This window comes from Cupriavidus sp. MPR-AND1C, from assembly GCF_058809705.1.
This window is the reverse complement of sequence record NZ_JBXASU010000030.1, coordinates 1-55741: the sequence shown is the minus strand read 5'-3', so window position 1 is coordinate 55741 and position 55741 is coordinate 1. Positions and strand designations below refer to the sequence as shown.

Annotated in this window: 53 protein-coding genes (1 of these 53 cut by a window edge); 26 read left to right on the top strand and 27 right to left on the bottom strand. The window is 66.3% G+C overall.

Annotation, left to right across the window (positions count from 1 at the left end):
• Positions 1 to 419 carry the 3' portion of a hypothetical protein gene (locus AC1RWI_RS17810; RefSeq protein WP_043351476.1) on the top strand. It extends 706 nt beyond the left edge of the window, so only the last 419 of its 1125 coding nucleotides appear in the window; its start codon lies beyond the left edge, outside the window; it ends in the stop codon at positions 417 to 419.
• A 27-nt stretch (positions 420 to 446) separates the two neighbouring features.
• Positions 447 to 2144: a single-stranded-DNA-specific exonuclease RecJ gene (gene recJ / locus AC1RWI_RS17805; RefSeq protein WP_043344905.1), complete on the top strand. Its 1698-nt coding sequence runs from the start codon at positions 447 to 449 to the stop codon at positions 2142 to 2144.
• A 21-nt stretch (positions 2145 to 2165) separates the two neighbouring features.
• Here recJ and AC1RWI_RS17800 read toward each other — a convergent pair whose 3' ends face one another.
• Complete coding sequence (locus AC1RWI_RS17800; protein ID WP_174422832.1) at positions 2166 to 2888, bottom strand: peptidoglycan DD-metalloendopeptidase family protein; 723 nt, start codon at positions 2886 to 2888, stop codon at positions 2166 to 2168.
• Between the two features lie 211 nt (positions 2889 to 3099).
• On the opposite strand from AC1RWI_RS17800, the gene prfB reads away from it, so the two are divergent.
• The 4 genes from prfB (at position 3100) to AC1RWI_RS17780 (ending at position 7713) form a co-directional block, all read left to right on the top strand.
• Positions 3100 to 4204, top strand: a protein-coding gene (gene prfB, locus AC1RWI_RS17795) for a peptide chain release factor 2 (RefSeq protein ID WP_144409746.1) whose coding sequence is annotated in 2 segments (ribosomal slippage) — positions 3100 to 3180 and positions 3182 to 4204 — 1104 coding nt in all. Because the reading frame shifts where the segments join, the coding sequence is not laid out codon by codon here.
• A gap of 98 nt (positions 4205 to 4302) precedes the next feature.
• Positions 4303 to 5073 (top strand): SDR family oxidoreductase, encoded by a 771-nt coding sequence (locus AC1RWI_RS17790; protein ID WP_492867756.1) that lies wholly within the window; start codon positions 4303 to 4305, stop codon positions 5071 to 5073.
• Between the two features lie 40 nt (positions 5074 to 5113).
• Positions 5114 to 6652 carry a lysine--tRNA ligase gene (gene lysS, locus AC1RWI_RS17785; protein WP_043344898.1) on the top strand — a complete coding sequence of 513 codons (1539 nt, stop codon included), beginning with the start codon at positions 5114 to 5116 and terminating at the stop codon, positions 6650 to 6652.
• A 272-nt stretch (positions 6653 to 6924) separates the two neighbouring features.
• Positions 6925 to 7713: a glycine zipper 2TM domain-containing protein gene (locus AC1RWI_RS17780; RefSeq protein ID WP_492867754.1), complete on the top strand. Its 789-nt coding sequence runs from the start codon at positions 6925 to 6927 to the stop codon at positions 7711 to 7713.
• Between the two features lie 60 nt (positions 7714 to 7773).
• On the opposite strand, the gene iscX is transcribed toward AC1RWI_RS17780, so the two are convergent.
• From iscX to AC1RWI_RS17725, 11 genes are all read right to left on the bottom strand, one after another.
• Positions 7774 to 7968, bottom strand: a complete 195-nt coding sequence (iscX, locus tag AC1RWI_RS17775; RefSeq protein WP_006160183.1) for a Fe-S cluster assembly protein IscX — start codon at positions 7966 to 7968, stop codon at positions 7774 to 7776.
• Positions 7969 to 8044: 76 nt separating this feature from the next.
• On the bottom strand, positions 8045 to 8383 hold the full coding sequence (fdx, locus tag AC1RWI_RS17770; RefSeq protein WP_150983839.1) for an ISC system 2Fe-2S type ferredoxin: 339 nt from the start codon (positions 8381 to 8383) through the stop codon (positions 8045 to 8047).
• 42 nt (positions 8384 to 8425) lie between these two features.
• Positions 8426 to 10288 (bottom strand): Fe-S protein assembly chaperone HscA, encoded by a 1863-nt coding sequence (hscA, locus tag AC1RWI_RS17765; protein ID WP_492867752.1) that lies wholly within the window; start codon positions 10286 to 10288, stop codon positions 8426 to 8428.
• Between the two features lie 126 nt (positions 10289 to 10414).
• The gene (gene hscB, locus AC1RWI_RS17760; RefSeq protein ID WP_043351472.1) at positions 10415 to 10933 is read right to left on the bottom strand and encodes a Fe-S protein assembly co-chaperone HscB; all 519 of its coding nucleotides are present in this window, start codon (positions 10931 to 10933) and stop codon (positions 10415 to 10417) included.
• 112 nt (positions 10934 to 11045) lie between these two features.
• Positions 11046 to 11279 carry a DUF3565 domain-containing protein gene (locus AC1RWI_RS17755; RefSeq protein WP_492867750.1) on the bottom strand — a complete coding sequence of 78 codons (234 nt, stop codon included), beginning with the start codon at positions 11277 to 11279 and terminating at the stop codon, positions 11046 to 11048.
• A gap of 28 nt (positions 11280 to 11307) precedes the next feature.
• Positions 11308 to 11628 carry an iron-sulfur cluster assembly protein IscA gene (iscA, locus tag AC1RWI_RS17750; protein WP_017229301.1) on the bottom strand — a complete coding sequence of 107 codons (321 nt, stop codon included), beginning with the start codon at positions 11626 to 11628 and terminating at the stop codon, positions 11308 to 11310.
• Positions 11629 to 11659: 31 nt separating this feature from the next.
• The gene (gene iscU / locus AC1RWI_RS17745; RefSeq protein ID WP_006160178.1) at positions 11660 to 12061 is read right to left on the bottom strand and encodes a Fe-S cluster assembly scaffold IscU; all 402 of its coding nucleotides are present in this window, start codon (positions 12059 to 12061) and stop codon (positions 11660 to 11662) included.
• Positions 12062 to 12123: 62 nt separating this feature from the next.
• Positions 12124 to 13347, bottom strand: coding sequence for an IscS subfamily cysteine desulfurase (locus AC1RWI_RS17740; RefSeq protein WP_276288603.1), 1224 nt, complete (start codon positions 13345 to 13347; stop codon positions 12124 to 12126).
• A 62-nt stretch (positions 13348 to 13409) separates the two neighbouring features.
• On the bottom strand, positions 13410 to 13964 hold the full coding sequence (iscR, locus tag AC1RWI_RS17735; RefSeq protein WP_043344885.1) for a Fe-S cluster assembly transcriptional regulator IscR: 555 nt from the start codon (positions 13962 to 13964) through the stop codon (positions 13410 to 13412).
• Positions 13965 to 14044: 80 nt separating this feature from the next.
• Positions 14045 to 16135, bottom strand: a complete 2091-nt coding sequence (locus tag AC1RWI_RS17730; protein WP_492867748.1) for a site-specific recombinase — start codon at positions 16133 to 16135, stop codon at positions 14045 to 14047.
• A 48-nt stretch (positions 16136 to 16183) separates the two neighbouring features.
• Positions 16184 to 16675: a low molecular weight protein-tyrosine-phosphatase gene (locus AC1RWI_RS17725; RefSeq protein WP_043344881.1), complete on the bottom strand. Its 492-nt coding sequence runs from the start codon at positions 16673 to 16675 to the stop codon at positions 16184 to 16186.
• 213 nt (positions 16676 to 16888) lie between these two features.
• Here AC1RWI_RS17725 and AC1RWI_RS17720 point away from each other — a divergent pair, with 213 nt between their 5' ends.
• Complete coding sequence (locus AC1RWI_RS17720; RefSeq protein WP_043344880.1) at positions 16889 to 17224, top strand: hypothetical protein; 336 nt, start codon at positions 16889 to 16891, stop codon at positions 17222 to 17224.
• 13 nt (positions 17225 to 17237) lie between these two features.
• Here the strand turns inward: AC1RWI_RS17720 and AC1RWI_RS17715 are convergent, their stop codons facing one another.
• Positions 17238 to 17537, bottom strand: a complete 300-nt coding sequence (locus tag AC1RWI_RS17715) for a putative quinol monooxygenase (RefSeq protein WP_043344878.1) — start codon at positions 17535 to 17537, stop codon at positions 17238 to 17240.
• 100 nt (positions 17538 to 17637) lie between these two features.
• Entirely contained in the window at positions 17638 to 19740 is a 2103-nt protein-coding gene (uvrB, locus tag AC1RWI_RS17710; RefSeq protein WP_043344876.1) for an excinuclease ABC subunit UvrB, read from the bottom strand.
• Positions 19741 to 19897: 157 nt separating this feature from the next.
• Between uvrB and AC1RWI_RS17705 the strand changes: the two genes are divergently transcribed.
• Both AC1RWI_RS17705 and AC1RWI_RS17700 read left to right on the top strand, forming a co-directional pair.
• The gene (locus AC1RWI_RS17705) at positions 19898 to 21094 is read left to right on the top strand and encodes an amino acid aminotransferase (RefSeq protein ID WP_043344875.1); all 1197 of its coding nucleotides are present in this window, start codon (positions 19898 to 19900) and stop codon (positions 21092 to 21094) included.
• A 274-nt stretch (positions 21095 to 21368) separates the two neighbouring features.
• Positions 21369 to 22610 (top strand): polyhydroxyalkanoate depolymerase, encoded by a 1242-nt coding sequence (locus AC1RWI_RS17700; protein WP_043344872.1) that lies wholly within the window; start codon positions 21369 to 21371, stop codon positions 22608 to 22610.
• 76 nt (positions 22611 to 22686) lie between these two features.
• Here AC1RWI_RS17700 and AC1RWI_RS17695 read toward each other — a convergent pair whose 3' ends face one another.
• Positions 22687 to 23322 carry a TetR/AcrR family transcriptional regulator gene (locus AC1RWI_RS17695; RefSeq protein WP_043344870.1) on the bottom strand — a complete coding sequence of 212 codons (636 nt, stop codon included), beginning with the start codon at positions 23320 to 23322 and terminating at the stop codon, positions 22687 to 22689.
• 189 nt (positions 23323 to 23511) lie between these two features.
• Here AC1RWI_RS17695 and rsxB point away from each other — a divergent pair, with 189 nt between their 5' ends.
• A complete protein-coding gene (rsxB, locus tag AC1RWI_RS17690) occupies positions 23512 to 24333 on the top strand; it encodes an electron transport complex subunit RsxB (protein ID WP_492867744.1) in 822 nt (273 codons plus the stop codon).
• Complete coding sequence (gene nth, locus AC1RWI_RS17685) at positions 24333 to 24977, top strand: endonuclease III (protein ID WP_043344865.1); 645 nt, start codon at positions 24333 to 24335, stop codon at positions 24975 to 24977. The genes rsxB and nth overlap by 1 nt, the downstream gene beginning before the upstream one ends.
• A gap of 72 nt (positions 24978 to 25049) precedes the next feature.
• Here nth and AC1RWI_RS17680 read toward each other — a convergent pair whose 3' ends face one another.
• The gene (locus tag AC1RWI_RS17680) at positions 25050 to 25637 is read right to left on the bottom strand and encodes a malonic semialdehyde reductase (protein ID WP_043344864.1); all 588 of its coding nucleotides are present in this window, start codon (positions 25635 to 25637) and stop codon (positions 25050 to 25052) included.
• A gap of 84 nt (positions 25638 to 25721) precedes the next feature.
• Entirely contained in the window at positions 25722 to 26666 is a 945-nt protein-coding gene (locus AC1RWI_RS17675) for a DMT family transporter (protein ID WP_492867742.1), read from the bottom strand.
• Positions 26667 to 26810: 144 nt separating this feature from the next.
• Here AC1RWI_RS17675 and AC1RWI_RS17670 point away from each other — a divergent pair, with 144 nt between their 5' ends.
• Positions 26811 to 27242 (top strand): DUF1841 family protein, encoded by a 432-nt coding sequence (locus AC1RWI_RS17670; protein WP_150983824.1) that lies wholly within the window; start codon positions 26811 to 26813, stop codon positions 27240 to 27242.
• Positions 27243 to 27387: 145 nt separating this feature from the next.
• Positions 27388 to 28677: a phospholipase A gene (locus tag AC1RWI_RS17665; RefSeq protein ID WP_492867740.1), complete on the top strand. Its 1290-nt coding sequence runs from the start codon at positions 27388 to 27390 to the stop codon at positions 28675 to 28677.
• Positions 28678 to 28690: 13 nt separating this feature from the next.
• Here the strand turns inward: AC1RWI_RS17665 and AC1RWI_RS17660 are convergent, their stop codons facing one another.
• Positions 28691 to 29131, bottom strand: a complete 441-nt coding sequence (locus tag AC1RWI_RS17660; RefSeq protein ID WP_492867738.1) for a thioredoxin family protein — start codon at positions 29129 to 29131, stop codon at positions 28691 to 28693.
• Positions 29132 to 29220: 89 nt separating this feature from the next.
• Positions 29221 to 29778 carry a nucleotide exchange factor GrpE gene (gene grpE, locus AC1RWI_RS17655; RefSeq protein WP_492867736.1) on the bottom strand — a complete coding sequence of 186 codons (558 nt, stop codon included), beginning with the start codon at positions 29776 to 29778 and terminating at the stop codon, positions 29221 to 29223.
• Between the two features lie 274 nt (positions 29779 to 30052).
• Here grpE and AC1RWI_RS17650 point away from each other — a divergent pair, with 274 nt between their 5' ends.
• A complete protein-coding gene (locus tag AC1RWI_RS17650) occupies positions 30053 to 30208 on the top strand; it encodes a hypothetical protein (protein WP_043344860.1) in 156 nt (51 codons plus the stop codon).
• A gap of 41 nt (positions 30209 to 30249) precedes the next feature.
• On the opposite strand, the gene AC1RWI_RS17645 is transcribed toward AC1RWI_RS17650, so the two are convergent.
• The 3 genes from AC1RWI_RS17645 to hrcA all read right to left on the bottom strand — a co-directional run bounded on the left by AC1RWI_RS17645 (position 30250) and on the right by hrcA (position 32949).
• Positions 30250 to 30645 carry an RNA-binding S4 domain-containing protein gene (locus AC1RWI_RS17645; RefSeq protein ID WP_043344859.1) on the bottom strand — a complete coding sequence of 132 codons (396 nt, stop codon included), beginning with the start codon at positions 30643 to 30645 and terminating at the stop codon, positions 30250 to 30252.
• Between the two features lie 33 nt (positions 30646 to 30678).
• Positions 30679 to 31794 (bottom strand): ferrochelatase, encoded by a 1116-nt coding sequence (hemH, locus tag AC1RWI_RS17640; protein ID WP_043344858.1) that lies wholly within the window; start codon positions 31792 to 31794, stop codon positions 30679 to 30681.
• Between the two features lie 117 nt (positions 31795 to 31911).
• A complete protein-coding gene (hrcA, locus tag AC1RWI_RS17635) occupies positions 31912 to 32949 on the bottom strand; it encodes a heat-inducible transcriptional repressor HrcA (RefSeq protein ID WP_043344856.1) in 1038 nt (345 codons plus the stop codon).
• 114 nt (positions 32950 to 33063) lie between these two features.
• Here hrcA and AC1RWI_RS17630 point away from each other — a divergent pair, with 114 nt between their 5' ends.
• The 4 genes from AC1RWI_RS17630 (at position 33064) to AC1RWI_RS17615 (ending at position 38079) form a co-directional block, all read left to right on the top strand.
• On the top strand, positions 33064 to 33981 hold the full coding sequence (locus AC1RWI_RS17630; protein ID WP_043344855.1) for an NAD kinase: 918 nt from the start codon (positions 33064 to 33066) through the stop codon (positions 33979 to 33981).
• Between the two features lie 72 nt (positions 33982 to 34053).
• Positions 34054 to 35778 carry a DNA repair protein RecN gene (gene recN / locus AC1RWI_RS17625; protein ID WP_492867733.1) on the top strand — a complete coding sequence of 575 codons (1725 nt, stop codon included), beginning with the start codon at positions 34054 to 34056 and terminating at the stop codon, positions 35776 to 35778.
• A 48-nt stretch (positions 35779 to 35826) separates the two neighbouring features.
• Entirely contained in the window at positions 35827 to 36264 is a 438-nt protein-coding gene (locus AC1RWI_RS17620; RefSeq protein WP_144409745.1) for a hypothetical protein, read from the top strand.
• Positions 36265 to 36393: 129 nt separating this feature from the next.
• Positions 36394 to 38079, top strand: coding sequence for a S8 family peptidase (locus AC1RWI_RS17615; RefSeq protein WP_043344851.1), 1686 nt, complete (start codon positions 36394 to 36396; stop codon positions 38077 to 38079).
• Positions 38080 to 38150: 71 nt separating this feature from the next.
• Here the strand turns inward: AC1RWI_RS17615 and rrtA are convergent, their stop codons facing one another.
• The gene (gene rrtA / locus AC1RWI_RS17610; RefSeq protein WP_043344850.1) at positions 38151 to 38786 is read right to left on the bottom strand and encodes a rhombosortase; all 636 of its coding nucleotides are present in this window, start codon (positions 38784 to 38786) and stop codon (positions 38151 to 38153) included.
• Positions 38783 to 41623, bottom strand: a complete 2841-nt coding sequence (gene glnE / locus AC1RWI_RS17605; protein ID WP_492867779.1) for a bifunctional [glutamate--ammonia ligase]-adenylyl-L-tyrosine phosphorylase/[glutamate--ammonia-ligase] adenylyltransferase — start codon at positions 41621 to 41623, stop codon at positions 38783 to 38785. The genes rrtA and glnE overlap by 4 nt, the downstream gene beginning before the upstream one ends.
• A gap of 228 nt (positions 41624 to 41851) precedes the next feature.
• Between glnE and AC1RWI_RS17600 the strand changes: the two genes are divergently transcribed.
• The 3 genes from AC1RWI_RS17600 (at position 41852) to tldD (ending at position 48642) form a co-directional block, all read left to right on the top strand.
• Positions 41852 to 46159, top strand: a complete 4308-nt coding sequence (locus AC1RWI_RS17600) for a YhdP family protein (protein ID WP_492867730.1) — start codon at positions 41852 to 41854, stop codon at positions 46157 to 46159.
• A gap of 60 nt (positions 46160 to 46219) precedes the next feature.
• A complete protein-coding gene (locus tag AC1RWI_RS17595; RefSeq protein WP_043344845.1) occupies positions 46220 to 47077 on the top strand; it encodes a carbon-nitrogen hydrolase family protein in 858 nt (285 codons plus the stop codon).
• A 104-nt stretch (positions 47078 to 47181) separates the two neighbouring features.
• A complete protein-coding gene (gene tldD, locus AC1RWI_RS17590; RefSeq protein ID WP_043344843.1) occupies positions 47182 to 48642 on the top strand; it encodes a metalloprotease TldD in 1461 nt (486 codons plus the stop codon).
• Positions 48643 to 48687: 45 nt separating this feature from the next.
• Here the strand turns inward: tldD and AC1RWI_RS17585 are convergent, their stop codons facing one another.
• Positions 48688 to 49743, bottom strand: a complete 1056-nt coding sequence (locus tag AC1RWI_RS17585) for a class I SAM-dependent methyltransferase (RefSeq protein WP_492867728.1) — start codon at positions 49741 to 49743, stop codon at positions 48688 to 48690.
• Positions 49744 to 49952: 209 nt separating this feature from the next.
• On the opposite strand from AC1RWI_RS17585, the gene AC1RWI_RS17580 reads away from it, so the two are divergent.
• Entirely contained in the window at positions 49953 to 50252 is a 300-nt protein-coding gene (locus AC1RWI_RS17580; RefSeq protein ID WP_492867726.1) for a helix-turn-helix domain-containing protein, read from the top strand.
• A gap of 326 nt (positions 50253 to 50578) precedes the next feature.
• Positions 50579 to 51658, top strand: coding sequence for a 3-deoxy-7-phosphoheptulonate synthase AroG (gene aroG, locus AC1RWI_RS17575; RefSeq protein WP_492867724.1), 1080 nt, complete (start codon positions 50579 to 50581; stop codon positions 51656 to 51658).
• A 118-nt stretch (positions 51659 to 51776) separates the two neighbouring features.
• On the opposite strand, the gene AC1RWI_RS17570 is transcribed toward aroG, so the two are convergent.
• Together AC1RWI_RS17570 and AC1RWI_RS17565 are read right to left on the bottom strand one after the other, a co-directional pair.
• Positions 51777 to 52175: a c-type cytochrome gene (locus tag AC1RWI_RS17570; RefSeq protein ID WP_492867722.1), complete on the bottom strand. Its 399-nt coding sequence runs from the start codon at positions 52173 to 52175 to the stop codon at positions 51777 to 51779.
• A gap of 12 nt (positions 52176 to 52187) precedes the next feature.
• Complete coding sequence (locus AC1RWI_RS17565) at positions 52188 to 52535, bottom strand: c-type cytochrome (RefSeq protein ID WP_043344837.1); 348 nt, start codon at positions 52533 to 52535, stop codon at positions 52188 to 52190.
• Between the two features lie 410 nt (positions 52536 to 52945).
• On the opposite strand from AC1RWI_RS17565, the gene AC1RWI_RS17560 reads away from it, so the two are divergent.
• The 3 genes from AC1RWI_RS17560 to AC1RWI_RS17550 are packed head-to-tail and all read left to right on the top strand — an operon-like array spanning position 52946 to position 55677.
• Complete coding sequence (locus AC1RWI_RS17560; protein WP_492867720.1) at positions 52946 to 53824, top strand: AAA family ATPase; 879 nt, start codon at positions 52946 to 52948, stop codon at positions 53822 to 53824.
• A gap of 10 nt (positions 53825 to 53834) precedes the next feature.
• A complete protein-coding gene (locus AC1RWI_RS17555) occupies positions 53835 to 54449 on the top strand; it encodes a GNAT family N-acetyltransferase (protein WP_492867718.1) in 615 nt (204 codons plus the stop codon).
• A gap of 52 nt (positions 54450 to 54501) precedes the next feature.
• Positions 54502 to 55677: a vWA domain-containing protein gene (locus AC1RWI_RS17550; RefSeq protein WP_043344830.1), complete on the top strand. Its 1176-nt coding sequence runs from the start codon at positions 54502 to 54504 to the stop codon at positions 55675 to 55677.
• Positions 55678 to 55741: the final 64 nt, after the last annotated feature.

Genomic DNA, 55741 nt, shown 5'->3' with positions numbered 1-55741 from the left:
GCGGTACCCTGCAGCCGGTGCCGCGCCTGGCGGACACGGTACTGACCGGCGACGCCTTCCTGCGCGGCGTGGCGCTGGCCGGCGGCGCGGCATGCCAGCCCCAGCCGCCGCGGTTCAAGGCGCTCCAGGCGCTGCAGGGCAGCGCCATGGTGCTGCTGGACGACGCCATCGAATCCCATATCGCGCAGGACTGGGGCCTGTGGATCGAGCGCATGCACACGCTCGACGCCGAATGGTTCGCGCCCGCCCTGGCCGCCCTCGAAGCCGGGCAGTTGCAAGCGGTCACGCTCATGCTGTCCGGCGACAACCACTACGCCGAGTTCACCGTGCGCCGCGCCGACCTGCGCAAGTTCTGGCGCGGCCTGGGCCAGCGCGGCGACTGGCGCGCGCTGCTGTCCGACCTCGCCTATGCCGCCTGATCCCCTGGTTTTCTGCAAGACCCCGCAATGACAAAAATCGCTGTTCGCTCTTTTTCCACCGAGCACGCTGGCAAGCTGGCCGGGTTCGGCCTGCATCCCACGCTGGCGCGCATCCTCTCGGCACGCGGCGTGCGCGAGCCGGCCGAGCTCGCCACCGAGCTGCCCGGCCTGGCGCCGCCGGCTGCCATGAAAGGCATCGACCACGCGGCCACCTACCTGGCCGACGCCATCGCCGCGGGCCGGCGCCTGCTGATCGTGGCGGACTACGACTGCGACGGCGCCACCGCCTGCGCGGTGGGCGTGCGCGGTTTGCGCATGCTGGGGGCGCGCATCGACTACATCGTGCCCAACCGCTTCGAGTACGGCTACGGCCTGACCCCGGAGATCGTGGCCCTGGCCGCCAGGCAGCAGCCGGACGTGATCGTGACGGTGGACAATGGCATTGCCAGCGTCGACGGCGTGGCGGCGGCCAATGCGCTCGGCATCGACGTGGTGGTGACCGACCACCACTTGCCCGGCGACCAGTTGCCCGACGCAGCAGTGATCGTCAACCCCAACCAGCCCGGCTGCGAATTCCCCAGCAAGAACCTGGCGGGCGTGGGCGTGATGTTCTACGTGCTGCTGGCCTTGCGCGCCGAACTGCGCCGCCGCGGCGTGTTCGACGCGCAGACCCAGCCGCGCCTGGACACCCTGCTGGACCTGGTTGCGCTAGGCACGGTCGCCGACGTGGTCAAGCTCGACAGCAACAACCGCATCCTGGTGGCGCAGGGCCTGAAGCGCATGCGCGCCGGGCGCATGCACGCCGGCGTGGCCGCCCTCTTCCGTGCCGCCGGGCGCGAGGCCACGCGCGCCAACACGTTCGACCTGGGTTTTGGCGTGGGCCCGCGCCTGAACGCCGCAGGGCGGCTGGCCGACATGTCGCTAGGCATCGAATGCCTGCTGACCGACGACGCCAACCGCGCCTGGGAGATCGCCCAGGAACTCGATGGCATGAACCGCGAGCGGCGCGATATCGAAGCTGGCATGCAGCAGGAAGCCTTGCAGATCCTCGAAGGCCCGCTGGGCGCGCTGGATCCGGCCGCACGCTTTACCGTCAGCGTGTTCAACGACACCTGGCACCAGGGCGTGATCGGCATCGTGGCCTCGCGGCTCAAGGAAAAATACCACCGCCCCACCATCACCTTCGCCCCGGGCGACGAAGACACGATCAAGGGATCGGGCCGCTCCATCCCGGGCTTTCACCTGCGCGATGCGCTGGACCTGGTGTCCAAGCGCCATCCCGGCCTGCTGAAGAAGTTTGGCGGCCACGCCATGGCGGCCGGCCTGACCCTCGGCGCCGACAGCTTCGGGCAGTTCATGGAAGCGTTCGAGGCAGTGGGGCGCGAATGGCTGAGCGACGAGCAGCTGGCCCGGGTGATCGAGACCGATGGCGACATCGAGGATGCCTGCTTCAGCCCGGAATTCGTCTCGCTGCTGGAGCAGCAGGTCTGGGGCCAGGGCTTCCCGGCGCCCACCTTCTGCGGCGAGTTCGACGTGCTGCGCCAGAGCGTGCTCAAGGGCAAGCACCTGAAGCTGCAGCTAGGGCGCGGCAGCCAGCGCTTTGACGCGATCTGGTTCAACCATGCGGATTCGCTGGGCGCCAGCGCGCTGGTGGCCTACCGGCTCGACAACAACACCTTCAACGGCATCACACGGGTGCAGATGGTGATCGAGCACGCGCAGTAGCGCGCCTGGCTGGCGGGCGGCTTAACCGCGCGACGGCAGCAGCCCTGCCGGATCCACCGGCTTGCCGTTGTTGCGCACCTCGAAATGCAGCTCGCTGTCGGCCGTGCCCATGCGCCCGACCTCCTGCCCGCTGGATACCTGCGCGCCCTCGCTGACCGAGGGCTTGTCCAGGTTGCCATACACCGTCAGCCAGTTGTCGTCGTGCTTGATGATCACCAGCATGCCGTAGCCGCGCAGGTCGCCGACGTGGATGGCCTTGCCGGCGGCGGCCGCGCGCACCACGCTGCCAGGCGCCGTGTTGATACGCAGGCCCTTGCTGGCAGGCGGCCCATAGCCAGCGGTCACGCGGCCGTCGGCCGGCCATTGCAGGCGGATGCTGGTGGCGGGCGCACGCGACGGTGCGCTGTTATCCACCCGCGGGGTGTCCCCGACCGCCACCGGGCCGTTGCCAGCCGCCGTGCCGGCGCTGGCGCCGGCTGGCGGGCGGACCCGAAGCAGTTGCCCGACTTCGATCCGGTCCGCGCTGGGCAGCTGGTTCCAGCGCACCAGGTCGCGCACGGCGCGCTTGTGCCGCCGGGCCACGGTGTACAACGTGTCGCCGCTCTGCACCCGGTAGTAACCATCGGGCGCGGGCTCGCTGGCCAGCGTGCCGCAGCCAGCGGCCAGGCACGCCGCAGCGGCGGCGGCCAGCAGGCCAAGCGCGCGGCGCCGCGCGTTCGTCTTGTCGTGGTTGCTTTGCTTCATCACGTACTTATCGTCCCTCCCTGTCCTTGACTTGAAGCCTGCCGGGTGGCCGGCCTTGGGCCGACGGCGCGTTCGAGTCTGCCATGACGCACCCGCAACTGTAGACCCTCCAGGGGGCAAACCGTTCGAAATCGCGCAACAGACGCGATCAGAGCCGGGGCAAAAGCCCCCGATCCGCTATAATTCAAGGTTTTGAAAGCGCAGGAACATCATGGAAGCAGAACGCCTCAACGCCATCTCCGGTGCCATCTCTGATCTCCGTTCGCGAACGGAAGATCTACGGGGGTATCTTTGACTACGATGTCAAAGTAGGACGACTCGACGAAGTCAACGGCGAACTCGAGGACCCCGAGGTCTGGAACAACCCCAAGCGGGCCCAGGATCTCGGCAAGGAAAAGAAAATGCTGGAGGGCGTGGTCGGCGTGCTCAGCAAGCTCACGGACGACCTTAGCGGTGCCGACGAGCTGTTCGAACTCGCCCGCGAAGAAGGCGACGACGACACGCTGGAAGCCATCGAGACCGACGTTTCCGGCTTCGAAGCCATCGTCGCCGACATGGAATTCCGCCGCATGTTCTCCGGCGAAATGGACCAGGCCAACGCCTTTATCGACATCCAGGCCGGCGCCGGTGGCACCGAAGCCTGCGACTGGGCGTCGATGCTGCTGCGCCAGTACCTGAAGTATTGCGAGCGCAAGGGCTTCAAGGCCGAAGTGCTGGAAGAGTCGGAAGGCGACGTGGCGGGCATCAAGAGCGCCACGATCAAGGTCGAGGGCGAGTACGCGTTCGGCTACTTGCGCACGGAAACCGGCGTGCACCGCCTGGTGCGCAAGTCGCCGTTCGATTCGTCGGGCGGCCGCCACACGTCGTTCTCGTCGGTCTTCGTCTACCCCGAGGTCGACGAATCGTTCGAGGTCGACGTCAATCCGGCGGACCTGCGCGTGGATACCTACCGTGCCTCCGGCGCGGGCGGCCAGCACATCAACAAGACCGATTCGGCCGTGCGGATCACGCACATCCCGACCGGCATTGTGGTGCAGTGCCAGAACGACCGCTCGCAGCACCGCAACCGCGCCGAAGCCATGTCGATGCTGAAGTCGCGGCTGTACGAGCACGAAATGCGCAAGCGCCAGGCCGAAGCCGACAAGCTGGAGTCGTCCAAGACCGATGTGGGCTGGGGCCACCAGATCCGCTCGTACGTGCTGGACCAGAGCCGCATCAAGGATCTGCGCACCAACGTGGAAATGTCCAACACGCAGAAGGTGCTGGACGGCGACCTGGATCCCTTCATCGTAGCCAGCCTGAAGCAAGGGCTGTAACCACGCAGCGGCGCCGCGCCGCCGCCACGCGCCCCCGACAAGGATCGGCGTGCGGCGGCGGCAGGTGCGGCCTCTCACCTGCCGGGACAATCTTGACCATGACCGCAGCATCGACCGCAGCAACGCATCTGATCATCATCACGGGTACCTCGCGCGGGCTCGGTGCCTCGCTGACGCAGGCATTGCTCAAACCGGGCAACCGCCTGGTGTGCGTGTCCCGCAGCCGCAATCCCGAGCTGGAACGGGCGGCCTCCGCCAGCGGCGTCAAGGTGGCCTGGCACTTGCAAGACCTCTCCCAAGCCGGCCCGTCGGCAACCTGGCTCGGCAGCGTCCTCGATGTCGTCGAGGAAACGCTTGCCAGCGTCACGCTGATCCTGAACGCGGGCGTGATCGATCCGATCGGCCCCATCGCCAACCTGCGCGAGCCGGCGCTGGTGCAGCATCTGCTGACCAACCTGGCCACGCCGATGACCATGAGCGCGGCCTTCCTCTCGCACACCGAGCGCTTTGGCTGCCCACGCAAGATCTTGGCGATCTCCTCCGGCGCGGCGCGCCGCCCGGTCGAAGGCTGGAGCGCATATTGCGCCAGCAAAGCGGGCCTGGACATGTTCGTGCGCTCCATCAACGCCGAATACGCGCAGGCGCCGGCGGAACGCGCCGTGCGCGCGGTGGCGCTGGCGCCGGGCGTGATCGATACCGGCATGCAGGCCACCATCCGCAACGCCGACTTTGCGCAGGTGCAGCGCTTCCGCGACCTCAAGGACAACGATCAGCTGGCCTCGGCCGACGACACCGCACAGCGTATCGCTGCGTACCTGGAGCGGCCTGATTTCGGCGGCACCGAGCTAGACGACATCCGCAATACATGAACTTCGCGCGGGCCTGGCCCGAGCGACTCACCAAGACATCATGACCGAATCCAACCGCGCTCCCGCCGAGACCAACGTCCCGGCCGCAGCCGACGAAAACAAGATCATCGCGGAACGGCGCGAGAAGCTCCAGGCCCTGCGTCAGCAAGGCCCTGCCTTCCCCAACGACTTCCGCCCGACCCACCAGGCCGCCGCGCTGCACACGCAGTACAGCGAGACCGAGCAGGCCGTGCTTGAAGCCACCCCGGTGGAAGTCGCCATTGCCGGGCGCATGATGCTCAAGCGCGTGATGGGCAAAGCCAGCTTTGCCACCGTGCAGGACGGCTCGGGCCGCATCCAGTTCTACATCAGCCGCGATGCGATCGGTGAAGACGTGTACGCCGCCTTCAAGAAGTGGGACCTGGGCGATATCGTGGCCGCCCGCGGCACGCTGATGAAGACCAAGACCGGCGAGCTGTCGGTGGCGGTGACCGAGCTGCGCCTGCTGTCCAAGAGCCTGCGCCCCCTGCCCGGCGACTACTACGGCCTGGCCGACCAGGAACAGAAATACCGCCAGCGCTATGTGGACCTGATCGTGTCGCCGGAAACGCGCGCGACCTTCCGCGCCCGCACCAACGCCATCAGCTCGCTGCGCCGGCACATGGCCAGCAACGACTTCATGGAAGTCGAAACACCGATGCTGCACCCGATCCCGGGCGGCGCCACGGCCAAGCCGTTCATCACCCACCACAACGCGCTGGACATGCAGATGTTCCTGCGCATCGCGCCCGAGCTGTACCTGAAGCGCCTGGTGGTGGGCGGTTTCGAGCGCGTGTTCGAGATCAACCGCAACTTCCGCAACGAGGGGGTGAGCCCGCGCCACAATCCCGAGTTCACCATGATGGAGTTCTACGCGGCCTACACGGACTACCGCTGGCTGATGGACTTCACCGAGGACCTGATCCGCCAGGCCGCGATCGACGCGCGCGGCAGCGCCGTGCTGACCTACCAGGACCGCGAACTGGACCTGTCCAAGCCGTTCCATCGCCTCACCATCACGCAGGCCATCCAGAAGTTCGCGCCGCAATATACCGACGCGCAACTGGCCGACACGGAATTCCTGCGCGCCGAGCTGAAGAAGTTCGGCATCAACACCGGCGCCCCGCAATTCCTCAACGCGGGCCTGGGCACGCTGCAACTGGTGCTGTTCGAGGAAACCGCCGAAAGCCAGCTGTGGGAGCCGACGTTCATCATCGACTACCCGGTGGAAGTCTCGCCGCTGGCGCGCGCCTCGGATACCCAGCCGGGCATCACCGAGCGCTTCGAGCTGTTCATCACCGGCCGCGAGATCGCCAACGGCTTCTCCGAGCTGAACGACGCCGAGGACCAGGCCGAGCGCTTCCGCAAGCAGGTCGACCAGAAGGATGCGGGCGACGAAGAAGCGATGTACTTCGACGCCGACTACATCCGTGCGCTGGAATACGGCATGCCCCCGACGGGCGGCTGCGGCATCGGCATCGACCGCCTGGTGATGTTGCTTACCGACAGCCCGAACATCCGCGACGTCATCTTGTTCCCGCATCTGCGCCGCGAGGACTGACGCCGCGCGGCGGCCTCGCCGGGCCGCCTCGCACAGCAAAAAGCCCCGCCAGTTTTTGGCGGGGCTTTTTGCTTGTGGCTGCGAGCTTGTTACAAACACAGCCCGCGAAGGCCATGCATTTTTGCCGTCAAGTCTATGATTTAACTGAAAATTTCAGCCTACAGAAACTTACAAAATCAAACGGAAAATGGCCGTGAATTGGGCCAAACTAGGTCCATCGAATCGCTAGCCATCAGTACCGCTGACCGGCTGCGTTTTGCGAGGAAAACAATATGTCGAATCCGACCTTGCACCAATCCAACGAGCCTGCCTTGCCCGCTTCCCTGCCCACCCAACGCCGCCTGCATCCGCTGGTGGGCGCCGCCGCGGTAGCCGTCGTGATCGCCAGTCTGACCGCGGTCGCCGCCATGACCGGCGTGCTGCCCACCAGCAAGGCCACGCAGGGAGCGCCGCAGTCACTGACCGCGCCTGTTGCCGCCAATGGCACCGTCAATGGCGCCATCAATGGTGCCGACACCGCGCAACTGGCGGCGCCGGGCAGCACCACGCGGCCGCCCGAGGCCGCGAACCTGGCGCAAGCGCCCGTCGCCCCGGCCGCACCGACACCGACACCCCCCGCTGCACGCCGCGCCCAGGAGCGCAGCAGCGCCAGCCGCGATGCGGGCTATGGCCCCGCGGCCAGCCGCAACGACAACGGCGCCTACGCCGAACGCCAGCCGGCGCAAGGCAGCGCGTATGCCGGCCGCGTCGTAGCCATCACACCGATCGAAGCGCCCAAGCCCGCCAGTGGCCTGGGCGCCGTCGGCGGCGCGGTCATCGGCGGCCTGCTCGGCAACCAGATCGGCAAGGGCAATGGCCGCATCCTGGGCACCGTTGCCGGTGCCGTGGGCGGCGGCTTTGCCGGCAACCAGATCGAGAAGACCGTGCGCAAGGACACCAGCTACCAGGTCCGCGTGCAGATGGACAACGGCAGCCACCGCACCTTCACGTATCAAGCCGACCCGGGCGTGCAGATCGGGGAACGTGTGCACATGCAGGATGGCCAGCTGGTCGCTGGCTGAGCCGGCATCCGCAACAGCGAAAAAAAACCGCGTTTTGCGCGGTTTTTTTCGTTCCAGCCCTTATTCCGCTTCTTCAATCCAGGCGGATTGAATCGCTTCCAGGATCTTCTCGCCCGAGCGATCGGCCACATCGGCAAAGCCGTCCAGCTCCATGACCCAGCGGTGCAGGTCGGTGAAGCGGATGGTGGTGGGATCCACGTCCGGGTACTTGTCGTACAGGGCGGCGGCGATGTCGTAGGTGTCGGTCCACTTCATGGGAATTCTCTCCGTTCAGTTCTGGTCAGTTCTGGTCAGCTCTGGTCAGGCGAGCAAGCCGGCGAACGCGCCGCGCTCAATGCTCTTCCTTGGCATGGTTGATCGTGTACTTGGGGATCTGCACGGTGAGGTCGCTGTCGGCCACCAGGGCCTGGCAGGACAGGCGCGAGTTGGGCTCCAGGCCCCAGGCCTTGTCGAGCAGGTCTTCCTCTTTTTCCTCAGCCTCTTCCAGCGAGTTGAAGCCTTCGCGCACCACCACGTGGCAGGTGGTGCACGCGCAGGACTTCTCGCAGGCGTGCTCGATCTCGATGCCGTTGCTGAGCAACGCGTCGCAAATGCTGGTACCGGCTTTGGCTTCAAACACGGCCCCTTCGGGGCAGAGTTCGACGTGGGGCAATACGATGATCTGTGGCATGGAATGTCCTGGATATGGATAGGGTGCGATTGGCCTCGGGAATCAGCCCAGGTCCTGCACCTTGCGGCCGGCCAGCGCGCTCTTGATCGAGCGGTCCATCCGGCGGGCGGCGAATTCGTCGGTACCGTGGGACAGCGCTTGCACCGCCGTCTTGATGGCGTGGTGATCTTCGCCTGCGGCAATGTCGCTAGTGGCCGCGATCAAGCGCTCCACGTCGGCACGCTCCTCGGCCGAGAGCAGGTCGCCATCGAGTTCCAGCGCGCGGCGCGTGGCTTCGATGAGGCGCGCGGCGTCCACGCGTTCCTCCGCCAGCGCACGGCTCTTCATGTCGTGCTCGGCTTCACGGAAGCTGTCCTGCAGCATGCGGGCGATCTCGTCGTCGGCCAGGCCGTAGGACGGCTTGACGGTGATGGTCGCCTCCACGCCGGATTGCGTCTCGCGCGCGAAGACCGACAGCAGCCCGTCGGCGTCAACCTGGTACGTCACGCGAATGCGTGCCGCGCCGGCCACCATCGGCGGGATGCCGCGCAGCTCGAAACGCGCCAGCGAGCGGCAATCGCTCGCCAGTTCGCGCTCGCCTTGCAACACGTGGATGGCGATAGCCGTCTGGCCGTCCTTGAACGTGGTGAATTCCTGCGCGCGGGCGACTGGGATGGTGCTGTTGCGCGGGATGATCTTCTCGACCAGGCCACCCATGGTTTCCACGCCCAGTGACAGCGGGATCACGTCCAGCAGCAGCCACTCCTCGCCGGGAGCGCCGTTGCCGGCCAGCAGGTTGGCCTGCATGGCCGCGCCCAGGGCCACGACCTTGTCCGGGTCGAGGTTGGTCAGCGGCGGCTGGCCGAAGAAGTCTCCCACTGCCTTGCGGATCGACGGGATGCGGGTTGCGCCGCCAACCAGCACGACGCCCTTGACCTCGTCCGCCGCGACGCCGGCATCGCGCAGCGCCTTGCGCACGGGCGACAGCGTCTTTTGCACCAGCGGCGCGGTCAGCTCGACGAAGGTCGTGGCCGACAGCGTCAGGTGCACGATCTCGCCACTGTTCAGCACGGCATCGATCACCGTCGAATCGGCCGCCGACAACGCTTCCTTGGCCGTGCGCGAGCGCACCATCAGCAGGCGCATATCCTCGGCGGACAGCGGTTGCAGGCCAGCCTGCTCGACGATCCAGCACATCAGGCGCTGGTCGAAATCGTCGCCGCCCAGGGCGGAGTCGCCGCCGGTGGCCAGCACTTCGAACACGCCCCGGCTGAGCTTGAGGATGGAGATATCGAAGGTGCCGCCGCCGAGGTCGTACACCGCGTAGATGCCCTCGGAAGCGTTGTCCAGGCCGTAGGCGATGGCTGCCGCGGTCGGCTCGTTGAGCAGGCGCAGCACTTCAAGGCCGGCGAGCTGCGCGGCATCCTTGGTTGCCTGGCGCTGGGCGTCGTCGAAATAGGCAGGCACCGTAATCACCGCGCCGACGAGTTCGTCGCCGAGCGAATCCTCGGCACGCTGGCGCAGCGTGGCCAGGATTTCCGCCGAGACTTCCACCGGGCTCTTCACGCCGGCCACGGTCTTGATCTGCACCATCCCGGGCGCGTCGACGAAATCGTAGGGGCTGTGCTCGATATGCGCGACGTCGCGCAGGCCGCGCCCCATGAAGCGCTTGACCGAGACGATGGTGTTCTTGGGGTCGTGCACCGCTTCTTCCTGCGCGCGGTAGCCGATCTGCGTACCCTTGGGCAGGTAGCGCACGACCGAAGGCAGCAGCGCGCGGCCGCTTTCGTCGGTCAGGACTTCGGGAATGCTGTTGCGAACCGCTGCCACCAGCGAATTGGTGGTGCCAAGGTCGATGCCGACCGCGAGCCGCTTCTGGTGGGGTGCCGGCGACATGCCGGGTTCGGAGATCTGGAGCAGTGCCATGATGAATCTTCTTTATTCGTGCGGTGGCAAAAACGGCCCGTCGCACAGGCCGGCTTTGCGCCGGGGCGCCATTGTTGCATGGCTGGGGCGAACTTGCCTGGCGGCGTTGGAGTCCCTCGGGGAACGCTAGCCTTCCAGGCGGTCGATCGCCTCGCTGGTATCGTGTTCGATTTTCTCGATGAACATCAATTGCCTGGCCGCGCTGCCGGCACCCGCGTTATCGCCGGCATCGAGCAGCGCACCCAGCGCCGCGTGGCGCTCGCGCTTCTCGCCACGCAACGCACGCAGCAGCGCATCGAGGCGCGCAACATCATTGTCTTCAACCGCTTCCTGCAGGGCCTCGCGCCATTCCATCTGCTGCATCAGGAAAGCGGGCGCCATGGCAGTATTGCTCTCAGCCTGGATGTCCACGCCACGCAGCGTCAGCAGGTAGATCGCGCGCTTGAGCGGCTGGCGCAGCGTGCGGTACGCCTCGTTGGCATGCGCGGCCCATTGCATGGCCACGCGCCGCTCGGCATCGCCGGCGTTGGCAAAGCGGTCCGGGTGCGCCTGCGATTGCACGGTCAGGTAAGCGGCATCCAGCGCCGCCTCGTCGACTGCATATCCGACCGGCAGGCCGAACAGCGCGAAATAATCGTCTTTCAACACCTTCCCCAACAAAAAGGAGCGGCTGCGCCGCCCCTTTGAACTTCCTTCAGCGTGAAAGCGGCACGCTGACCGCGCGGTACAGGCCGCAGCAATGTGGCGGCTGATCCGGTCAGGCAGCGCGCTTTGCGCTGCCGCCCGCCCAATCCGCCGGCGGTTCCGCCCGATCGCATTTCAGGCAGTTCACCAGCACGCCCATCCTGGCCGCACGCCCCTGCGGCGTCAGCGTCCACGGACGCATCTGCCAGGGCGGGTCATGGCGCATATGCTGGCCATGCCCGCAATCGAGTTCCGCCACCCAGTGGTTTTCCTCGTCCTGGTGAAAGCCGGCAATGCTGCGTTTCATCGTATCCGGCGTGCTGATGCCAGCACGCTCAAACCCGGAACGACTCTCCGCAACCGCACTCATCCTTGACGTTGGGGTTGTTGAAGCGGAACCCCTCGTTCAAGCCTTCGCGCGCGAAATCGAGCTCGGTGCCGTCGATATACGGCAAGCTCTTGGGATCGACGATCACCTTGATGCCGTGCGACTCGAACACGCTGTCTTCCGGCAACAGGTCGTCGACGTACTCCAGCTTGTAGGCCAGGCCCGAGCAGCCGGTGGTCTTGACGCCGAGGCGCAGGCCAACGCCCTTGCCGCGGCGGTCCAGGTAGCGCGCCACATGCTTGGCGGCCTTCTCGGTAAGCGTGATCATCGCTGCTTCATCCCTTGATTGAACGCGGAACTCAGGCGGCCTTCTGCTCGGCGCCTTCGTGCTTCTTCTTGTAGTCCTCGACCGCTGCCTTGATGGCATCTTCGGCCAGGATGGAGCAGTGGATCTTCACCGGCGGCAACGCCAGTTCTTCGGCGATGTGCGTGTTCTTGATTTCCAGTGCCTGATCCACGGTCTTGCCCTTGACCCATTCGGTCACGAGCGAGGAGGATGCGATGGCCGAGCCGCAGCCATAGGTCTTGAACTTGGCGTCTTCGATCACGCCAGCTTCGTTGACCTTGATCTGCAGCTTCATGACGTCGCCGCAAGCGGGCGCGCCAACCATGCCGGTGCCCACCGCGTCGTCGTTCTTGTCGAACGAGCCAACGTTGCGGGGGTTTTCATAGTGGTCGAGAACCTTGGTGCTATATGACATTTTGGCTACCTCTTGGCGTATCGGTATTTATGGGGTCTTGCGTGGGTCTTGGCGCTTGGTGCTTAGTGCGCGGCCCACTGGATGGAATTCAGGTCCACACCGTCCTTGAACATTTCCCACAGCGGCGACAAATCGCGCAGCTTGGCGATCTTGCTCTTGAGCAGTTCCACGGTGTAATCGACTTCTTCCTCGGTGGTGAAACGGCCCACCGTGAAGCGGATGGAACTGTGCGCGAGTTCGTCGTTGCGGCCCAGGGCGCGCAGCACGTACGAAGGCTCCAGCGACGCCGAGGTGCAGGCCGAGCCCGACGACACCGCCACGTCCTTGATCGCCATGATCAGCGATTCGCCTTCGACGAAGTTGAAGCTGACATTGAGGTTATGCGGCACGCGTTGTTCCAGGTCACCGTTGAGGTAGACCTCTTCCATGCCCGACAGGCCACGCCACAGGCGATCGCGCAGCATGCGGATACGTTCGTTTTCCGTAGCCATTTCCTCGCGGGCGATGCGGAAAGCTTCGCCCATGCCCACGATCTGATGCGTGGCCAGCGTGCCCGAACGCATGCCGCGCTCGTGACCGCCGCCGTGCATCTGCGCTTCCAGGCGCACGCGCGGCTTGCGGCGTACGTACAGCGCGCCCACGCCCTTCGGGCCGTAGGTCTTGTGTGCCGAGAACGACATCAGGTCGCACTTCAGCGTGTTCAGGTCGATCGCCACCTTGCCGGTGGCCTGGGCCGCGTCGCAATGGAAGATGATGCCCTTGGCGCGGCAGATCTCGCCGATCTGCGCCACGTCCTGGATCACCCCGATCTCGTTGTTGACCAGCATCACCGACACCAGGATCGTGTCAGGGCGGATCGCCGCCTTTAGCACTTCGATGTCGACCAGGCCGTTTTCCTGCACGTCGAGGTAGGTCACCTCGAAGCCCTGGCGCTCCAGCTCACGGGTGGTGTCGAGCACAGCCTTGTGCTCGGTCTTCACCGTGATCAGGTGCTTGCCCTTGCCCGAATAGAAATTGGCCGCACCCTTGATGGCGAGGTTGTTGGACTCGGTTGCGCCCGATGTCCACACGATCTCGCGCGGATCGGCGCCCACCAGTGCCGCCACCTGCTCACGCGCTTCTTCCACCGCGCGCTCGGCATCCCAGCCGTAGGCGTGGCTGCGCGAAGCCGGATTGCCGAACTGTTCACGCAAGTACGGAATCATCTTGTCCGCCACGCGCGGGTCTACCGGCGTGGTGGCTGAGTAATCCATGTAGATGGGGAAATGTGGGGTGCTCATCGTTATGACTGCCTTTTAGGGACCGCTATGCTTGACGTTGCTCTCTGTTCTCTTGCCGGCTGCCCGTCTTACGACTGAGCCAGGCTGAAAACCGAATTCACCACCCGCGCACGCGCGGGCTTTTCCTGCTTGTCCGGCTTGCCGATCGGCGCGGCCACGGTTTGCGCAGCCGACTCCTCGCGCATGTCGTGCAACACCGCGGGACACTTGGCGCGCTGCTGGTCGACCAGGTTCTTCAGGGAGACGGAATCGAGATACTCGACCATTTTCTGGTTCAGCGTGGCCCACAGTTCGTGGGTCATGCAGCGACCGGTTCCCTCATCTCCGTTACAATTACCCTTTCCGCCGCATTGCGTGGCGTCGAGCGGCTCATCGACTGCGATGATGATGTCCGCCACCGTCACGTCTTCCGCCTTGCGGGCAAGACTGTAGCCGCCGCCCGGGCCGCGCACGCTTTCCACGATCTCGTGGCGGCGCAGCTTACCGAACAGCTGCTCGAGGTAAGAGAGGGATATTTTCTGGCGCTGGCTGATGCCCGCTAGCGTAACGGGACCCTGATCCTGGCGCATGGCCAGGTCAATCATGGCGGTTACCGCAAAGCGGCCTTTGGTCGTCAGTCTCATGATGCTGGGGAGTACTTGATCATTTTGGTCAAGTATAAAAGAAGTCGACTAATTCAGTCAAGTACCCCTGCCGCATCGCATCAAACCTGCCCCTGCTCCGCCGAGGCCCCGCCAACGGGCGCGCGCGGCGGCACGATCAGCGACCAGGGGTGTTTCAGAATGCGCCGCCGCACGGCTGAACTCAGCGCCCGGCGATCCACCGGCCGCAGGTTGCGTGAGCGCAATGCCATATTGAACGCCAGCGCGAAGCTCACCGCGACGTTCAGCAACCCCATCAGCGCAATGCCCGCCACCGCCAGCCAGAACGACGGCATCTTCAGCACGGCAAGGCCCAGCACGCCGATCGCGGTGCCCACCGAGCCGGTCGACAATGTGACATGCCGCACTTCCATGTGGGGGCCGAAGAAACTGAGGATCTCCGGTCCCAGCCCGAGCAGCAGTCCCAGCGACACATTGGCAGCGATCCCCGACATATTGCGTTTCCAGAAGTCTGCCATCCGCGTTGCTCCCCGCGCACCCAGCACATAGCGCAGGCGGCGGTTGTACGCCATCACGTCATGCACCTTGTGCAGCGCGAACCAGTTGTCGGCCCATCCCGCCACGAGGCTGGACAACCACAAGAGTACCCCCGTGAAGATCGCGTAGATCGGCGTGGGGCCAAGAATGGAAAACGACTCGATGGTGGCGATCGCCTTGGCGGGTGTGATCAGGTTGGCGCCCAGGATGCGGTTGGCGAGCCACTGGATGCCCATCGCCACCGGGAACACCACCGCCAGGTTGCCGAAAATCGCCGCGGCGTTTGAGCGGATCATGGCGATGGTATCTTCAACGAAGATCTCCCGCCCCTCCGGCCTGCCGACCGCATCGAGCCGGTGCGCCAGCGCCGGGCCGGTCATCGCCGGCTGCTTGGTGGCCAGGGTGAAATGCGCGAAGTGGATCACCAGGAAGCTGCCCGCATAGTTGAGCGAGGCCAGCAGGCCCTCGATGAACTTGTCCAGGTGCAGGCCATAGATCAGGAACTTGAGATAGACCGTGCCCACGGTGATCAAGCCGCCACCGGCAGCGGCCCGCATCAGCTCACGATACTCGCGGCGATCGCGCGTGATGTAGTGCTCACCGGTCTCGGCCGAACGCTCAACCACCTTGCGCGCCAGTTGCGAAAACGAGGTGCCCGCCAGGTGCCCGATGCTGCGTCGCGCCTGGGTGGAGCGGATCAGCGCCGCGATCAGGTGGGCGTGCCGGCCGCGCCGCTGCGGCTCAACCCAGGTAGCCAGCAACAGTTCGATGCGCGCGAGCCGGACCTTCATGCGCTCGATCTGGAACACCACTTCCACCGAGACGCCGTTCTCCTCCAGGTCGTCGTACACGCGCTGAGCCGCCTGGTGGCAGCCGTCGAGCAGCGCGTGGAAATAGTTGAGCCGGTGCGCAAAAGCCTCGCCGCCGCGCGCTGCCTCCTCCTCTTCGCACAGGGCTTGCACAGCGCTGTCCAGCCGGAAGAACGGCGTGTCCTGCACCTTGCCCTTGAGCCGCGAGCGAATCGCCTGGCTCAGTCCGGTAGCACGCACCTGGCTGACCAGCACCTGGATGCTGGTGGTCAGCGTGCGGTCGAAACGATCCCATTCAGGCAGCTCGGCAGCGTCGCCCGGCGCTTGCGGGTCGTCGGTACGCAGCACGGCCGCCAGCCGTTCGAGCAGGTCGCCATCGAGCGCCTCGACCCAGTCGGCATCGTTGTCATCGATAAACAGCAGCGCGAACAGGCCCGCCATATCGCTGCGGTTGGGCGGAGGGGGCAGGAACCGCGCCTGCAGCCGGTTCAGCACCTCGCTCCAGAAGCCCGGGTGGGAAGCCACGCCGGTGTCGCACAGCAAAGTGACCGGATCGTTATCGCGCACGATGGCACGCACCATGCGGGCAAAGCGCCCCGCCACTTCCGGATTGCGGCCAAGCACCTGCAGCAGGTAGCGCAGCCGCACGTGCTCCCGGCGGCTCTTGTCGGCCGCCACGCCTTCGGCGCCCGGCAGCCCGTCGCGCCGGATCCAGTAGCCCAGCTCGATCAGCCAGCCGTTACGGTCCGCCAGCGGCGACTCCGGGTCCGCTGCCGCCAGGATTGCGTCGAGTTGCAGGCTGGCATTGCGCGACTCGCGCCATTTGCGGAACAGGGAACGAAACATGAATTCTCGTGAAAGTAATGGAAAGGCTGCATGGGCGGCCGAGCGCGATCAGGTGGCGCCGCCAAGCCCCTGGGCACGCAGCATGGCGATCACGCCATCGCAAGCGTCTTCGACATAGTCGAGCACGCGCTCGAAGCCATCACCCTCGCCGTAGTACGGATCCGGCACTTCGTCCGCGGCGTGCCGGCTGGCGAAACTCATCAGCAGGCGCAGCTTGTCCTCGCGGCCAGGCGGGCAGATGGCGCGCAGCGCCGCCAGGTTGTCCCGGTCCATGGCAAGCAGCAGGTCGAAACGGGCGAAATCCTGCGCCATGACCTGGCGCGCGCGTTGCGCGCAGAGGTCATAGCCACGGGCCAGCGCATGACGCTGGGAGCGCGCATCCGGCGCGCGCCCGATGTGATAGCCATGCGTGCCGGCGGAATCCAGCTCGACCAGATCGGCCAGGCCAACCGGCTCCAGCTTGGCGCGCAGCACGCCCTCCGCAGTCGGAGAACGGCATATGTTTCCCATGCAACACATCAAGATGGCGTATTTCTTCATCGGCGTATGGCGCTATCCGGCGCCGAAAACAAGGCAACAAAACGCGGCACGCGCGACGGGCTTGCAGCCGGCGCACCGGGCGCGGCTGCCACACCGAAGCCGGATTCTACAGCCCTGCCAACGGGACCGCGCTCACGCGAGCGCCGGTACGCCGGTCTAGGCCGCCGGGCAAAAAAGATGACGCAAAGGTGCAGCCCACCGCATAATCGTGCGGTGAACCTCCGCCTCAGCCCACTCCTCCTGGCGCCCCTTCTGCTTTGCGCAAGCCTGGCCGACGCCGCCGAACCGTCCGCCGATGCGGATGCCGCCTCCGGCGCAGGCTGCGAGAGCCTGCTCACCGTGGTCCGGCACAGCCTGGAGAAAGAAATTGGCGCAGCCTGCGCTGCCCCTGCCTCGATACCGGAACCGGCCACCGCATGCGCCACGCAACGCGAACCGCTGCGCGCCATCGTGGACTTCATCGGCAAGCGCAAGGCCGCCAGCGCGGACGAGTGCGACACCCTGCTGGAAGTCAACAAGCGCTTGCGCTCGCTGCCCCCGAAGGGCTAGCTAGCAAATCGGCTCAGGGCAGCTTGGCCGCCAGCACATCGAGCTTTTCGATGGAGGGCGGCTTGGCGAACAGGTCGGGCGCCTTGGCCATCAGGGCTTCGGCCACCTTGCCGCAGAGATGGGCGTTGCGCCCCGCCTCATCGGGAAACGCATCGAAGATGCCGAACATGGATGGCCCGAGCCGCAGCGCAAACCATGCCGTGGTGCCGGCTTCGGCCTGTACCAGCGGCAGGCCGGCGAGCAGGAATTCCTCGACTTCCTTTTCCTTGCCGGGCTTCGCATGCAGCGGAACCCACAGAGCGAACTTGACCATGGATCATCTCCTCACCACTGTCCGGGATTCCCACTATAGGCGGTAGCCGGGCAGCACGCCTGCATCCCGCAGGCGTGTGGGCAAGGCAGGGCTCACGCCCTCAGGACGCGGCCGCGGCGGCCGGCGGCAGGTGCTCCCCATCGCCGCTGGCGCCAAAGATCTGGCGCTTGAGCTTGGCCAACTGGTCGCGCACCTGCCCGGCCTTCTCGAACTCGAGATTCTTGGCGTGCTCGAACATCTGCTTCTCCAGCCGCTTGATCTCCTTCGCAACCTGCTTCTCGCTCATGTCCTCGTACTTGGCGCGCTCTTCCGCGGCCAGCAGCTCGGCCTTGACCTCGCCCGGGTCGTAGACCCCGTCGATGATGTCCTTGATGCGCTTGACCACGCCGCGCGGCACGATGCCATTGGCTTCATTGAACGCGATCTGCTTGGCGCGGCGGCGCTCCGTCTCACCGATCGCCCGCTTCATCGAATCGGTCATCCGGTCCGCGTACAGGATGGCGGTACCGTTGACGTTACGGGCCGCGCGGCCGATGGTCTGGATCAGCGAACGCTCGGCGCGCAGGAAGCCTTCCTTGTCAGCGTCGAGAATTGCCACCAGCGAGACTTCCGGAATATCCAGGCCCTCGCGCAGCAGGTTGATGCCGACCAGCACGTCGAAGGTACCCAGGCGGAGGTCGCGAATGATCTCCACGCGCTCCACCGTATCGATGTCCGAGTGCAGGTAACGCACCTTGACGCCATTCTCCGTCAGAAACTCCGTGAGCTGCTCGGACATGCGCTTGGTCAGCGTGGTCACCAGCACGCGCTCGCCGACGGAAACCTTCTGGTGGATCTCTGACAGCAGGTCGTCAACCTGCGTGGTCGCGGGACGCACGTGGATGATCGGATCGACCAGGCCGGTGGGCCGCACCACCTGCTCCACCACCTGGCCCGCGTGCTCGTTCTCGTAGTTGGACGGCGTGGCGGAGACAAACATCACCTGCCGCATCTTGCCCTCGAACTCCGAGAACTTGAGGGGGCGGTTGTCCAGAGCGGACGGCAGCCGGAAGCCATAATCGACGAGGGTCGTCTTGCGCGCCTTGTCGCCGTTGTACATGCCGTTGAACTGACCCATCAGCACGTGCGACTCGTCCAGGAACATCAACGCGTCCTGCGGCAGGTAATCGACCAGCGTTGGCGGCGGATCGCCCGGCTTGGCGCCCGACAGATGGCGGGAGTAATTCTCGATGCCCTTGCAGAACCCGAGCTCGGAGAGCATTTCCAGGTCGAAGCGGGAGCGCTGCTCCAGCCGCTGCGCCTCCACCAGCTTGTTCTCCTTATAGAAGAAGTCCAGGCGCTCGCGCAGTTCTACCTTGATGTCCTCGATCGCCCGCAGCACGGTCTCGCGCGGGGTCACGTAGTGGCTCGACGGATAGACCGTGAAGCGCGGGATCTTCTGCCGCACCCGCCCGGTGAGCGGGTCGAAGAACTGCAGCGAATCGATCTCGTCGTCGAACATGTCGACGCGCACCGCCAGCTCGGCATGCTCGGCCGGGAAGATGTCCAGCGTATCGCCGCGCACGCGGAAAGTGCCCCGCTGGAAATCGGTCTCGTTGCGGGTGTACTGCATGGCGATCAGGCGCGCGATCACATCGCGCTGGCTGATCTTGTCGCCGGTGCGCAGCGTCAGGATCATCTTGTGGTACTCGGACGGATTGCCGATACCGTAGATGGCCGAGACGCTGGCCACGATGATGGTGTCGCGCCGCTCCAGCAGGCTCTTGGTGGCCGACAGCCGCATCTGCTCGATATGCTCGTTGATCGAGGAATCCTTCTCGATGAACAGGTCGCGCTGCGGCACGTAGGCTTCGGGCTGGTAGTAGTCGTAATAGCTGACGAAGTATTCCACGGCATTGCGCGGGAAGAACTCGCGGAACTCGGAATACAGCTGCGCGGCCAGCGTCTTGTTGGGCGCGAACACGATGGCCGGACGGCCCATGCGGGCAATCACGTTGGCCATGGTGAAGGTCTTGCCCGAACCGGTCACCCCCAGCAGGGTCTGGTAAGACAGGCCGTCCTCCACACCCTCGACCAGTTGGCGGATCGCCTCGGGCTGATCGCCCGCCGGCAGATAGGGCTGGTAAAGCTGGAACGGCGAGCCGGGAAAGGTCGCGAACTTCTCTTCATCCAGCGCGGGCGCGACTTCAACGAGATTCGACATAAGCTGGCAGGGGAAAACCTCAGGAAAACGGGCAGATACGCTAGAATCTTGGGGTTGGCGGCCAGGTATCAAGATGGGGGTCGCCCGCACTCCCGAGCGCAGTCCGGAGCATTCTACGCCTTCCCGTTTTGTTACATAGCTGACCACGAGATCCCAAATGAGTTTGTTTTCTGCCGTCGAGATGGCCCCGCGCGACCCGATCCTGGGCCTGAATGAAGCCTTCAATGCCGATACCCGTGCCACCAAGGTCAATCTGGGTGTTGGCGTGTACTTCACCGACGAAGGGAAAATCCCTCTGCTGCGCGCCGTGCAGGAAGCCGAAAAGGCCCGCCTGACCACCGCCACCCCGCGTGGCTACCTGCCGATCGAAGGCATCGCCGCCTATGACCAGGCCGTGCAGACCCTGCTGTTCGGCAAGGAATCGCCGCTGATCACCGAAGGCCGTGTTGTGACCGCCCAGGCACTCGGCGGCACCGGCGCGCTGAAGATCGGCGCCGACTTCCTCAAGCGCCTGTACCCGGACGCCAAGGTCGCCATCAGCGACCCGAGCTGGGAAAACCACCGTGCCCTGTTCGAGGCAGCCGGTTTCCCCGTGATCAACTACGCCTACTACGATGCTGCCAGCCACGGCCTGAATTTCGCCGGTATGGTGGAGTCGCTCAAGTCGTACGCCGCCAACACCATCGTGGTGCTGCACGCCTGCTGCCACAACCCGACCGGCGTTGACCTGTCGGCCGAGCAGTGGAAGCAGGTGGTGGAACTGATCAAGGAACGCAACCTGATCCCGTTCCTCGACATGGCCTACCAGGGCTTCGCGGAAGGCATCGAGCCGGATGGCGCCGCCGTGCGCCTGTTCGCCGAATCCGGCCTGCCGTTCTTCGTGTCGAGCTCGTTCTCGAAGAGCTTCTCCCTGTACGGCGAGCGCGTGGGCGCGCTGTCGATCGTCACCACGGGCAAGGAAGAAGCCCAGCGCGTGATGTCTCAGGTCAAGCGCGTCATCCGCACCAACTACTCCAACCCGCCGACCCACGGCGGCACCGTGGTCGCCACCGTGCTGAACAGCCCGGAGCTGCGCGCCATGTGGGAGCAGGAACTGGGCGAGATGCGCGACCGCATCAAGCTGATGCGCCATGCGCTAGTGGACAAGCTGGCCGCCAAGGGCGTGCCGGGCGACTTCTCCTTCGTCAAGTCCCAGCGCGGCATGTTCTCGTACTCGGGCCTGAACTCGGCCCAGGTCGACGTGCTGCGCAACGAGCACGGCATCTACGCCGTGGGCACAGGCCGCATCTGCGTGGCCGCGCTGAACAGCCGCAACATTGACGCGGTGGTCAACGCCATCGCCGCCGTGCTGTAACGCAATACGCGTAAAAGTGCACAAAAAGGCGACTTCGGTCGTCTTTTTCGTATCTCATGACAATTTTTCACGTTCTTTTGCATTTGTCATCGAGAAGTACGGTGTTTGTCCTATTGTCTTTTTCCGATGCGAGCGTACCTTAGGGTATATGCTGCATCGCACGATCGTTCGATTACGCGCATAATCGGTAACACATTAGCAACTGTGTTTGTTGTATTTGTATTGTCCAGGCGTTGAATTCCAGCTTCGCCCCCAGCCTGATAGGGACCACGTCATGCTTTACCAGCTGCATGAATTCCAGCGCTCGATGCTGCACCCGCTTACCGCATGGGCGCAGGCTACGGCCAAGACCTTTACCAATCCCCTGAGCCCGATGTCCCTGGTGCCCGGCGCCACGCGACTGGCTGCCGGCTACGAGTTGCTGTACCGACTCGGCAAGGAATACGAAAAACCCGAATTCGATATCAAATCGGTACGCTCCAACGGCCGGAACATCCCGATCGTCGAACAGACGATCATCGAAAAGCCCTTCTGCAAGCTGGTGCGCTTCAAGCGCTATGCCGACGATCCGGAGACCATCAAGCTGCTCAAGGATGAGCCGGTGGTGCTGGTGTGCGCCCCCCTGTCGGGCCACCATGCCACGCTGCTGCGCGACACCGTGAAGACCTTGCTGCAGGACCACAAGGTCTATGTGACCGACTGGATCGATGCCCGCATGGTCCCGATCGAGGACGGCCGTTTCCGCCTGGCGGACTACATCCACTACATCCAGGACTTCATCCGCCATATCGGCGCTGAGAACCTGCATGTGATCTCCGTGTGCCAGCCTACGGTCCCGGTGCTCGCGGCCATCTCCCTGCTGGCATCCGCCGGCGAGAAGACGCCAAAGACCATGACCATGATGGGCGGGCCGATCGACGCACGGCGCAGCCCGACGGCCGTGAATTCGCTCGCGACCAACAAGTCGTTCGAGTGGTTCGAGAACAATGTGATTTATACGGTGCCGGCGAACTACCCGGGCCATGGCCGCAAGGTGTATCCGGGCTTCCTGCAGCACGCCGGCTTCGTGGCGATGAACCCCGACCGCCACCTGTCCTCGCACTACGATTACTACCTGAACCTGGTCGAGGGCGATGCCGACGACGCGGAAGCCCACGTGCGCTTCTACGACGAGTACAACGCCGTGCTCGACATGGACGCCGAGTACTACCTCGACACCATCCGCGAAGTGTTCCAGGAATTCCGGCTTGCCAACGGCACCTGGGAGATCGATGGCCAGCCGGTGCGCCCGCAGGACATCAAGGGCACCGCGCTACTGACGATCGAGGGCGAACTGGACGACATCTCGGGGGCCGGCCAGACCGCCGCGGCGCATGAGCTCTGCGCGGGCATTCCCAAAGCGCGCAAGCAACACATCACCGCGGCCAAGTGCGGCCACTACGGGATCTTCTCCGGCCGCCGCTGGCGCCAGGAGATTTACCCGGAACTGCGCGATTTCGTGCTCAAGCATCGTTGAGTCACGGCGCTTAAGCTGCAGCCCCATAAAAAACGCCCGCAAGCTGCGGGCGTTTTTTATGGGGCTGCAAGCTGCCTCAGCGGCGCTCCAGGTAGGCCAGCAGCATATCGGTGTGCAACTCGGCAAAGCGCTCGTGCTCATCCTGCGCCGCCACGTCGCGCCCGATCACCGCGCTGATGGTGTAACGGTTGGACAGCACGTAGTAGCCAAGCGCGGAGATCGTCAGGTATAGCTGCGAGACATCGACGTTGTCGCGGAACACCCCCTGCCGCTGGCCCCGCTTGACGATATCCGCGAGCACGTTAACCACCGGGTTGATCAACTGGTGCAGCTGGGTGGACTTCTTCAGGTGGCGCGCCTCGTGCAGGTTCTCGCTGTTGACCAGGCGGATGAACTCGGGATTGCGGTAGTACCAGTCCCAGACAAAGCGAGCCAGCGTGCGGACCGCCGCAACGGGATCCTCCTCGACGATGTGCAACTGCTCCTCGGCGGCGCGAAACTCCGCATATTGTTTTTCAAGGACGGCCAGGAACAGGCCTTCCTTGCTGCCATAGTAGTAGTACAGCATGCGCTCGTTGGTCTCGGCGCGGCGCGCGATCTGGTCGACGCGTGCCCCTGCCAGGCCGCCCTTGGCAAATTCTTCGGTGGCCGCATCGAGGATGCGGCGGCGTGTTCCCTCGGGGTCCCGCTTGGTTCTGGTTTCGTTTCGCATGCGACGGCTGGTGAATCGTTGCGCGGATTATGGCACAGGGCAACCTGCGCGCAGTGGCCCGGCAAAGGGCGCATCATCGCGCGTTTCTGCACTGCGGCGAAATCGGGGATAATCCCTGCCGCGTGCCCGTTCCAGCCAGGAAAAAAGAGAACGGCATCCACGCCGTACCCGCAAACCCCAAAAGCAGTCGTGACCGCCATTTCCCAGACCCTCGCCGATCGCCTCGAAGCCCTGCTGCCGCAGACCCAATGCACCAAGTGCGGCTTCGACGGCTGCCGTCCCTACGCCGAAGCCATGGCAGCGGGCGAAGCAGCCGGCAATCGCTGCCCGCCGGGCGGGGAAGAGGGCATCCGCCGCCTGTCGGCGCTGCTCGGCACGCCGCCGCAGCCGCTGGACCCGGAGCGGGGCGTGGAGCAGGCCCGCGCGGTGGCAGTGATCGACGAAGCGCTGTGCATCGGCTGCACGCTGTGCATCCAGGCTTGCCCGGTCGACGCCATCGTTGGCGCGCCCAAGCAGATGCATACCGTGCTGGTGGACTGGTGCACCGGTTGCGACCTCTGCGTGGCCCCCTGCCCCGTCGACTGCATTGCCATGGTTCCCGTCACCGCGCAGCGCACCGGCTGGGCCGCCTGGTCGCAGGCGCAAGCGGACGAGGCCCACGCGCGCTACCTCGCCCGCCGCTCGCGGCTCGTGCGCGAGCGCGAGGAGAACGATGCGCGCCTGGCGGCCAAGGCCGCCGCCAAACTGCAGGCGCTGCAAGCCGAAGCCCCGCAAAGCGAAGAGGAACAGGCGGCGCGGGCACGCAAGCAGGCCATCATCCAGGCCGCCATCGAGCGGGCGCGCCTGAAGCAACAAGCGGTGCAGCCGCGCAATACCGAGAACGTCTCCCCTGCCGTGCAGGCGCAGATCAACGCCGCCGAGGCCCGCCGCGCCAAGGCCGGCCTTATCGCCACACCTGGCCAGGCCGATCCGGATGCCGTGCCCGGCTCCAACCCAGCCCTCAAGGACTAATGAACGCTGCCAAGTGCCGCGCCTTGTTCGAGACACTGCGCGAAGTCAACCCGACCCCAGTCACCGAGCTGGAATACAGCTCGCCGTTCGAGCTGCTGATTGCTGTGCTGCTGTCCGCGCAGGCCACTGACGTGGGCGTGAACAAGGCCACGCGCAAGCTCTACCCCGTGGCGCACAGCCCGGAGCAGATGCTGGCGCTGGGCGAGGACGGGCTGATTGAGTACATCAAGACCATCGGCCTGTACAAGACCAAGGCCAAGCATGTCATAGCAACCTGCCGCATCCTGGTCGAGCAGCACGGCGGCCAGGTGCCGCGCGACCGGGCCGCGCTGGAAGCTCTGCCGGGCGTGGGCCGCAAGACGGCCAACGTGGTACTGAATACGGCGTTCGGCGAGGCCACCATTGCCGTCGACACGCATATCTTCCGGGTAGCCAACCGCACCGGCCTGGCGCCCGGCAAGAACGTGCAAGTGGTGGAGCAGAAGCTGCTCAAGACCGTGCCGCCGGAGTTCATGCACGATGCGCACCACTGGCTGATCCTGCATGGGCGCTATGTCTGCAAGGCACGCAAGCCCGAGTGCTGGCATTGCGCGATCGAGCCGCTGTGCGAATACCGCGAGAAGACCGAGGCGCCGCGCCTCTGAGCACAGGCACAACGGACAGGCAAAAAAAGACCCGCGCGAGGCGGGTCTTTACCTATCTGGCAGCGCTTGCGCTCAAACGATCCGGCAGGCTTCGTCGAACGACAGGCGCGGGCTGCGCGGGAACAGTTTGTCGGCCTCGCCATAGCCCAGGTTCACGAGGAAATTGACCGACCACTTGCCATCGGCGAAGAAGGCGGCATTCACCTTGCCAGCATCGAAACCGGCCATCGGGCCGCAATCCAGGCCGAGGGCGCGCGCGGCCAGGATGAAATAGCCGCCTTGCAGCGAGCTGTTCATCAGCGCGTCGCGGGCGATCTTTTCCGGCTGGCCGGCGTACCACGAACGCGCATCGGCGTGCGGGAACAGCTTGGGCAGCTGATCGTGGAAGGCGTTGTCGAATGCGACGATCGCAGTGACCGGTGCCGAGCGGGTCTTCTCGACGTTACCTGCGGACACGCACTCGACCAGGCGAGCCTTTTCCGCCGCGCTCTTGACGAACACGATGCGGGCCGGCGAACCGTTGGCAGCCGTCGGGCCAAACTTCATCGCGTCATAGATCTGGTGAAGCACGGCATCGTCCACTTGGCGGTCTTGCCACACGTTGTGCGTACGCGCTTCGGTGAACAGCTGGGCGATTGCAACCTGGTCGATCGGTTTCATGCGGTCGGTTCCTGAACAAATAGTGAGAACCGGATTGTATCTAAGACGCCGCCCCTCGCCACGCAAGCGATTTGAGCAAGGGGTTCAATTCTGTTGCACATCCTGCGCGCCGGAACCCTTGCTGGTCAGCCAAAGCACGCCCGCCAGGATCAAGCCGCCGCCCAGCGCCTGTGTCATCCCGACATGCTCCCCGAGCAAAAGCGCCGCCAACACCACCGTCACCACCGGCTCCAGGGTGGACAACATCGAAGCCCGCGCCGCGCCGAGCCGTTGCAAGCCGGCAAAAAAGGCCAGGATCGCCAGTACCGTGGACAGTAGCGCGATCGCCAGCAACGCCAGCCAGCCGGCCGCGCTTTGCGGGAACTGAGGCGGCACGCCGGCTCCCGCGCGCAACACCCCCACCACGACGTAGACCACCGCCGCCGCACTGCACACCACGGTGGTGGTGGCCAGAGGATTGACGCCCGCCGTCACGCGCGCGCCCACGATGATGTAGACCGAGTAGATCGCGGCCGAGGCCAGGCCAAGCCCGATGCCCAGCGCCGAGCCCTGGCCACCACCCACCGTTAGCCCCGCCCCCACCGAGCACAACACGAGCGCGATCACGGATGCGGTGCCGAGCCGTTCCTTGAGGAAAACGGCGGCGAGGATGGTGACGAAGAGCGGATACAGGTAAAGCAGCAAGGCCACCAGGCTGGCCTGGGCATGATTGAGCGCGGTGAAAAAGCAGAACGACTGGCCAACATAGCCAATGCCGCCCATGGCGGCCAGCGCCAGCACCTTGCGCCAGCCCGGCAGGCTGACGCCGCGCAGGCGCATCGCCAGCGCCAGCGCGCCCGCGGCCAGCACGAAACGCACCGCCAGCAGGCCGTAGACATCGGTGCCCGCGTCGTAAGCAAAGCGCGCGAAGATCGCCATGGCGCCAAAGGCGCTGGCCGACAGGGCGATCAGCAACACGCCCGCGAGTTGCTCGCGGGCATGGCGCAGGGGCTGCCGGACACGGGCGGCGGAGGAACGGGGATCGGACATGGTGGCGCGCTGGGCAGGAAATGGACCCGGCGACGCCAGGCAACGCCGCATTCTAGTAGCTGGCAAGCCAATTCGGTCAGCTTGCGGGAGGCCGGCTTGCGCTGCGCTGCAGCAGTGGAAGAGCTCGTTTACAATAGCGCCATCATGTTCAATCCCTCCCGCGAAGAAGTCCGCCGTTTTTTCTGTGAAGCCTGGCAGAAGCAACGCGCAGGCAGCGTCCTCACCCCCCTCGAAGTCATTGCCGTCGACTGGATCGGCGAGCATCCCGAGTATCACAGCCTGCTCACCGACACGGAAGGCGCGCTAACTCAGGACTACACGCCTGAAGGCGGCCAGACCAATCCGTTCCTGCACCTGGCCATGCACCTGTCGATTTCCGAGCAGGTTTCCATCGACCAGCCCCCAGGCATCCGCCGCGCCTACGAATCCCTGGCGCAGCGTTTGGATTCGCCGCACGAAGCGCAGCATCAGGTCATGGAGTGCCTCGGTGAAATGCTCTGGCAGGCGCAACGCACCGGCATGCCGCCGGATGGCGAGCAATACATTGCCGCGATACAGCGCCGCGCCACCCGTTAAGTAATGCCTCAGCCACATTTTTGTTGAGTACAAAACAGCACAAAAATCTGGCGCATGGCGTGATAGGCACGTGATAGGCTGTGCCGCGTCACAATATCCTGCCGCGTGCGCATCACCTCTTCACGAGGATGCGCTGCCGCCTCCCATGCTCAGCACGCTCAAGCCCGAGATCTGCCGCGCCACGGCCAAGCCGCCCGCTCTCCTGCTGGCACTCGCCCTCGTGGCCGCCGGGCCGCTATCTAGCCACGCCGCCGTGGCGTTGCTGCAACCGCCGAAGGTGGTCGACGGCACCAAGCCCCTGACCCTGACCTTGTTGCTGAGCGCTGACGGCGCGAACCGCAGCTTCCTGGTCCCCCAGGCGATCGACGTCACGGCTTCGGCCGATCTGCAGGCCCCTGTCAGGCTCAGCATGCAGCGCGCCACTGCGGCCCCCTCGACGATCAAGTTGCGCAAGGGCGAGCACCGCACCGTCGAGTACAGTGCGCCGTTGCCGCCCAACCTGCGCGGCGTGGTCCGACTGGATCCCGTGGACATCGACGCCGCGCCTGTGCTGGTCACGCTCAACCGCGCCCCGCGCGCCGACGATCCGCGGTCGGCCCAGGTCGCGGCGCCCCCCGCACCCGCCACAAGCGCCGAAGGAAGCACCACTGCTGTGTCGACCGTGCCTGTCATTCCCGTAGCAGCCGCCAGCCAGGCGGCGCCCGTCCCGGCGGACCTGCGCGACCAGGGCCGGCTGACCTTCAACGACCCGATGTACTTCCTGGTCGGGGTGCATGGCGGGGCCAACGCCAAGTTCCAGTTCAGCTTCAAGTTCCGCATCTACCAAGGCGAGAATCCGGCTTCGCACGGCGTGCTTGAGAACCTGTACTTCGGCTACACGCAGTTCTCCCTGTGGGATCTGTCGAGCGACTCACGGCCGTTCCGCGACACCAACTACCGCCCAAGCCTGTTCTATTACCTGTCGGATGCCGGCGTGCAGAACCGCGTGATCAGCCGGCTCTCGCTCGCGGCCGGCCTGGAGCATGAGTCGAATGGCCGCGATGGCGCCCAGTCGCGCAGCATCAATACGGTGTTCGTCAAACCCACGTTTTTCCTGGGGGACATAAGCAACTGGCACTGGAGCGTGTCGCCCAAGCTGTACTACTACGTCGAGAAGAACGACAACTCTGACATTGCCCGCTATCGCGGCTACATGGACCTGAAACTGGCCTACGGCAAGCCGGACGCATGGGAGTTCGCCACCACCCTGCGCAAAGGCACGCAGAAGTATTACGGCAGCGTCGACGCATCGGTGACGTATCCGCTGGCCAGGCTGATCCCCGGCACGGCGGGTTACCTGATGGCGGGCTATTTCATCGGCTACGGCGAGAGCTTGCTGGACTACAACCGCAAGCTGCCTTGGCAATTCCGGCTGGGATACGCGCTGGCACGCTGACGCGCCGACGCGCCTAACCAGCCAGCGGCTTGCCGCTGGCCTTCAGCCGTGCGTTGGCCACCGCCGCGGCAAACTGGCCCTGCCCATGCCAGCCGGTGGCCCGCCCCAGCTTCTTGCCCTTGTGGAAGAACATGAAGACCGGAATGCCGTGCAGGCCGAATCGCTTGCCCATATCGGGGTGCGCATAGACGTTGGCGTGCAGCCAGTGCAGTTCCAGCAACCGCACCGGGTCTGGATTGGCTAGCATGGCCTTCTTGGCCATCTCGCAATTGAAGCAGTCCACGCCCCAGAAAAACACGCAGACCAGCGCATCGCCGGCGGCGGCGATAGCGCCATCAATGCCGGCGCCGTCCACCTCGCGCATGCCGAACACTTCGAAGGCACGATGGTCGAGGTGCGACGCCGGATCCACGGTGGTGCCGGGCACGGCGGCATTGCCTGGCTTGATGGACATAGACGTCTCCAGCAATGAAAAACGCCCGGGCCAGCGGCACCGGGCGTTGCTTGTGCCAGCCCGCCGGGCGGACCGCCAAGCGGTGGCGCTTACTTGGGCGCGGACACCGTGACCAGCGCCGGGCGCAGCACGCGATCGGCGATCGTGTAGCCGCGCTGCAGCACCGTGACCACGGTGTTCGGCTCCTGCGGCGCCGGCACCATCGAAATGGCCTGGTGACGGTGCGGGTCGAACTTCTCGCCAACCGGGTTCAGCTCGACGATCTTGCCCTTCTCGAAGGCGCTGACGAGCTGGCGGGCGGTCAGTTCGACCCCTTCGCGCAGCTTGGCGATATCGCCCGACCCGTCGGCCAGTGCCGCCTGCAGGCTGTCCATCACGGGCAGCAGGTAGTCGGCAAAGGTCTCGATGGCAAACTTATGGGCCTTGGCGACGTCCTCCTGGGCACGGCGGCGGATGTTCTCGCCTTCCGCGGTAGCCCGCAGGAACATGTCGTAGTTCTCCTTGGCCTTGGCTTCAAGCGCGGCCAACTGGGCCGCCACGTCCGCGGTGGCGGCGTTATCGGCCTGGCCGGCCGGGGCGGTGTTCAGCTCCTCGCTGGCTGGCGTGAGCGGCGGCGTGGTGGATGGCGTCTGCTTCTGTTCTTCCATGTCGATCCGTATAAAACAAAGGCGCGGCCTGCCTGGCGCAGGCCGCCGGGTGGTCAATCGGCAAATGTAGCCTGCAGTTGGTGGCAGGCCTCCGGATTTTCAAGAGCGCACCGCGACAGTGCACTGAAACACAAGGTTACAAAGCGGGGTCTACGGAAATAGGGGTCATATTGCTTTGCTGCAGCGCACCCCCTAAGATGAAACCGTATAAAAATGACAAAAATAACGGGGTCGACGATGCAACTCAAGTGGGGCCACTCTCGAAAGGTTAGCCATGCATAAGCTGCCTGTTCTGACGGTCTTCCTTCTCGCCGCATTATCGGTGATGACAGTCTTCATCTGCCTCTCCGGCGCGCTCACGCCGCGAGACACCGAATACGGCAGTGGCAAGGCGGTATTCAAACACTACATCATTCCCTACGTTCGCTGACCCAGCCGGGTGAGTCCGTACTGCTTGGGCAGCCTTGCGCCTCACCCCCTGACGCCGTCGATCTGGCGGCGATCGCGCTTGGTCGGGCGTCCCTGCAGCTGCGATGCAGGTTCCACGTTAAGCCGCCGGTTCTCGGCATCCTGCCGCCGGCGCGCCTCGCTGGCCTCGGTTTCCGCATAAAGCGTCTGGGCTACCGCGGCCGGGCCGCGCAAGCCCGCAATCCCTTTCACCACGACTTCCCAGCGTTGCTGGTGCGCCTCCAGGACGACGGTGTCGCCCGGCTTGACCTCGCGCGAATTCTTGCACGCCTGGCCGTTGACCTGCACCTTGCCACGGTCCACCGCCTCGGCAGCCAGCGAGCGCGTCTTGAAGAAGCGCGCGCACCACAGCCATTTGTCGATGCGCAGGCGGGCATCGGCCTCGAAAGATACGCTCATGTCGTCACCTCCATCCGTTGGGCAGCGCCGCGCTCATGCTGCGGCGCCGCGCGTCTGCGCGTGCGTGCGGCGGGCCTCCAGCTCATGCGGATGCGGCAGCCGCAGCGGCCAGCCCTGCAAGTGCTGCAAGCCGATCTCCGCCAGCCCGGCAATCCAGCTTTCCGAATCGTTGAGGCAAGGAATGTAGTGGAACACCTTGCCGCCAGCCACGTGGAACTCGGAGCGCCCTTCCATGGCGATCTCTTCCAGCGTCTCCAGGCAATCAGCCGGAAAGCCCGGGCAGAACACGTCTACCCGGCCGGTGCCGACCTTGCCGAGCTCCCGCAGGGTGGGCGCGGTATAGGGCTGCAGCCATTCCGCCTTGCCAAAGCGCGACTGAAAGGTGACCTGGTACTGTCCGGGCTGCAAGCCCAGCGCCTCGCCCAGCAGGCGCCCGGTCTTGAGGCACTCGCAATGGTAGGGATCGCCGAGCTCCAGCGTGCGGCGCGGCACGCCATGAAACGACAGGATCAGCTTGTCGCCCCGCGCGAAATCCGGCGTGCCATGCTGCGCCCAGTATGCCCCCACCTGCTGGTGCAAGGCGGCAATATAGGCCGGATGGTCGTGGAAATGCTTGACCAGCCGCAGCTCCGGCTGGTTTCGCCACTGCTTGAGCACCCGGAACACCTCGTCGAAGCCCGTCGCCGTGGTGGTGCCGGAGTATTGCGGATACAGCGGCAGCAGCAGGATGCGTTCGGTCCCTTGGCGGCGCAGCGCTTCCAGCACCGAGCCGATCGACGGATTGCCGTACCGCATGGCGCACGCCACTGTCACCTCATGGCCTTGCTGGTTCAGCAGCAGCTGCAAGGCGTGAGCCTGGCGCTCGGTGTGCACCAGCAGCGGGGAACCCGTCATATGCGCCTCCCGCAGCCAGATCGACTCATACTTCATCGCCGAGGCGCGCGAGCGCAGTGGCACGATGATGCCGTACAGCAGCGGCAGCCACGCCGCGCGTGGAATCTCCACGACACGCGGGTCGGACAGGAACTGCTTGAGGTAGCTGCCGACCGCCTTCGGCGTTGGCGCATCCGGGGTGCCAAGGTTGATCAGCAGGATGGCCGTGCGCGGCGCCTGGCCATGCTGGTAGGCCGGTTCAGGGGTGAACGTCATGTAATTTCCGGTGTGGCGGGGCGGTGCGGGCACAGGGCGTGCGCACCGCCAAGTCTCGCCGAGCTTACAGGATGAGGGGGAGGGACAGGCAGTTTGTGAGACCGGGCCGGGCCAACACTAGTTCTGGCTGAGCGCGCTGGACAACAGGCGCGCGGTGATGTCGACGATCGGGATCACCCGCTCGTAGGCCATGCGGGTCGGCCCGATCACCCCGAGCGTGCCGACGATCTGGCCGTCGACTTCGTAGGGCGCGGTGATGACCGCCATGTCTTCGAGCGGCACCAGCTTGCTCTCGCCGCCGATGAAGATCTGCACGCCCTGGGCGTGGCTGGAGACATCGAGCAGCTTGAGCAGGCCGGTCTTGTGCTCGAACACGTCGAACAGGCGGCGCAGCTTTTCCATGCTGGAGGACAGGTCTTCCACCTCCAGCAGCTTGCGCTCGCCCGAGATGAAGACGTGGTCGTCTTCCCCCTCGGCCATGGCATTGCTGCCCGCCTCCACTGCGGCCTGCATCAGCTGCGACATATCCATGCGCAGCGCCTGCAGCTCGCCGCGCAGGTGGTCGCGCACATTGTCAAAGCTCATGCCGGCAAAGTGCGAGTTGATGAAATTGGCGGCTTCGACCAGTTGCGACGGGGAATACGGCAGCTCGGTCTGGATGATGCGGTTCTGCACGTCGCCCTCGGGGGTAACGATAATCAGCAGGATGCGCTTGTCCGAAAGCCGCATGAATTCGACCTGGCGGAACGCCTGGGCGCGCCTGGGCGTCATCACCACGCCGGCGAACTGCGACAGGTTGGACAAGGTGTGCGCCGCCGACGTGATCATCCGCTGCGGCCCGAGCTGCTGGCCGTGCAGCTGGCCCCGGATCTTGCCGGTCAGCTCGGCCAGGTTGAGCGCGCCATCCAGGGGCTGGGCGGTCAGCATGGTGTCCACGAACAGCCGGTAGCCGCGCGGCGTGGGGATACGCCCGGCCGAGGTATGCGGGCTGGCAATGAACCCCATTTCCTCCAGGTCGGACATCACATTGCGGATGGTGGCCGGAGACAGGTCGAGACCCGAGTACTTCGACAAGGTCCGCGAGCCCACGGGCTGCCCCTCGGCGATGTAGCGCTCGATGAGGGTTTTGAGAAGCGTTTTCGCACGTTCATCCATGATGCTCCTGATTTTACGCAAGTTTTCACTATTCGGGCGGCTCATCGCCGATCCGGCCCGGCGCCGAGCGCCCTCCTGCTGACAATGGTCACGGCGGTATGGTCTAATCCCGGCATGTCTTCGCTCCCCAAGCCCGGCGCCGCGCGCGCCCCATTTCGCACCGTCGCCCTGATCGGCAGGTACGCCACAGCCGGCATCGAGGGCCCGCTGGAAGAGCTGGCCGCCTGTATCCTCAGGAACGGCCAGGATGTGGTGTTCGAGCGAGACACTGCCCTGGCCACCGGGCTGACCGACTATCCGGCGCTGGCGCCCGACGAGATCGGCAAGCATGCCGATGTGGCGGTGGTGCTCGGCGGCGACGGCACCCTGCTGGGCCTGGCGCGCCAGCTGGCCGGCTACCCGGTGCCGCTGATCGGCGTGAACCACGGGCGCCTTGGCTTCATGACCGATATCCCGTTGCAGGACGTGCATTCGGTGCTGCCCGACATGCTGGCGGGCCGCTACGAGTCCGAGACCCGCATGCTGCTGGAGTCCAAGGTGGTGCGCGACGATGGTGTGATCTTCTCCGCGCTGGCCTTTAACGACGTCGTGGTCAACCGTTCCGGCATTTCAGGCATGGTCGAGCTGGCGGTGTCGGTGGACGGCCACTTCATGTACAACCAGCGCTCCGATGGCCTGATCGTCTCCACGCCGACCGGCTCGACCGCCTATGCGCTGTCGGCAGGCGGCCCGATCCTGCACCCGACCCTGTCGGGCCTGGTGCTGGTGCCGATTGCCCCACATGCGCTGTCCAACCGCCCGATCGTGCTGCCGCACGACGCCGAAGTGTCGATCGAGGTCGCCACGGCGCGTGACGCCAGCGTGAACTTCGACATGCAGTCGCTGACCTCGCTCCTGCCCGGCGACCGCATCGTGGTGCGGCGCTCGGCCAAGACCGTCAACCTGCTGCACCCGATCGGCTACAACTATTACGCCACGCTGCGCAAGAAGCTGCACTGGCATGAGTACCCGAGCGAAGACAACCGGCTCTGATCCGCCCCGGCCCGCACCGATCCGGACCAGATCCGTCCCCTGACATCACCCAGCCCCGACCCGTCGACCACGATGCTGCGCAGCCTGTCCATCCGCGATTTCGTCATTGTCGATACCCTCGACCTCGACTTCTCCCCGGGCTTCACCGTCTTCACCGGCGAGACCGGCGCCGGCAAGTCGATCCTGATCGATGCGCTGGCGCTGGTGCTGGGTGAGCGCGCCGACGCCGGCGTGGTCCGCGAAGGCGCCTCCCGGGCCAGCATCAGCGCCACCTTTTCCACCCCGGCCGGGCTCGACGCCTGGCTGGCCGAACACGATCTCACTGGCGACGAAGGCACGGTGCTGCTGCGCCGCACGGTCGACGCCAGCGGGCGCGGCAAGGCCTTTATCAATGGCGCCGCCGCCACGCTGGGCCAGTTGCGCGACATCGGCGACCGCCTGGTCGATATCCACGGCCAGCATGCCCATCAGCTACTGCTGCGCCCGGATGCCCAGCGCTTGCTGCTCGATGCCCATGCCGGCCTCACCGCGCAGGCCGGCGCGGTGGCCGAAGCCTGGCGCTCGTGGCGTGCGTGCGTGCGCCAGCGCGAAACCGTCGAGCACCGCTCGCGCGAGATGCAGCTGGAACGCGAGCGGCTCGAATGGCAGGTCGGCGAGCTCGAGAAGCTGGCGCCGCAACCTGGCGAATGGGAAGACATCCAGGCCGAATACAACCGGCTGTCGCATGCCGCCGGGCTGATCGAGGGCAGCCGCGCCGCGCTCGAGGCGCTGTCCGAGGCCGATGGCTCGGTGCTGTCCGGGCTGAACAGCGTGGTGCAGCGCCTGCGGCAGATGGCTGACGTCGACCCCGCGCTGGGCGACGTACTGGCGGCGCTGGACCCGGCGCTGGTCCAGGTCGAGGAGGCCGCGCACTCGCTCAACCGCTACGTCGACCGGATCGACCTGGACCCCGAACGCTTGCAGGTGGTGGAGGCGCGCATGCAGGCGCTGCACACCACCGCGCGCAAGTACCGGATGCCGCCGGAGCAGTTGCCGGACGAACTGATGGCGCGCCGCCAGCAACTGGACGATCTCCAGTCCGCCCAGGACCTGAACAAGGCGATGGCGCGCGAGGCCGCGGCCCGCGCCGCCTACCTCACCATCGCCCAGCATCTCGGCGCTGCCCGCAAGGTGGCGGTCGAGAGCCTGTCGGCCGCCGTGACGGATGCCATGCAGGGCCTGTCCATGGCGGGCGGCAGTTTCGCGGTGGCGCTGCACCCGCTGGACGAAGGGCAGAGCCACGGTCTGGAACAAGTCGAGTTCCTGGTGGCAGGCCATGCCGGCGTCAGCGCGCGCCCCTTGGCCAAAGTGGCGTCGGGCGGCGAGCTGGCCCGGATCAGCCTGGCGATTTCCGTCATTACCAGCGAGGCCGCGCCCACCCCCACCCTGATCTTCGACGAAGTCGACACCGGCATCGGCGGCGCGGTGGCCGAGGTGGTGGGCCGCCGCCTGCAGGAACTCGGCCGCGCCCGCCAGGTGTTGTGCGTGACCCACCTGCCGCAGGTGGCGGCCCAGGCCGGCGCCCACCTGCTGGTCAGCAAGGAGACCAGCCAGCGCGACGGCACAGGCTCGGTCACCCGCTCGCGCATCCGCGGCCTCGACGCCGCCGGCCGCGTGGTCGAAACCGCACGCATGCTGGGCGGGACCACCGTGACGGCGACCACGGTGCAACACGCCGAGGAGATGCTCGCGCAAGGCCTGCGCGGCACCACCGGCACGGCCCGGGAGGCGCGCCGCTCGCGGCGCAGCGCAGGCTGACAGCCTGCGCCCTCTGCCTCTGGCCCGTAACCTTTCAGGAGTTTCCCCATGTCACTCGGCAAACAGCCGCACTCCCGCTCACTGGCCCGCCCACTGCGGATTACCGCCGCCTGCGGCCTGCTGGCCTTGCTGGCGCTGACCGCCTGCCAGGCGCAACAGCGCCCGTCTGCGCCACCGCTCAACAGCATCAGCGCCGATCGCACCGTAGGCGATATCATGGTGCGGTTCTCCGCGCCGCCCGTCACCGTGTCCGAAGACGCCGATCGCTTGCTGGCGTCGATTGCCGGGCCGATCCGCTTCGTCGTCAAGCGACCCATGTCGGGCGGCGTGTGGCTGGTCACCGCGATCTCCGCGTCGGCCGATGCCACGATCGACCAGGCGCTTGCCACGCTGCGCGGCACCCCTCGCATCGAGCTGGCCGAACCTGATCGCGTGCTCAAGCCGAACCGCACCCAGCCCGTCGGCCGCGACATGCCGGCGAGCTGAGTCCGGCGGCGGCCCGGTTCCTGTCGTCGGAATGCATGGCTTGGACGTTGAAGGCTGAAGGTTGAAGACTGAAGATTGAATGCTGTAACCGCGGTCGGTCCGAAGCGGGCTCAACGGGAGAACGTAGACATGCAGGAACAGCTTCGATTTCGATCTGGCGAAACGCGGCGCGTGGCATCCCATGCCGCCCTGCTGCTGGCGCTTGGCGCCGCCCTCTGGCTGGGCGTGCCGGCCGCGGCCAGCGCAGCCCCCGACCCCGCCGCGCGCCCCGCGCCGCGCTACACCGGCAACTTCATCGTGCGCTGGCGCGACGGCAGCACAAGCACAATCGCTGGCACGAACGCCACCAGCGCGAGCGACAGCGCCGCTGCCAGCGGCCTGCCCGAGCGTATGCTGAGCGTGCGCCAGAGCACCGGCGTGGCGCTCTCGGTCAAGCGCCAGATGGGCGGCAGCTTGCAACTGCTGAGCGTCTCCGGCAGCGATGCCGCCGACCCGGAAGGCACCGCCGCCCGGCTGCGCCAGGATCCGCGGATCGCGGAAGTGGTGCCGGACCGCTGGCTGCGGCTGCACGACACCATCCCCAACGATCCGGAGTTCGCGCTCAACCAGCCCTACCTCGGCACCCCCGCACAGGTGGTGGGCGGCGTGAACCTGCCACCCGCATGGGACCGCACGCGCGGCAGCAGCAGCCTGGTGATCGCCGTGCTCGATACCGGCTACCTGCCGCACCCCGATCTCGCCGGCCGCATTGTGCCCGGCTATGACTTCATTACCGATCCGTCCATCGCCAACGACGGCGATGGACGGGATGCGGATGCCACCGACGCCGGCGACGGCGTGCCGGCGGGCTTCACCTGCCCGGGCACCACCACGCCGACCACGACCGCAACCAACAATAGCTGGCACGGCACCCGCGTGGCAGGCACGCTTGGCGCGCTCACCAATAACGGGGTGAACATCGCCGGTGTGGACTGGAACGCCCGCATCCAGCCGGTGCGCGTCTCCGGCCGCTGCGGCGCGCTGCTCTCGGACACCGTGGATGGCATGCGCTGGGCTGGCGGCCTCTCCGTACCCAACGCGCCGGCCAACCCCACCCCGGCGCGCGTGATCAACGTGAGCCTGGGCGGCGGGACCTGCTCCAGCATCGAGCAGCAAGCCGTGACCGACCTCGCCGCGAATGGCGTGGTGGTGGTCGCCGCCACGGGCAACAGCGCCGGCGCGGTCGAGGCGCCTGCCGACTGCGCCGGCGTGGTCGCCGTAACGGCACATGCCAACGACGGCGAGAACGCCAGCTATGCCAACGTGGGGCCACAGGTTGCGCTAAGCGCGCCGGGCGGCGGCTGCGGCAACTCCAAGGTATCGGGCGGCAAATGCTCGGTGGCGGAATCGTTCATCCGGACCCTGTCCAATGACGGCACCACCTCGCTTGGCAACTACAACGTCATCAATTCGCAAGGCACCAGCTTTGCCGCGCCGCTGGTGTCGGGCGTGGTGTCGTTGATGCTCGCCGCCAACCCGGCGCTCACGCCCGCCCAGGTGCTTGCCACCTTGAAGAGTTCGGCGCGGCCCCACCCGGCCGGCACTTATTGCACGGCCGCAGCCAATGCCGGCATCTGCGGCGCGGGCCTGCTCGATGCCAATGCTGCCGTGGCGGCCGGCACGCAGGTGGTCCAGCCGGCGCCCGCGCCCGCTGCGCCAGCCACCTCCTCGGGCGGTGGCGGAGCGATTTCCTGGCCGCTCGCGCTCGGGCTGGGCGCGCTTGGCTTGCTGCTGAACTGGGCCGGGCGCCGCCGGCGCCCGGCGCGGTCGCGCTGAAACCGCGCTGAATTCGCGGCGAACGCGGGGCACCGTCCGGCCTGCGCCGGCCGCGCCCCTTGCCAGCGCGCCTATGCCGGTGGCCCGCCCCGCCGGCGCTGCCACCACTCCTGCACCAGCCATAGCCCCAGGCCGGCCAACGCGCCGGCCGCGTGCGAGATGCGCACGACCCCGAACCCCCACTGCGCGTCGAACACCACGGGCGCGAGCCATGACTGCTCAAGCCAGGTCTTGACCAACACGCCAAGGCAGAGCGCCACGCCGAGCACGCGCGACACGCCGCCGCCATAGAGCAGCCGCAGCCCGCCCCACAGGGCCAACCCGTGCAACGCACCGGACAATCCGCCGTACCAGCCCACCGACGGCACCCGGCATAACGCCAGTTGCACCGCAACGCCGCAGGCGAACAGGACCGCCAACATCGCGCCGGCGCGCGCCTCGCGGCCAATCAGCAGGAACAGGCCCGCAGCGGCCAGCAGGTCCGCCAGCCAGTGCTGCCAGCCAAGGTGGACCCACATTGCAGTCAGCAGGCGCCACCACTGGCCCGCCACGCCGTGGCCCATGACCGCATCGCGCAGATAGAGCCCGTGCGCGCGCAGCCACGGAATGAAGGTAAAAGCGGCACCCAGGGCGGCCGTGAGCGCCAGTACGGCCAGCACGCCCGGCCATCCCGGCCGGCGCGCCGCGCCAGCCGCCTGCACGTTCATTTGCCGCCGGCGGCAACCGGCTCGCCGAACACTGCTTGCCAGAGGGTGCGCACGTGTTCCGCCTGCTGCGCCACCACGGCCGGCGCAACCCGTGCGTGGACCTGCCCGTCCAGGCGCAGCTGGTGCTGGCGGGCACGGAACAGGCGATAGGCGTCGCCCACTTCGCGCGCCAGCGTGGCATCGATCAGGCCGATTTCACCGGCCGTGCGCAGCAGCGCGATATTGCCGGCATTGCGCGTGAGCGCGGGATGATCGTGGCTGTGCAGCAGCACAAGGTATTGCACCGTGAACTCGATGTCGACCATGCCGCCGCGATCATGCTTGAGGTCGAACAACCCGCTTGGGTTGGGATGGCCCTCGGCCACCTTGTGGCGCATGACGACGATCTCGCCGCGCAGCGTGGCGGCGTCGCGTGGCTGGCGCAGGATCTCGTCGCGCAGGCTCTCGAAATGCGCGCCGATCCCGGGGTCGCCCGCGCAAAAACGCGCGCGGGTAAGGGCCTGGTGCTCCCACACCCACGCGGTGTTGTCACCCTCGCGCTGCTGGTAGCGGCGAAAGCCCTCGAAGCTGGTCACCAGCAGCCCGGCCTCGCCGTTGGGGCGCAGGCGCGTGTCGACATCGAACAGCGTGCCGGCGGCGGTATGGCTGGTCAGCCAGGTGATCAGGCGGCGCGCGTAGGCGGCATAGACATCAGGCGCGCGCTCGTGCTCGTCCTCGTAGAGGAAGATGATGTCGAGGTCGGAGGCATAGCCCAGCTCCTTGCCGCCCAGCTTGCCGTAAGCGATCACGGCAAAGCGCGGCTGCTCGGCATGCCGGGTCGCCAGCTGGCGCCAGACGGCCTGCAGGGTCACCTCGAGCATGGCGTCGGCCAGGTCCGACAGCCGGTCGGCGATCTGCTCCACGGTCAGCATGCCTTGCAGGTCCTGCAACAGGATGCGGAACGTCTCGGCGTGGTGCTCGCGGCGCAGGATGTCCATCTGCGCTTCGATCTGCCCGTCGGCCGCGTCGAGGCGCGTGGCCAGGCGGCTGCGAAAGCCGGCCCAGTCGGGCGCGCCCGCCAGGGCATCGCTATCGAGCAGTTCGTCAAGCAGTTGCGGGTGGCGGGTCAGATAGGCGGCGGCCCAGCTTGACGCGTGCAGCGTGTCGGCCACGCGCGCCATCGCCTGCGGGTACTCGGAAAGCAGCGAAAGGTAGGACGCACGGCGGCTGATGGCATCCAGGAAATCGACAAAGCGGGCGATGGTGCGGTCGGCATCTTCCTGGCGCGAGGCCAGGTCAAGCGCGCGGTTGACCAGCAGGTCAAAGCGCACCCGGCTGGGCTCGGACAGCGCGCGGTAACGCAGCGAGCCACCAATGGCGCGCAGGCGGTCGAGCAGCCCGGCGCAATCACTGAAGCCGGCTGAGGCCAAGCGTTCGCACGGCGGCTCATCCTGTTCTTCCTGGATCAACGCCGGCCACAACGCCTCGCACGGCGCGTGCGCTTCATCGGGGTCCGAGAAGGTGGCCTCGAACTGTTGCGCCACCGGATCCTGCAGCGATGCCAGCCGCTCGAGCAGGGCCGGCCAGTCGGCGCAGCCCATCATCTTCGCCACCGCCAGCTGCTCCTCTTCCGAGGTTGGCAGGTGGTGCGTCTGGGCATCGTCGCGATACTGCAGGCGATGCTCGAGCTGGCGCAGGAAGCGGTAGGCGTGCGCCAGTTGCTCGGCCTGGCCCGCGGGCAACAGCCCATGCTCCACTGCCACCGCCAACACCTCCAGGGTGGGCCGGATGCGCAGCGCCGGGTCCTGGCCGCCGCGGATCAGCTGGAAGACCTGGGCCATGAACTCGATCTCGCGGATGCCGCCGCGGCCGAGCTTGATATTGAAGGCACGCTGGTTGACGCGCTGGCCGCCGCCTGGCGCCGCCAGCCCGCCGCTGCGCTTGGCCGCCTCGGCGCGGATCTGCGCATGCAGCGAGCGGATCGCCGCAATCACGCCGTAGTCGAGGTAGCGGCGAAAGACGAAGGGCGTGGTCAGGCTGGCCAGTTGCGCGGCGGTACGCTGCGCGTGGGGGGTATCCAGCGCCGATACCACCCTGCCCTTGATCCAGGCGTAGCGCTCCCACTCGCGCCCCTGCACCATCAGGTATTGCTCCAGCATGCCGAAGCTGCAGGCCAGCGGCCCGGCGTCGCCATTGGGGCGCAGGCGCATGTCGACGCGGAACACGTAGCCGTCTGCGGTCACGTCGGCCAGCAGGTTGATCAGGCGCCGTCCCAGGCGGATGAAGTACTCGTGATTGGACAGGCTGCGTTGCCCGCCACGCGTGTCGCCGTCTTCGTCGTACAGGAAGATCAGGTCGATGTCGGACGACACATTGAGCTCGCGGCCACCCAGCTTGCCCATGCCAACCACCACCAGCTCCTGGACTTCCCCGCTGCTCTCCCCGACCGGACGGCCGTAGGTCGGGGCAAGGTCCGCTTCCAGCATGGCCAGGCCATACTGGATGCCGAGCTCGGCCAGATCCGTCATCGCGCCGGTGACTTCGCCCAGCGTCGACTGCCCGCGCAGATCGCGCTCGATCACCACGCACATCACTTCTGCGCGCAAGCGGCGCAGCGCGCGCTTGATGGCGTCGTCCACATCGGCCGACGGCTCATGCAGGACCTTGAGCCGTGCCGCCATCCAGGCGCGCGTGAGCGGCTGGTCGCGCGCGTGCGCGACGATTTCGGCCAGCTCGGGACGGGCCTGCACCATGCGGCGGGTGTAATGGGAATAGGCGGGCGAGTACAATGCCATGCCGGCGCAATCGACCGGCACGAGTTCAACAGCGGCCACCACCGCGAACGGGCCGGTGGCCATGTCGGCCACGGCCTGCCTGGCCGCGCCGGAAGTGTTGCCGGGCGCACGTTCGCCGGCAGCGCCATCGGTTGCAGCGGCCTCGGGCGCGGCTGCGGAACTCGTCGGATCAGTGGAAGTCATTCCTGTTACTTGGTAGCGCGTGAGCCGGCCCTTGGCCGGCGCGCGCGTTATGCACGGCCGGTCAGGCACCGAATTGGAGAGCGCCTAGTATTGTCGGATAATCTGCGCATGTCCAGCCGCGCCACCCCACCTGCCGATCCCTCCGCCGCCGCCGGCGGCACGCCGGCACTCGAAGGGGCCGCCGGTGCAGGCTCCCCCCCATCGCTGCAAGGCAGCCTGCGCGCGCTTGCGTTTGCGCGTGCTTGCGGCCGCGCCCTGCTCGCAGGCTTGCGCCATCCCGTCTGGCGCGGCCTGGGACGGGTGCTGGTGCGCCTGGCCCTGGCGCTGGTGCTGCTGGCGCTGCTCGCCGGGCTCCTGATCCGCTTCGTGCTCTGGCCGCAGGCCTCCGCCGCGCGCACCTGGCTCGAGCAGCGCGGCTCGGTGGCGCTCGCGGCCCAACTGAGCATCGGCCAGCTGGATACCTACTGGGATGGCTGGCACCCCGCTTTCCATGCCCGTGACGTCAAGGCCGTCGATGCCGAGCAGCGCGTGCTGCTGGCCGCGGGCGAGCTTGACGGCAAGCTGTCATGGCGCTCGCTGTTCAGCATGGACGTGCTGTTCCAGCGCATCTCCGCCAGCCGGACCGACCTGCTGATCCGCCGCTCCGCCGACGGCAAGCTCAAGGTGGCCGGCATGGCCGTGGATACCACCGGCGCCCAGCCGCAGGACAACCGGCTGTTCGACTGGCTGCTGGCCCAGGGCAAGGTCGAGCTCACCGACGGCAAGCTGCGCTGGCTCGACGACAAGAACAAACTGCCGCAACTGGACGTGGGCGATATCCAGCTCAGCGTGCAGCGCCACGGCTCGCGCCACACGTTCAAGCTCGAAGCGCAGTCGGCCACGCTTGCGCCACGCCCGCTGGTGGTACAGGCGGACTTCCGCCATGAATACCTGCACCGCACCGGCGACTGGCACAACTGGTACGGGCAAGCCAGCTGGGACCTTGGCCGGCTGGAACTCCCGGTGCTGCAGCGCTATCTCGCGGTCTTCGACCGGGTCACGCGCGGCACCTTCAGCACCGACGGCACCATCGAGTTTCGCGGCGGCCAGATCACCCGCAGCCAGGCCCGGCTGCGCGCCAGCAGCGTGGACCTGAAGCTCTCCGGCGCGCCCGAAGCGCTCAAGCTCGCCAGTGCCCAGGCCTTTGTCCTGCACCGCGCGGGGCGCGACCGCGACCACATCCTCACCATCGACACCCTGCTGTGGCAGCCCGAGCCGGCCGAAGGGCCGGCCGTGCCACCGGCACGGCAAGCGCAGGCGGCTTCCGCCGCCGCGGCCGCCGGCCTGGCCAGCGGCGAAGGCGCCTGGCGCGAAGGCATGCGCAAGGTAGTGGTCGGCTGGGCCACCGACAACAAGGGCGCATTGCGCAAGTTCACGCTCAAGGCACCCACCTTCGACCTGAACACCGTGCGCGCGCTGGCCACCTCGCTGCCGCTCGACACCGCCTTGTCGCGCCAGTTGCGTGCGCTCCAGCCCTCCGGCCATGTCGACAACCTGGACGTAAACTGGACCCGGGATCGCCAGGGCATTCTGAGCCGCCGCGATGGCCAGCGCCACTTCAACGTGCAGGGCACGCTGCGCAGCGTCTCGGTGCTTGGCCAGCCCGCCAACCCGCCCGTCGGCGCGAATGGCAAGCCCCACCTGGGTGTGCCGGGCTTTTCGCGGATCTCCGGCAGCTTCAGTTTCGACGAGCGCCAGGGCAGCGCCCGTTTTGAAGGCAACAATGCCGCGCTGATGCTGCCGGGCATGTTCGAGGATCCGCGCCTGTCGTTCGACCAGATCAACGGCGAAGTGCGCTGGACCAACGACAACGGCAAGCTGGCGGTGCGCACCGACGGCGTGCAGTTCGCCAACGCGGATACCGCCGGCAGCGTACGCGGCACATGGCATGCCGGTGGCGACGGGCACGGCGGCATTGCCGACCTGACCGGCGAGCTGACCCGCGCCCAGGTCAGCCGTGTGCCGCGCTACCTGCCCATGGGCATACCCGCCTCCACGCGCCAGTACCTGGCTGGCGCCCTGGTAGGCGGCGAAGCCAGCGACGTCAGGTTCCTGCTCAAGGGCGACCTGGAGCACTTTCCCTTCCACAGCCCGTTCGAGGGCGCCGGCGATTTTCGGGTCGAAGTGCCGATCCAGCATGTCAGCTACCAGATCGCGCCCCATGTGAGCGCGCCGGCGGGCAGCGTCGCCAGCGCCAGCAATGACGGCAAGGCCTGGCCGAACTTCACCGACATCAGCGGCCACTTGCTGTTCGAGCGCGGCGGCCTGTCGTTCCTCGCGCAGCGTGCTGGCGTGCAAGGCGCCGCCGGCGTCACGCTGCAGGACGTCAATGGCCGCATCGCAGACCTCGGCGAGCATGGCCGCCTGGTGCTGGACGGCAGCGCCAACGGGTCGATGGCAGGCTTCCTGCGCTTCGTCGCCGCCAGCCCGGTGCGCGACTGGACCGGCCAGGTGCTGACGGATATGCGCGCCCAGGGCAACGGCGAGCTTAGGCTCAAGCTTGACCTGCCCCTGACCGAGGCGCATGCGACCAAGGTCGACGGCCAGTTCCGGCTGCCCGGCAACGACGTGGTGCTGATCCCGCAATTGCCCGTGCTGGCCGGCACCACCGGCGTCGTCGCATTCAATGAGCACGGCTTCCAGCTCAACGACCTGCGCGCCCGCTTCCTGGGCGGCGAGATTCGCGCCGGCGGGGGCAGCCAGCCCGACGGCACGATCCGGGTCAATGCCGGTGGCAACCTCACCGCCCAGGGCATCCGCGAGGCGCTTGGCGCCTCGCCGGCGGCCTGGCTGGTACAGAAGCTGGAAGGCAGCACCGCCTACAGCGCCGTGATCGGCGTGCGCGATCACCAGCCCCAGATCACGGTCGCATCGGAACTGGCCGGGCTGGCGGTGAACCTGCCCGCACCCATGGCCAAGAGCGCGGCGCAAGCCGTACCAATGCGCTTTGAGCTGCGCCCGGCCGCCGCCCGCGCCGGCAGCGAGGAGATGCTGGTGCAATATGGCAGCGTGCTCAATGCACGCTACCTGCTGCGCCGCAATGGCGACGCGGTGGAGGTGCAGGCCGGCGGGATCGGCATCGAGCAGCCAGCGCCGCAGCCCGCCAGCGGCGTCACCGCGGCGCTCACGGCAAGCCGCTTCGACCTGGACGCGTGGCGCGCCCTGCTGGCAGAAGCCGGCAAGGCCAGTGCAGGCCATGCCGAACCGGTGTCAGCCTACCTGCCGGAACACATTGCAGCGCGCACGCGCACGCTGCACGCCTTTGGCCGCGAGTTTGACGATGTCGTGCTCGAGGCCACCCGCGAAAGCGCTGGCTGGGGCATGCAGATCGAGTCCCGCCAGGTGGCGGGGAACCTGCGCTGGCGCAGCGAGGCCGCCACCCCCGCAGGCGCGCTCACGCTGCGCCTGTCGCACCTGAGCATTCCCGACACGGGCGACGCCGCCAGCGCCGGCGATCCGCTCGACGGCAGCACCAGCGACCTGCCCGCGCTGGACCTGGTCGCCGATCGGTTCGAACTGCATGGCCGTGACTTCGGCAAGCTGGAGGTCAAGGCGCGCTCCAGCGAAGACGGCGGCGAGCCCGTATGGACGCTGGACCGCCTGGTCATCGAGCAACCGGGCGCGACATTTACCGGCAGCGGCAGCTGGCGCTTGCCGCGCCGGGTGCGCGAAGGCGCTGCCGCCGAGCGCCGCACGCTGCTCGACTTCAAGCTCGACGTGCGCAACGGCGGCCAGGTGCTCGAACGTATGGGCCTGCCCCACATGCTGGCTGATGGCCACGGCACCTTCGAAGGGCGAGTCGGATGGCGCGGCTCGCCGCTGTCCATCGACTACCCTACCTTGTCGGGCCGGATGAAGCTGCAACTGGAGAATGGCCAGATCCTCAGCGTGGACCCGGGCGCGGCCAAGCTGCTGGGCGTGCTCAGCCTGCAAGGCCTGATGCGGCTGGCCACCTTCGACTTCCGCGGCGTGGCGGGCCAGGGCATGGTGTTCGACGAGATCACCGGCATCGGCACGATCGAGAACGGCGTGGCCAGCACCAAGGACTTCGCGCTCAAGGGCGGACAGCTGCGCGCCTCGATGACTGGCAGCGCGAACATCCCGCGCGAAACGCAGGACCTGGACGTGACGGTAGTGCCCCGCATCAACGCCACTTCCGCCTCGGTGGCGGCGGCGTTCATCAATCCCGCGCTCGGCATCGGCACACTGGCGGCGCAGCTGCTGTTCGCTGACGAATTCTCCAAGGCCTTCAGCAGCCGCTTCCATATCAGCGGTGGCTGGGCGAACCCGCAGATCATCAAAGTGGGGGAGAATAAGACCGATGCGCCGCCCGTGCAGGGTTTGTTCAATCGTGTCTACCCGGCGCCATCACCGTAGCGACTGGCCCAGCCGTGCGAGCCCCGCCGCGCAGCCGCCGCAAGCCAAGGAAACCGCTTCATGACCGCAAACGCCTCCGCGTCAACACCCAGCGCGGCCCACGGCGCGCCCCCTTTTCGCGTCGCTGCCATCCAGACCGTCAGCGGTGTTTCGCCCGAGGCCAACGTGGCCCGCGCCGACGCGCTGATCGCGCAGGCCGCCAAGGGCGGCGCCGAGCTGGTGCTGCTGCCGGAGTACTTCTGCATGATGGGCCTGCGCGAAGGCGACAAGGTCGCCATCCGCGAGCGCGACGGCGACGGGCCGATCCAGTCATTCCTGGCCGATGCCGCGCGGCGCCACCGGATCTGGCTGGTCGGCGGCACCCTGCCCTTGTGGTGCGAGGACGAGGCCCGCGTCTACAACACGTCGCTCGCCTACGACCCGCGCGGCGAACGGGTGGCGCGCTACGACAAGATCCACCTGTTCGGCTTCACCCGCGGCAGCGAAAGCTACGACGAATCGCGTACCATCCTGGCCGGCCAGACTCCGGTCAGCTTCGAAGCACCCTGTGGGCGGGTCGCCATGTCGGTCTGCTACGACCTGCGCTTTCCGGAACTCTACCGACAGCTCGCGGCGGGCGGCAGCACCAGCTTGATTCTGATGCCGGCCGCCTTCACCTACACCACCGGCCAGGCGCACTGGGAGATCCTGCTGCGCGCCCGCGCCATCGAAAACCAGTGCTATGTGCTGGCCGCCGCACAGGGCGGGAAGCACGAGAACGGACGGCGCACCTGGGGCCACTCGATGCTGATCGACCCCTGGGGCGAGGTGATGGCGGTGCTGCCGGAAGGCGAAGGCGTGGTGAGCGGGCTGATCGACCCCGCGCGCCTGGACGAGGTGCGTCAGAACCTGCCTGCGCTGCGCCATCGGGTGCTGTAGCATGTACAAGCAATGACCTGGCCGATTCCCCGGAATCGCCAGCATCCCAGATTTTTACGCGGCGGCGCCATTTCGCCACCGCGGCACGACGATAAAGGACAACCATGAACGCCGGCGACCTCGGAATCCGCAACCTCGCCACCGCCCAGCAACTGCTGCTGGCGCCCTACGGCCTGGACGAAACCAACCTGCAGCGCGTGCTCGCGGACATCTTCACGCATAAGGTCGATTACGCCGACCTCTACTTCCAATACACCCGCAACGAGGCGTGGAGCCTGGAAGAAGGCATCGTCAAGTCGGGCAGCTTCAGCATCGACCAGGGCGTTGGCGTGCGCGCCGTGTCCGGCGACAAGACCGCCTTTGCCTACTCTGACGACATCAGCCTGGACGCCTTGCTCAAGGCCGGCGCCGCGACCCGCACCATCGGCCGCGCCGGCAGCGGCCGCGTCAAGGTGGCGAGCAAGATGGCCTCACAAGGCGGGCGCAACCTGTACTCGCCCAATGACCCGCTGGACTCGATGGACGCCGCCGAAAAGGTGGCGCTGCTCGAGCGCGTGGAACGCATGGCCCGCGCCAAGGACCCGCGCGTGGTGCAGGTGATGGCTGGCCTGGCCGGTGAATACGACGTGGTGCTGGTGGCGCGCAGCGACGGCGTCATCGCCGCCGACGTGCGTCCGCTGGTGCGGGTCTCCGTCACGGTGATCGCCGAGCAGAACGGGCGCCGCGAGATCGGCTCCTCCGGCGGCGGCGGGCGCTATGCCTACGGCTATTTCACCGATGAGCTGCTGCGCCAGTACGTGGACGAGGCCGTGGCCTCGGCGCTCGTCAACCTGGAGGCGCGTCCGGCCCCGGCCGGTGCCATGACCGTCGTGCTCGGCCCGGGCTGGCCCGGCGTGCTGCTGCACGAGGCCATCGGCCATGGCCTGGAGGGCGACTTCAACCGCAAAGGCTCGTCGGCCTTCGCCGGCCGCATGGGCGAGCGCGTGGCGGCCAAAGGCGTGACGGTGGTGGACGACGGCACGCTGGCCAACCGCCGCGGCTCGCTCAACCTTGACGACGAGGGCAACCCGACCCAGTGCACCACACTGATCGAGGACGGCATCCTCAAGGGCTATATCCAGGACACGCTCAACGCGCGCCTGATGAAGATGCCGGTAACCGGCAACGCGCGCCGCGAGAGCTACGCCGCGCTGCCGATGCCGCGCATGACCAACACCTACATGCTCAACGGCAACCGCGACCCGCAGGAGATCATCGCCAGCGTCAAGCGCGGCCTCTACGCGGTCAACTTCGGCGGCGGCCAGGTTGACATCACCAACGGCAAGTTCGTGTTCTCCGCCAGCGAGGCCTACCTGATCGAGGACGGCAAGATCACCGCCCCGGTCAAGGGCGCCACGCTGGTCGGCAACGGGCCGGAATCGCTCAAGGACGTCACCATGATCGGCAACGACATGCGCCTGGACTCGGGCGTGGGCGTGTGCGGCAAGGAAGGCCAGAGCGTGCCGGTGGGCGTGGGCCAGCCGACCCTGCGCATCGAGAACATGACGGTGGGCGGCACGGCCTGATTGCCGTCCCGCTGGCCGGGCAGGCCGGGCGCGGTCCCTTGCCGTTCAGGGCCGCGCCTCGTAGATCAGGTTGAACGGTGTTTGCGCCGCCCGGCGAAAACGCGAAAAACCGCCTTGCTGCACCACCGAGCGCATGCGTGCCTCGCCCGACTGGGCGCCCAGGCACAGCCCCACCTCCTGCGAGCGCGACGCTGGCGTGCAGATGAAGGTCGAGGCCGAGTAAAACACCCGCCCGACCGGGTTCAGGTTGTCTTCGAGCCGGTCGTTGGCGAAAGGCTCGACGATCATCCAGGTGCCGTCCGGGCGCAAGGTCTCGCGCACATGCGCGGCGGCGCCGGCCGGATCGCCCATATCGTGCAGGCAGTCGAACACGGCCACCAGGTCGTAATCCTTGCCGCCATACTCCTTGGCTTTTGCCACCTCGAAATGCACGCGGCCCTGCACGCCGGCGCGCGCCGCCGCCTCGGTGGCAAGGCGGATCGACGGCTCGTGGTAGTCAAAGCCGTAGAACTCCGATGCCGGATACGCCTGCGCCATGATGATGGTGGAGGCGCCATGCCCGCAGCCCACGTCGGCCACGCGAGCGCCAGCCTGCAACTTGGCCTGCACATCCTCCAGCGCGGGAATCCATTCCGCCGTCAGGTGCGCCGCATAGCCCGGGCGGAAAAACCGCTCGGTGCCGTGAAACAGCGACGGATCGTGTTCATGCCAGCCCAGCCCGCGTCCATTGCGAAAGGCATCCACGATCTTGGGAATCGCCTTGAACTGCGCGACCGCGATCTGGAAGGCGCCTGGAATAAAGGCGGGGCTGCCCTCCTGGGCCAGCGCGAAGGCCTGCTCCTCGGTCAGGCTGAACAGATTGGTGGCCGGGTCGTACGCGACATAACCGCTGGCCGCCTGCGCGGACAGCCACTCGAGCAGATAGCGCTCATCAGTATGGGTTTTCTCGGCCAGCACCTGCACTGTCATCGGTTTCTCGGCCAAGGCTTTGTAAAGGCCAAGCGTATCGCCGACCACGATGGTGGCTGCATGCATCACCGCGCCCAGATCCTGGACGAACTGCCCCATGAAGGCGTTTAGCCTCCCCTCATCGATCGCCATGATGCCTCCCTCCCCCTCAGCCCCGTGTGCCTGAGCTGCCCGGCACGCCGCGTTCGCCTGTCTTCCCCCGGGCAAACCGGTGCAGGTGCCGCCGCCGCACTGCGGTGCGCGCTGGCGACGCCTATACTGGCCTCATTCATGTTGGTTCACGCACGGGAAGGCGCCAATACGCAGCATTGCGTACCGGCGTGCAGCCCAAAGCCGCCGCAATGCTCACATCCAGCCGCTGCCAGGATGACCAGGCGCTCTCCATGCTCGCCAGGCTGACCGCGCGCGAGCAGCAGGTGCTGCGCTGGCTGGCGCACGGCAAGACGGACCGTGAAATCGCGGGCATGCTCGGCATCAGCGCCCGCACGGTGCAAAAACACCTCCAGCATGTGTACGTGAAGCTGGGCGTGGAGAACCGCACCGCCGCCGTGATGCGCGGGCTGGAACTGGATCCGGGACCCGCCATCGGACGAACGGAAATTGTGGCCGGCGCAATGCCGGACGCTTGCCAAGCCCCTTAAAACGCGCTATAAAGATGCTTCGTTACCTGATGGTCAACGGCCTCCGCCGGCAGAATCGGCAAGGCTGGCGCAATTTTCTGCCATCCCGTGACGCGTTGCCGCAAATAACCGACGCCATTTGAGCCGCATCCCATCCATGTCCGCTAAGTTTTATTTTTACTTTTTTAGCGATCTCGCACCGCTGGCGGATGGAGAGGGACGATCGTAAGTGCCTCCAGAATTCAAAAAAAGCCGCCAGCGAACCTGGCGGCTTTTTTTATACCGGCCCGCACCCAGCTCTAGCCCAGACACCCCAAACACACGACCCTACAAAATCCGGAGCCATCATGCTGAAGAACACCGACGACCTGCGCATTCGCGAACTCAAGGAATTGTTGCCCCCGGCGCACCTGATCCGCGAGTTCGGCTGCTCCGAAAAGGCGTCCGACGTGATCTACGGCGCGCGCCAGTCCATGCACCGGATCCTGCACGGCATGGATGACCGCCTGATCGTGATCATCGGCCCCTGCTCCATCCACGACACCCGCGCCGCGCTCGAGTACGCCAAGCTGCTCAAGGTCCAGCGCGACCGTTTCGCCGGGGAGCTGGAAGTCGTGATGCGGGTGTATTTCGAAAAACCGCGCACCACCGTGGGCTGGAAGGGACTGATCAACGACCCGCACATGGACGGCAGCTTCAAGATCAACGACGGCTTGCGCACCGCGCGCGAACTGCTGCTGAACATCAGCGAGCTGGGCGTGCCGACCGGCACCGAATACCTCGACATGATCAGCCCGCAATACATCGCCGACCTGGTCAGCTGGGGCGCCATCGGCGCGCGCACCACGGAAAGCCAGGTGCACCGGGAGCTGGCCTCCGGACTGTCGTGCCCGGTCGGATTCAAGAACGGCACCGATGGCAACGTCAAGATCGCTGTCGATGCGATCAAGGCCGCCTCGCAGCCTCACCATTTCCTGTCGGTGACCAAGGGCGGGCACTCCGCCATCGTGTCGACCTCGGGCAATGAGGATTGCCACATCATCCTGCGCGGCGGCAAGACGCCTAACTACGATGCCGCCAGCGTGCAGGAAGCCTGCGAAGCGATCTCCAAGGCCGGCCTGGCCGCGCGCCTGATGATCGATGCCTCGCACGCCAACAGCAGCAAGAAGCACGAGAACCAGATCCCGGTCTGCGAGGACATCGGCCGCCAGATGGCCGCGGGCGACGAGCGCATCGTCGGCGTGATGGTGGAATCCCACCTGGTGGGCGGCCGCCAGGACCACGCCCAGGGCACGCCGGTGGAAGAACTCACCTACGGCCAGTCGGTCACCGATGCCTGCATCGGATGGGACGATTCGGTAAAGGTGCTCGAAACCCTGGCCAACGCCGTCAAGGCACGCCGCCTGGCCAAGGGCACCGGCAACTGAGCCGCCTGACGCGGCCCGTGGCGCTTGCGCACCGGGTGCGCGGGCAAAGAAAAAGCCGCTGGGAACAGCGGCTTTTTCCTGCTCCGGACCCGCGCGGCTTGGGCCGGCGCCAGTTGGCTTACTTCTTCAGCACCAGGCCGCCCGGCAGCGATTCAATGTAGGCGGCGATATCCTTCAGCTCATCCCGGGTGAAGGGACGCGGCTTGCCATCCTTGCCCGTCACGCCGGGGTTGGCGTTGACCTGGCCGGCCATGATGGCGTTGGAGCGGCCCACCTGCGGGTTGGTGGTGATCTGGTAGGCAGCCAGCGCGTGGTACAGGTAGTCGGCATGCTGGCCGGCCAGCTTCGGGTAATCCGGGGTGATCGGGGCATTCATGCCGGCGCCGTGGCATGCCACGCAGTTGCCCTTCTCCACCAGCGCCTTGCCGTGCGCGAGGTCGGCAGCCGAGGCGGTGATGGCCGAGGCGCCCAGCACGAGTGCGCCGATCGCGAGCGAAAGCGTCTTAAGCGTATTCATGGGTGGGTCCTCTTACTTCTGGGTGTTGTTTTGCGTGCTGGAAGACTGCTGCGCGTAGTAGGCAGCCACGTCGGCGATGTCCTGGTCGGTCAGGGTCGCGGCAATGCCACGCATGGTCGGGTGCTTGCGGTCGCCCTTCTGGTATTCCTTGAGCGCATTCTCGATGTACTTGGCGTTCTGGCCGCCGAGCAGGGGCACCTGGTACACCTCGGGGAAGGAGGCGCGATAGCCGGGAATCCCATGGCAACCAATACACATCGCGACCTTGTTTTTGGCGGCGTCCACATTGCCCTTGACTTCCTGGGCTTGCGCAGCCGTTGCGGCCGCGCCCAGCACCACCATCGTGAGGAGCTTTTTCATTGTCGTAGCTGATTGGAAGTGTTAAACCCTGCGTGACCTGCCCAACCGGTCGGAAATGGCTTCAGAATGCGTCCGGCCGGACCGTATCTGCCCGCGGGTAGATGCGGTGCTGCCAGCGTAGGCCGGATACCCGGGCGCCGTGGTAAGCGCTGCCGGTGCATCTCGGCGTTGTCTCCGCCTCATTCTGTAACCATCTCTTGTCATCGCCGCCTCCCGGCAAGGACCGCGGGAGTGACAAGGCGGACGAAGCGAGGGGGGTGGAGTCTTGGACGTGGGGGGCGCGTCAAACCGCCGCATTGTACAGCACGCTGCACGTAGCAGTCCAGCATGGCACGGCGCGCCACACGCGAACCGAAAAGCTCTTTTATACTGGCCAATTCCGACACGCACAAACCCCTTCAGGTTGCCCCATGTCCAACACCACCAACGCCAGCCAGACCCAGCAAAACCGTTTCGAAGGCACGCAGCAATACGTCGCCACCGATGACCTCAAGCTGGCCGTCAATGCCGCCCGCGCCCTGCAGCGCCCGCTCCTGATCAAGGGCGAGCCCGGCACCGGCAAGACCATGCTGGCCGAGGAGGTGGCCGCGGCGCTCGGCATGCCCCTGCTGCAGTGGCACATCAAGTCCACCACCAAGGCGCAGCAGGGCCTGTACGAGTACGACGCGGTGTCGCGCCTGCGCGATTCGCAGCTCGGCGACGACCGCGTCCACGACATCCGCAACTACATCATCAAGGGCGTGCTTTGGCAGGCCTTCGAGGCCGACCAGCAAGTGGTGCTGCTGATCGACGAGATCGACAAGGCCGACATCGAATTCCCGAACGACCTGCTGCGTGAAATCGACCGCATGGAGTTCTATGTGTACGAGACGCGCGAGCTGGTCAAGGCGCGCCACCGCCCGCTGGTGATCATCACCTCGAACAACGAGAAGGAGCTGCCCGACGCCTTCCTGCGCCGCTGCTTCTTCCACTACATCAAGTTCCCCGACGCCGAGACCATGCAGCGCATCGTCGACGTGCACTATCCCGGCATCAAGCGCGAACTGGTAGCCGCTGCGCTCGAATCGTTCTACGAGATGCGCAACCTGCCGGGCCTGAAGAAGAAGCCCTCGACGTCGGAACTGATCGACTGGCTCAAGCTGCTGATGGCCGAGGACATCCCGCCCGAAGCGCTCAAGAGCCCGGACAAGAAGGCCGCGATCCCGCCGCTGCACGGCGCGCTGCTGAAGAACGAGCAGGACGTGCACCTGTTCGAGCGCCTCGTCTTCATGAACCGCGCCAACCGCTGAGCGCCGCGCCATGGCACGCTTCATCGAACCCGTCACCCTGCGCGGCCAGCACGCCCTGCTTGAGCCGCTGCGCCCGGAGCATGAGGCCGAGGTGCAGGCCGCCGTCGCCGACGGTGAGCTGTGGAAGCTCTGGTACACCTCGGTGCCGGCGCCGGACCAGGTGCGCGCGTGGACCGACACCGCGCTGCAGATGCGCGAGCAGCAGGGCGCGATGCCGTTCGTGATCCGCGAGGTCCGCGACGGCGTGCCGGGCGCGGTGGTGGGCGCGACGCGTTACTTCAATGTCGACAGTGCCAACCGGCGCCTGGAGATCGGCCATACCTGGCATGCGCAGCGCGTGCAGCGCAGCGCCGTGAACACCGAATGCAAGCTGATGCTGCTCACGCACGCGTTCGAGCAACTGGCATGCATCGCCGTGGAGTTCCGCACGCACTGGATGAACCACCAGAGCCGCACCGCCATCGCCCGGCTTGGCGCCAAGCAGGACGGCGTGCTGCGCAACCACCAGCGCATGCCCGACGGTTCGCTGCGCGATACCGTGGTGTTCTCCATCATCGCCAGCGAATGGCCGACGGTGAAACGCCACCTGCAATACCGCCTGGACCTGCCGGGGCGCGCCTCGTGAACCGGCACGCAAACCGCCGCACCCGCTGCGGGAAACTCTAAGCGAGCCCACCATGCTGATCGATTTCTTCTTCTCGCTGCGCCACGCCAAGCTGCCCGTCTCGGTCAAGGAATACCTGACCATGCTGGAAGCGCTCAAGGCCGAGGTGATCACGCCGTCGATCGACGAGTTCTACTACTTGTCGCGCATGACGCTGGTCAAGGACGAGAAGCACTTCGACAAGTTCGACCAGACCTTTGCCGCCTACTTCAAGGGCATCGAAAGCCTGGTCGACTGGAAATCCGACATCCCCCTGGACTGGCTGCAAAAGACGCTGGAGCGCGAGCTCTCGGCCGAGGAAAAAGCCAAGATCGAAGCCATGGGAGGACTCGACAAGCTGATGGAGCGGCTCAAGCAGCTGCTCGACGAGCAAAAGGAAAAACACGAGGGCGGCAACAAGTGGATCGGCACCGGTGGCACCTCGCCGTTCGGGCACGGCGGCTATAACCCGGAAGGCATCCGCATCGGCGGCCCGTCCAAGGGCAACCGCACCGCCATCAAGGTGTGGGAAACCCGCGCCTACAAGGACTACGACGACCAGGTCGAACTCGGCACGCGCAATATCAAGGTGGCGCTGCGCCGCCTGCGCCGTTTCGCGCGCGAAGGCGCGGAAACCGAGCTGGACCTGGACGACACCATCCACTCCACCGCCGCCAATGCCGGCTTGCTCGACATCAAGCTGCGCCCGGAGCGCCACAACAAGGTCAAGGTGCTGATGCTGATGGACGTCGGCGGCTCGATGGACGACCACATCAAGCGCGTGGAGGAATTGTTCTCGGCCACAAAGACCGAGTTCAAGCACCTGGAGTACTACTACTTCCATAACTGCGTGTACGACTACGTGTGGAAGAACAATCGCCGCCGCCATGCGGAGAAGATCGCCACGTGGGATCTGATCCACAAGTACACGCCGGACTACAAAGTGATCTTTGTCGGCGATGCCACCATGAGCCCGTACGAGATCCTGCAGCCCGGGGGCTCGGTGGAGTACAACAACCCGGAAGCCGGGGCGGTATGGCTCAACCGCCTGATCGAGCAGTTCCCGCGCTTTGTCTGGCTCAACCCCGAGCCCGAAGGCCTGTGGCAGTACCGGCAGTCGGTGACGGTGATCAACCAGATCATGAAGTCGCGCATGTTTCCGGTCACGCTCGGCGGACTGGAGCAGGCGATGCGCCTGCTCTCCAAGTAACGCCACCGGGCCTGGACTGCTGCCCCTGTGCTTCAGGCGCGCAGCAGTCCGCCCAGCATCCCCC

Excerpts from the sequence above, each read along its gene's own strand:
- AC1RWI_RS17550 (WP_043344830.1), top strand. The coding sequence starts at position 54,502 with ATGCTGATCGATTTCTTCTTCTCGCTGCGCCACGCCAAGCTGCCCGTC.
- AC1RWI_RS17660 (WP_492867738.1), bottom strand. The coding sequence starts at position 29,131 with ATGTCCATCAAGCCAGGCAATGCCGCCGTGCCCGGCACCACCGTGGAT.
- recJ (WP_043344905.1), top strand. The coding sequence starts at position 447 with ATGACAAAAATCGCTGTTCGCTCTTTTTCCACCGAGCACGCTGGCAAG.
- AC1RWI_RS17725 (WP_043344881.1), bottom strand. The coding sequence starts at position 16,675 with ATGAAGAAATACGCCATCTTGATGTGTTGCATGGGAAACATATGCCGT.
- AC1RWI_RS17585 (WP_492867728.1), bottom strand. The coding sequence starts at position 49,743 with ATGGCGATCGATGAGGGGAGGCTAAACGCCTTCATGGGGCAGTTCGTC.
- iscX (WP_006160183.1), bottom strand. The coding sequence starts at position 7,968 with ATGAAGTGGACCGACACCTACGACATCGCCGCCGCCCTGTACGACAAG.
- AC1RWI_RS17755 (WP_492867750.1), bottom strand. The coding sequence starts at position 11,279 with ATGAAACGCAGCATTGCCGGCTTTCACCAGGACGAGGAAAACCACTGG.
- AC1RWI_RS17675 (WP_492867742.1), bottom strand. The coding sequence starts at position 26,666 with ATGTCCGATCCCCGTTCCTCCGCCGCCCGTGTCCGGCAGCCCCTGCGC.
- AC1RWI_RS17695 (WP_043344870.1), bottom strand. The coding sequence starts at position 23,322 with ATGCGAAACGAAACCAGAACCAAGCGGGACCCCGAGGGAACACGCCGC.
- AC1RWI_RS17780 (WP_492867754.1), top strand. The coding sequence starts at position 6,925 with ATGTCGAATCCGACCTTGCACCAATCCAACGAGCCTGCCTTGCCCGCT.
- AC1RWI_RS17670 (WP_150983824.1), top strand. The coding sequence starts at position 26,811 with ATGTTCAATCCCTCCCGCGAAGAAGTCCGCCGTTTTTTCTGTGAAGCC.
- nth (WP_043344865.1), top strand. The coding sequence starts at position 24,333 with ATGAACGCTGCCAAGTGCCGCGCCTTGTTCGAGACACTGCGCGAAGTC.
- hrcA (WP_043344856.1), bottom strand. The coding sequence starts at position 32,949 with ATGGATGAACGTGCGAAAACGCTTCTCAAAACCCTCATCGAGCGCTAC.
- AC1RWI_RS17700 (WP_043344872.1), top strand. The coding sequence starts at position 21,369 with ATGCTTTACCAGCTGCATGAATTCCAGCGCTCGATGCTGCACCCGCTT.
- AC1RWI_RS17565 (WP_043344837.1), bottom strand. The coding sequence starts at position 52,535 with ATGAAAAAGCTCCTCACGATGGTGGTGCTGGGCGCGGCCGCAACGGCT.
- glnE (WP_492867779.1), bottom strand. The coding sequence starts at position 41,623 with ATGGCCACCGGCCCGTTCGCGGTGGTGGCCGCTGTTGAACTCGTGCCG.
- uvrB (WP_043344876.1), bottom strand. The coding sequence starts at position 19,740 with ATGTCGAATCTCGTTGAAGTCGCGCCCGCGCTGGATGAAGAGAAGTTC.
- AC1RWI_RS17615 (WP_043344851.1), top strand. The coding sequence starts at position 36,394 with ATGCAGGAACAGCTTCGATTTCGATCTGGCGAAACGCGGCGCGTGGCA.
- grpE (WP_492867736.1), bottom strand. The coding sequence starts at position 29,778 with ATGGAAGAACAGAAGCAGACGCCATCCACCACGCCGCCGCTCACGCCA.
- AC1RWI_RS17800 (WP_174422832.1), bottom strand. The coding sequence starts at position 2,888 with ATGAAGCAAAGCAACCACGACAAGACGAACGCGCGGCGCCGCGCGCTT.
- AC1RWI_RS17650 (WP_043344860.1), top strand. The coding sequence starts at position 30,053 with ATGCATAAGCTGCCTGTTCTGACGGTCTTCCTTCTCGCCGCATTATCG.
- AC1RWI_RS17570 (WP_492867722.1), bottom strand. The coding sequence starts at position 52,175 with ATGAATACGCTTAAGACGCTTTCGCTCGCGATCGGCGCACTCGTGCTG.
- AC1RWI_RS17600 (WP_492867730.1), top strand. The coding sequence starts at position 41,852 with ATGTCCAGCCGCGCCACCCCACCTGCCGATCCCTCCGCCGCCGCCGGC.
- AC1RWI_RS17560 (WP_492867720.1), top strand. The coding sequence starts at position 52,946 with ATGTCCAACACCACCAACGCCAGCCAGACCCAGCAAAACCGTTTCGAA.
- iscU (WP_006160178.1), bottom strand. The coding sequence starts at position 12,061 with ATGTCATATAGCACCAAGGTTCTCGACCACTATGAAAACCCCCGCAAC.
- AC1RWI_RS17680 (WP_043344864.1), bottom strand. The coding sequence starts at position 25,637 with ATGAAACCGATCGACCAGGTTGCAATCGCCCAGCTGTTCACCGAAGCG.
- AC1RWI_RS17620 (WP_144409745.1), top strand. The coding sequence starts at position 35,827 with ATGTCACTCGGCAAACAGCCGCACTCCCGCTCACTGGCCCGCCCACTG.
- AC1RWI_RS17730 (WP_492867748.1), bottom strand. The coding sequence starts at position 16,135 with ATGTTTCGTTCCCTGTTCCGCAAATGGCGCGAGTCGCGCAATGCCAGC.
- AC1RWI_RS17705 (WP_043344875.1), top strand. The coding sequence starts at position 19,898 with ATGAGTTTGTTTTCTGCCGTCGAGATGGCCCCGCGCGACCCGATCCTG.
- AC1RWI_RS17555 (WP_492867718.1), top strand. The coding sequence starts at position 53,835 with ATGGCACGCTTCATCGAACCCGTCACCCTGCGCGGCCAGCACGCCCTG.
- AC1RWI_RS17630 (WP_043344855.1), top strand. The coding sequence starts at position 33,064 with ATGTCTTCGCTCCCCAAGCCCGGCGCCGCGCGCGCCCCATTTCGCACC.
- hemH (WP_043344858.1), bottom strand. The coding sequence starts at position 31,794 with ATGACGTTCACCCCTGAACCGGCCTACCAGCATGGCCAGGCGCCGCGC.
- lysS (WP_043344898.1), top strand. The coding sequence starts at position 5,114 with ATGACCGAATCCAACCGCGCTCCCGCCGAGACCAACGTCCCGGCCGCA.
- AC1RWI_RS17580 (WP_492867726.1), top strand. The coding sequence starts at position 49,953 with ATGCTCACATCCAGCCGCTGCCAGGATGACCAGGCGCTCTCCATGCTC.
- recN (WP_492867733.1), top strand. The coding sequence starts at position 34,054 with ATGCTGCGCAGCCTGTCCATCCGCGATTTCGTCATTGTCGATACCCTC.
- AC1RWI_RS17790 (WP_492867756.1), top strand. The coding sequence starts at position 4,303 with ATGACCGCAGCATCGACCGCAGCAACGCATCTGATCATCATCACGGGT.
- tldD (WP_043344843.1), top strand. The coding sequence starts at position 47,182 with ATGAACGCCGGCGACCTCGGAATCCGCAACCTCGCCACCGCCCAGCAA.
- AC1RWI_RS17665 (WP_492867740.1), top strand. The coding sequence starts at position 27,388 with ATGCTCAGCACGCTCAAGCCCGAGATCTGCCGCGCCACGGCCAAGCCG.
- fdx (WP_150983839.1), bottom strand. The coding sequence starts at position 8,383 with ATGCCACAGATCATCGTATTGCCCCACGTCGAACTCTGCCCCGAAGGG.
- AC1RWI_RS17715 (WP_043344878.1), bottom strand. The coding sequence starts at position 17,537 with ATGGTCAAGTTCGCTCTGTGGGTTCCGCTGCATGCGAAGCCCGGCAAG.
- rrtA (WP_043344850.1), bottom strand. The coding sequence starts at position 38,786 with ATGAACGTGCAGGCGGCTGGCGCGGCGCGCCGGCCGGGATGGCCGGGC.
- iscR (WP_043344885.1), bottom strand. The coding sequence starts at position 13,964 with ATGAGACTGACGACCAAAGGCCGCTTTGCGGTAACCGCCATGATTGAC.
- aroG (WP_492867724.1), top strand. The coding sequence starts at position 50,579 with ATGCTGAAGAACACCGACGACCTGCGCATTCGCGAACTCAAGGAATTG.
- iscA (WP_017229301.1), bottom strand. The coding sequence starts at position 11,628 with ATGATCACGCTTACCGAGAAGGCCGCCAAGCATGTGGCGCGCTACCTG.
- AC1RWI_RS17595 (WP_043344845.1), top strand. The coding sequence starts at position 46,220 with ATGACCGCAAACGCCTCCGCGTCAACACCCAGCGCGGCCCACGGCGCG.
- AC1RWI_RS17645 (WP_043344859.1), bottom strand. The coding sequence starts at position 30,645 with ATGAGCGTATCTTTCGAGGCCGATGCCCGCCTGCGCATCGACAAATGG.
- hscA (WP_492867752.1), bottom strand. The coding sequence starts at position 10,288 with ATGGCACTGCTCCAGATCTCCGAACCCGGCATGTCGCCGGCACCCCAC.